Genomic DNA, 46,923 nt, shown 5'->3' with positions numbered 1-46,923 from the left:
CGCGGCCGCCTTGTTTGTACGGCGCGATATTGAGGCATGCACCAAGGCGTTCGCGCGCAAATCCCACAGGAATAATTGGCCCGAAACAAACGTAGGAGCGAGCGCAGCTCGCGATTGCGCCGCGCGGGCGGCGCTCGCTCTAACAGGCGCTGCCATACCTTGTGGCAAACACCTGTCAGCCCTGAGGCGATCCCTGTGGCTGGCTTGCCGGCGATGGGGCACAGAACGGCCCCAATTGCTCAGTTGTGTGCGGTACGGATTAGCGGGCGACCCAACTTTCGACTTCATCCGCGCCGTATTGCTGCTTCCACTCTTTCAACTGGCGGTGATTGCCGCCTTTGGTCTCGATAACTTCGCCAGAGTGCGGATTCTTGTATTGTTTCACCTGTCGGGCACGGCGCGGTGCTTTCGCTGTGGCCGCAGGGGCTGACTGGCGGTTGGCCTGCGGATCGAGCAAATTGATGATGTCACGCAGGCTGTAGCCATATTTGGCTAGCAGGTCGCGCAGTTTTGTTTCGAACTCGATTTCTTTCTGCAGCTCAGACGACCCTTTCAGCGCCTCAAGTTCAGCCAATTGCTGGGCCAGTTTTTGTTCAAGCTGACGAAACTCTGCCAGACGCGACATGTACTTACTCCGAAGTGGGTGGGGTGTTAGTTAGAGAATCCTAACGCGGTTCAAGTTCAAACCCAAATGACAATGAACCCCACCCGTGTGCAACTTTCTGCACAGGTTTGCGCTTTTACAAGGCTCTCGGCGCACGACATTCGCAACAGGGCACCCAGTCTTCACTGGTTGGCAATGCCAGGGGCGGCACGCAGGTAGGTTTCGTCATTCACCTGGACTTGGCAAGATTGCCCCTGGATAACTTCATGCCGAGCCTGGCCTGCCCATACCAGCCTACTTGCAACTTGCTCTGGGCCGGGCCGTCCTTGAGGTTCGGTATGCGCACCAGCGTCCAGTCAAGGTCGGAGTGGGCGATCAGTTCACCCGTTGCCTTGATGTCTTCATAGGCTTTGCGCGTCAGCAACTTGAACAGCAGCACGAACGCATGTGCGTTGAACGCAAAGCGGTCCTTCGGATCACGATAGGCAGCCGTGGATATCTGCACAAGGCGGCGCACACCTGCAAGTTTCATGGCCGCGATGATGTTGTGCAATCCGCGCATGACGGGCTTGTCGCCCTGCACCTTCAGGCTGTTGGGGCCCAGGGCACTGATCACTGCGTCGGCACCTTCCACGCACTTCGCAATGGCTGGCTGGTCTTGCAGGTCACCGACGACGACGCGTACCCGGCCCGCAAAAGCTTCCAGCTTGCTGGCGTCACGGGTGAAAACCGACAGGCTGTAGCCTAATGCCTGTCAGTTAAGCGTTACTGGGGCTGCTTTGCAGCCCTTCGCGGGCACGCCCGCTCCCACACGTTTGGCGCTGAACTCAATAAATGCGCGATCCCCTGTGGGAGCGGGCGTGCCCGCGAAGGGTCGCAAAGCGGCCCCAAATTACTTAACTGACTGGCATTAGGCTGTAGCCCCGCCTCAAGGCTTCCTCGATGATGAACCTGCCAGTTGGTCCGGTCGCGCCGAACAGCGCGATCCTTTTCTTCTCGTGCATGCTACCTCCAGGTATAAAAAGGGAACCAGGTAACAAAGCTGGTGTGGGTTACCAACAGGTACATGGAGCCTTTACATCATTGCCGTATTGGCCAACGGCCCCCGCCGCTTCAATGAGTTGAAGCGTGGCATCGACGGTATTTCGCAGCGGATGCTGACCTTGACCTTGCGCGGGCTGGAGCGCGATGGGCTGATAACCCGCACGCTGTATCCCACCATTCCTCCGCGCGTCGATTACGACCTTACGGACTTGGGTAAAACCCTGCTGCAGCCCGTCATGGCACTGGTCAATTGGGCGAACGAGCATCAGCACGCCATCGTGCAAGCCCATGAACGCTTTGACCAGGCCACCGAGCCAAATCAGGTCCTGATCCAGGGCGTAGTCTACGAACGCCGGTGAGCGCCCAGCAAAGGCCCGTGCTTGAGCGCCAGGGCCCCATGCAGTGCGTGCGACAAAATGGCGCGCCACCGAACTTGAACTGCCGGTCACTGATACGGCTTAATGCGCGCGACGTTTCCATGGGTGATTCATGCTTTCACGAGCACGTGCGCATCTCTGTCTGTTCGCCTGCTTCGCCGTGCTGTTCAACCTGCTGGCGATGCCGCTTGACCGTGCCTTGCAAACACCCCGCGTCGACAGCCAATCCCTGATTCTCGGTAGCTTTTGCAGCCTGCACGGTGCACAGAGCCTGCCCAAGTCACTGCTGGCCCAGCTCAAGGCCGAGCTGCCCCAACTCGGTGACCAGCCGGAAACGAAACACCAGGCGGGCGACTGCTGCTGTGGCCATGCCGGGCATAGCCTGCTGGCCAGCGACTACTATCGACACCTGTTCCCGCGGTTCTGGCCCGATGCGCTTCTGCTCGGTGACAGCCACAGGTTGCCACTGCCGCGTGAGCAGTGGCCAAAGCTCAACCCCCGCGCCTCTCCCCTGGCCTGACCCGTCGCTGATTGCCAACAGCTGCCCCGTGACCTGCGGTGCGCAGCCCTGCCCGACTGTCTAGCCAGGAAACTTTCCATGCCTGCGTTCCGTTGTACCGCACGTGCTGCCTTGCCCGTGCTCGCTTTGTTCAGCCTCAGCCCCCTGACACTGGCCGTGGCCGAAACACTGCCTGCTGAAAACTCCACCCTCACCCTTGGCGCGGTCAACGTGACCAGTACCGAAAGCGGCCCGCTGGCCACCAGCAGCGTGCTCAGTTCGGTGGATATCCTGGGCGGCGACATCCTCGAGAAAATGCCGGTGGCCTACAGCTGGGAGCTGTTCAGGCGCGCGCCCGGGGTGTTGCTGACCGAATTCAACCAGGGCACCACCTCGGGCAAGCTGTCGTTTCGCGGCTTCAATGGCGAAGGCGAAGTGAACGCCGTGAAGTTGCTGATCGATGGCATCCCCAGCAACACCAACGACGGCAACATGCCCTTCATCGACTCGGTGTTTCCCATGGACATCGACAGCATCGAGGTGGTGCGTGGTACCAGCGATCCACGCTACGGCCTCAACAACATCGCCGGTAACGTCAATATCCACACCCGCACCGGGGGCAACTACAACAAGGCCCGCCTGCGCTACGGCAGCTTCAATACGCGTGAGGTGCAACTGGCCAAGGGCATCGAGACCAGCAATTGGACGCAGAACTACTTCTTCGCTCGCCAGCAGGTTGATGGCTACCGTGACCATGCCGATACCGAGCGCTATAGCTTCGGCGGCAAATGGTTCTATACCCCCGACGATGGTAGCTACCGCCTTGGTCTGATTGCCCGTCACTACGAGTCAGAAGCTCAGGAGGCGGGCTACCTGACCGAGGATGACGCCCGCCATCATCCGCGCATGAGCAATGACTACAACGCCACGGACAAGGGGACGCGGCGGATGAACCAAGTCAGCGTACACTTCGATACCGACCTGGCCGACACCCTTTCATGGTCAGCCAAGACCTACCTCAATACCTTCGACGATCGTCGCTGGACTCAATACTGGCGTACCAGCTCGCAACAGGAACGAGATAGCTACGAAGACCAGTACGGTGCCATTACCTCGTTGACCTGGCGGCCACAGGTGGACTGGCTGCACGCCTTCGCGCTGGAAGGTGGCAGCGATGTGCAAAAGCAACAGAACCGCAGCGAGCGCTATCGCACCGTGGAGCGTGTACGCCAGGCGCAGACACGCGACCAGGACTTCGACTTCAACACGGTCGGTGCCTACGTGCAGGCGGAGATCGAGCCGTTCCCATCGTTGAAGATCGTGCCGGCCTACCGGGTGGACAAGATCAGCGGTGACTTCACCAACAAGATGACCGGGCAGGACTACGACATCAACGACTACGGGCTGATCAAGCAGCCCAAGCTCAGCATTGTCTATTCGCCCTGGAAGTTTGCCAGCGTCTACGCCAACTGGGGCCGCACCTTCCAGGTCGGGACCGGCGCTGCAGCCTACAAGGTGCCGCCGCGCAATGAGGACCTGGCCCCTTCGATCAACGAAGGCTGGGAAACCGGCATCAAGTTCACCCCGGCCAGCTGGGTCGATGGCCGCGTGGCCTACTGGCGTCAGGACGCCTCTGGCGAAGTGAGCCGTCGCCTGAACGACCCCAGCGGGGAGTCGGACAATGTTGGTGAGACACGGCGCTGGGGCTACGACCTGCAGGTCAACCTGCACCCGAGCGAACGCACCGAGATGTGGATGTCGTACTCATGGCAATATTCGAAGATCCTTGAGCCGAGCAGCGCCTTGCCTGGCAGCAAAGGCAAAGAGATCGACCATGTGCCGCACCACCTGTGGAATACCGGCATCAACTACCAGGCCACGCCTGCCCTGCAACTGAGCGCCTGGGCAAACGGCCAGACCCACTACTACCTGGAGCGCGAGAACACCCAAGGCACCTACGGTGGCTATGTGTTGCTGAACCTGGGGGCAACCTACCAGGTCAATGCGTCGATGAGCGTGGACCTGCAACTGAAAAACCTGACCAACCGCTATTACGAGTACGCCTGGTACGACCCGGATGGGGCGCACGCTTCGCTGCACGCCCCCGGTGACGGGCGCGCACTCTATGCCGGTGTGACGTTCGACTTCTGATGGCAAAGCGGGCTGGCCACGCTGGCCCCGAGCAGGCGAGCAGACGCTCGCCTGTGGCACGGCCAGCCTGTTACAGGCTCATGTTCAACGACACGAATGCCGAACGGCCTGGGGCGGGCGAGAACATGGGCTGGTCGTTGCCGCCCCAGAAGAAGTTGTCGTACCAGACATATTCATATTCGCGGCCCAGCAAGTTCTTCACCTGCAGATCCACGCTGGTGGACGGGGTGATCCGGTAACTCACGCTGGCATCCACGACCACGAAGCCACCGTACTTACCCTGCTCGTTGAGCTCATCGATGTAGTAGCTACCCTGTGCCCGCCCCTGCGCGCCGAACTTCCAGTCGTCATTGTAGCGGTACTCGACGCCCACATTGCTGATGTAGCGAGGGGTGGAAAACACTTCTTTTCCTGACAGCGACTGGCCGTTGGCAGCCAGGCCCTTGACCACTTTCGCCTCCTGAACCGCGTGGGACGCCCAGACCGTCCACTGTTCATCCAGCTGTGCGCTGATCTGCATGTCCACGCCCCGGCGGCGGGTTTCGCCGAGCCCCACCGTGGTACCGGTGCTGGGCATGTTCGCGACTTCATCGGTCGCATCCTGCTGCCACAGCGCAAGCCGCGCCTGGGCACCCGGGAACGGCTGGAATTTCACCCCAACCTCCTTGCCCGTGTTGATGGACGGGTCGTACGAGGCTTGCCCGGGCAGCAGGTAAGCCGGTTCCGCCGACCCGGTGAGCACCTGGAAGGTGCGCCCCCAATTGGCGTAAACGTCGATTTCGGGGGTGAGGCTGTAGATCACGCTGAGTTTCGGTTGGCGGATCCAGCCATAGTCCTGCAGGGATGCCTTGGCGCCGCCGAGCACCTCGGTGTTGCCGGAGAATTTATCCACCCGCATGGCAGGGATGATCTTCAGCGCATCGGTAGGCTGAATGACCGCCTGCACGTACCCGCCGATATTGCGCAGGGTGTAAGCGTCGTCATTTTGCACGCGCGCCGGCGGCGCGTCGAAGTCGGTTGGCACACCGTAGTTGTAGCGCAGGCGACGGTACAGGTTATCCTGCTCTTCGTAGTTGATGCCGCCATCGAGCGTCAGCAACTCATTGGCGCGCCAGGTCAGGTTGCTGAGCATGCCGCGCTGCTGCTCGTCCCACTGGCGTCGCTGCCGAGGTGCGTTGCCAGGCCGGTAATCGGTGAAAGTGACAGTGCGGTCATCGTTGTAGCTGTTGTAGTACAGCTTGCTGCTCAAGCTAAGGTCATCGGCCAGCTGCCAGTCACTGTGCACGCTCACCTGCTTCATGTCGCGGTCGTCACCATCATTGCCGTTCTTGGCAGGTGACTGGGTGCGGCTGGCGTGCAGTTGGTCACGGGTGAGGAAGCCCGGCTCCTGGGCTTGGTGATGATAAAGCCGGGCAATCAGCCCGACACGGAAGGTCTGATCATCGTTGTTGACAAACCATTTGCCGCCCAACGCATATTTGTTCGAGTTGCTGTGGTCGCGGTAGCCGTTGCTGTCCTGCTTGGCGAGCATGTAGTTCTGGGCGAAGTTGCCCTCCTCGTGGCCGACTGCCAACTGCACTTCACGGGTATCGAAGCTGCCGTAGGTCACCCGGCTATCGACATAGTTGCCGCCCTGGCGTGTGGCAAAGTTGATGTTGCCACCGATGTTGTGCAGCCCATAACGCGGGTCGTTGGTACCGCGTACCACCTCGATGTATTCGATGTCCAACGGGAAAATCATGTCGATGAAGCGCTGGTTGCCGCTGTTGACGTTGCTTGGCACGCCATCGATCAACGTCTTGATGCCGTTGATGTAGCCCTCGCCGTTGAACGCACGGAAACTGACCTTGCCAGACTCTGCACCTTGGCCGGTTTCGGTCAACTGGATGCCTGGCATCTGCCCCAACAGCTGCCAGCTGTTCATCACGTTCTTGTCGCGCACCTGGTCGCTGCCAAGAACGTCGACCGAGGTCAGCACGTTTTCGGTGCTCAAGGCTACGCCAGCGGTCTGAGTGATGTTCACGTCACCGAGCGTGATGGTCGAGGTGCCGGTCTGTCCGGCGACAAGGTCAGGTGTGAACATTGCCGTGAAAATGGCAAACGATGCTTGGGGGAATCGCATGGAGAGTCCTGAGTCGGGCGTGGGTTGTTGTGTGGCAGACAAATACGCGGCAAGGCCAAAGGCCAGTGCCGCGCTGATTTATGTTATACCATAACCTTTCGCGCCACTAGCGTTGGCTGCCGCAGCCCGATCCCGCCTCGGTGCTGCGCCGCCTGCCCCTAGCAGAACCGCCGGCTGCAAGCTGCTGGTGCCAGGCGGTTCTTGCCCATGTCAGGAAAGCTGACTTTTCCCCTGCCGAGCCTGAGCGTGCAGGCCTGCCAACACTTCCCCTGAGCGGGCCCCGGCTGTCTGCGCATTCTGCGCGTACAAACTGTTCCCCTGCGCATCAATGGCAACCACTGCCGGCCCCAGGCCGTTCACATTGATGCGTGAAAGCCGATAGTGCGTGACCATCTCCGGCCAGCCGACCTCGACAACCCGCTGAATCGCCCGGGACAGCAAGGTGCAGCCGCCACCCAGGAAGGACAGGTATACGCACCCGACCTTCCTCATTGCCTCGACGCTATGTTCATCCAGGCCACCTTTGCCGCCGACCACCCGCAGGCCGAAACCCTCGATCAAGGTTGGCATGTACGGGTTGAACCGGGTGCTGGTCGTGGGGTTGATGTAGAGCATCTCGAAATGCTCGCCCTCCCCTTGGCTGTAGCCCCCAAGATGAAAAAGCGCTTGGCCGCGCAACTCGACAGGGGGGGCCTCGCCGCTTTCCAGGCAGTGCGTCAACCGCTGGTGCGTGGGCAGGCCGGCGGTGATCACCACGTCGCCGTCAACCACCACCAGGTCGCCGGCACGAAGGGAACGGATAGCGTGTTCATCAAATGGCGCTTGAAGCCGCTTCATAGGGCGTTCCTCACTCGAAATAATCGACGCGACCGTCCGGGTGGATCCGGGCGGAACGTCGTCGGTTGATCCAGCAGTTGAAGCACACGGCCACCGGCGTGAAACCATGGCCGGACGCGTAATCCACGTGCACGGCCATGGCCGTGCTATCGCCCCCGGTACCCATGGGGCCGAACCCCGTGGCATTGACGGCTTGGCGCAAGCGTTCTTCCATATCCGCCAGCACTGGCTCGGGGTTGGATGTTCCGATCTGGCGCAGCATGGCCTGCTTGGCCAGTTTCGCGGCGTAGTCGAAGGTGCCGCCAATCCCGACACCGATCACCACCGGAGGGCAGTGCTGAGGGCCAGCCTTGAGGACCACTTCCATGACATACCGCTCGATGTCTTCGAGGCTTGGAAAGGTGAAGATTTCCAGTGCTGCCCAGCGCCCGGAGCCCAGGGCCTTGGGTGAACAGGTGATCTCGACGTAATCAGCGTCATCGATCAGTTCGAAGGTGGTGATGGGCATGTCCTTGCCCGCGTAGCCACGTTCAAGGGTCAGCGGGTTGGTCACATGGGCCAGCATGGGTGGCTGGATGGTGGCGACGAGGTCGCTGAAACCATCGGTGATGGCCTGCTTCACCGGCCCATCGAAATTGACCTTGGTGCCAACCTTGACGAAATACACCGGCACCCCGGAGTCGGAGCAGACAAAATGGTTTTCCTCTTCCGCCGCGCGTGCGCTGGCGATCATGATGTCCAGGGTCTGGCTTGCGGTCTGGTTGCGCTCCACGGCCTTCGCCTGGGCAAGCGCCCGCTTGGTGTCTTCAGGGATTTTCTTCAGCGAGCGCTCATAGAGTTCGGCAGTCACTTGGCGTAGCAAGTCCGACGAGATGGTACCCATTACAGGCTCCTCAGCATTTTTTCTTGTAAGAAGCCAGGCAAGCCTGGCTTGAGGTGTTGCGTCAAACGCGTTCGAAGGCCAGCGCCAGGCCCTGGCCGACCCCAACGCACATCGTTGCCAGGCCGCGCCGGCCGCCCTGCTTTTCCAGGGCGTGAATGGCGGTCATCACCAGCCGTGCACCGCTCATGCCCAAGGGGTGACCGAGGGCGATGGCACCGCCATGCGGGTTCAGGTGCAGGGCGTCGTCGGCAATGTTCAATGCCCTGGCCACGGCCAGGCTCTGGCTGGCGAACGCCTCGTTGAGCTCAATGACATCGAAGTCGCCAATGTCCAGTTCAAGCCGGGCCAGCAGTTTCTGCACGGCTGGCACAGGCCCGATACCCATGACCCGTGGCGCCACCCCCGCGCTGGCCATGCCCAGCACCCGGGCACGTGGGGTGAGGCCATGGCGCTCGACCGCCGCTGCGCTGGCAAGGAACATGGCGGCAGCACCATCGTTCACACCCGACGCATTGCCTGCGGTTACGGTGTTGCCCGCACCGTTCACCGGTTTCAACGCCGAAAGTGCCTGCAAGGTGGTTTCCGGGCGCAGGTGCTCGTCCTGCTCGACGATCCGTTCGCCCTTGCGCTCACGCACGACCACAGGAACGATTTCTTCAGCGAAGAAACCACTGCGCTGCGCCTGCGCCGCGCGGGCCTGGCTACGGTTGGAAAAGGCATCCTGGTCTGCACGGGAAATACCGTATTGCGCGGCAACGTTGTCCGCGGTCTGCGGCATGCTGTCGACGCCATACTGCTCGGCCATGGCCGGGTTGACGAAGCGCCAGCCGATGGTGGTGTCCTCGATGCTCAGCGCACGGGAATACGCCGCTTCAGCCTTGCCCATTACAAACGGTGCCCTGGACATCGACTCGACGCCACCGGCAATGGCCAAGGCCATTTCGCCGCAGGCAATTGCCCGGTAGGCCGTACCAACTGCGTCCAGCCCCGAGGCGCACAGGCGGTTCAAGGTCACCCCCGGCACAGATGCCGGCAACCCGGCCAGCAGCGCGGCCATCCGCGCAACATTGCGGTTGTCCTCGCCGGCCTGGTTGGCACAGCCCAGGAACACTTCCTCGATGGCCGTCAGGTCTACCCCAGGGTTGCGGGCGATCAACGCCTTGAGTGGAACAGCGGCCAGGTCATCCGCCCGCACGCCCGCCAGGGCGCCAGCAAAACGCCCGATTGGCGTACGGACGGCATCGCATATGAAAACATCACGCATGTGCATCGTTCCTGTGCAGATCCTGAAGCGAATCAGTTGGCTTTGACGACGGGCTTGCCGGCTTCAGCCGGGGTGCCCAGCAGGATCATCGCGGCGCCGGTCAGCATCAGCACGCCGTAGGCGGCCTGGGATGCGGCCATGCTGCCGGTCAGATCGATCAGTGCACCCACCAGCGCCGGCATGAACACGTTACCGACACCGGCCAGCGTGGTGACCAGGGCGATGCTGCCCGCTGCCGCCTTGCCGGTCAGCAGGCTGCCGGGCAAGGTCCAGAACGGACCGGTCGCGCCCAGAACCGAAGCGGTGGCGACGATCAGCAGAATCACCGAGACAGTGGTGCTGGGTTGCAGAATGGCCAGGGTCAACCAGCCAAGCGCCGAAATGCTCAAGCAGATCGCCACATGCCAGCGGCGCTCCATGACCTTGTCCGAATGCTTGCCCACCAGGTACTGCGCGATCACACCCACCATGAACGGCAGTGCCGACAGCAGGCCGACATGGAACAGGTCGGTGATGCCCGTTTTGCGAATGATGGTCGGCACCCAGAATGCAGCCGCCACTGCGCCACTGAAAACCGCCAGTGCGGTGAACGCCAGCACATACACACGTTTGTCCTTGAACGCGCCCCAGAGGGAATGGTGTTCGTTGGCATTGCTGGTGTCATCTGCCGCCAACTCGTCGAGAATGACCTGGCGCTCCTGCTCGGACAGCCACTTGGCTTCCTTGGGCGAGTTGTCCAGCAACAAGTAGGTGGCAACGCCCATCACGCAGGCCGGCAGGCCGGCGACCAGGAACAGGATCTGCCAACCCTTCAGGCCGAACAAACCGTCCAGGTGCTGCATGATGCCGCCCGCCAGTGGCCCGCCGATCATGCCGGAAATAGGGATCGCAGCCATGAACATCGCCGTTACGCTGGCTCGGCGGTTACGCGGCACCCACAGCGTGAGGAACAGCAACACCCCCGGGAAGAAGCCCGCTTCGGCCACACCCAGCGCAAAGCGCAGGATGTAGAACATGGTTTCGCTTTGCATCATGGAGAACGCCGCACAGGCGATACCCCACATGATCATGATGCGCAGCACCGTCTTGCGAAAACCGATGCGCTGCAGCATCAGGTTGCTGGGAATCTCGAACAGGATATAGCCGACGAAGAAAATGCCGGCGCCGATGCCGTACACCATTTCGCCAAAACCAAGGTCAGTCATGAAGCCGAGCTTGGCGAAGCCGATGACGTTGCGGTCAATCAGTGCCAAGACGTAGCAGATCATGAGCAGTGGCAGGATCTTCCATTTCACACGGGCGAACGTCCGCTGGGCGAACTGTTCGTCGGTGTAAGCCTGAACGGCATCTGCACTTTCGCGCGCTGTGATCATTGTGGGTTGCCCTGTTGTTGTTATCGGTTTTGCCGTCACATGAGCGTGCCGCTCAGTGTACGGCTATCAGCCAAGCCCTGGGCGCTTGCTGTGGTCCCATGAGACCGCTGGACGGCCTAAAAGTCAATAGGTCATTTTTATAGCCTATTGACTTTTAGGTTGTCCTCGTCGGTAATTGTGGGGGGCTGACGCGATGCCAGCCGACAGAAACGCCCCCACATAGGACAGGTAACAATGACAACAAACCTGAACCGGCAGCTGCTGACGCTGACCACACTTACCCTCGCCGTGTCGTCAGGCGTACAAGCCGCTTTTCTCGATGACAGCAAGACCTCGGTGGACTCCAGAACCTTCTATTTCCAGAACGATTACCGCGATGGCAGCGGCCAGAACCGCGTCGAAGAAAGTGCCCAGGGCCTGACCTTTCGCTTCCAGTCCGGCTACACCGAAGGCGACATTGGCCTGGGCCTGGATGCAGCACTGATGTACGGCTTCAAGCTCGACTCAGGTCCGCAGCGAAGCGGCTCTGGCCTGCTGCCGCGTAACGCCGAAAGCCGCCCGGGTGGCCCCAGCTATGCCCGCGAGTCACAGGACGAATACAGCAAACTGGCCCTCACCGCGAAGCTGAGGCTGTACCAGGACACGCAAGTGCTGGTCGGTACCATCAACCCAAGCCTGGGCGTGTTGCAGCCGAGCACCACCCGGCTGTTCCCCCAGGACTTCCGCGGCACCCAGGTCACCAACACCTCGATCAGCGGGCTGACCCTGCGCGCCGGCAGGCTCGACCGCGCCCGCCACCGGGACTCCACCGATTACCAGGGCATCGGTATCGCCTACGCCAACGGGCAATACCCACGCACCGACAACCGCGACTTCAAATACGCCGCAGCAGACTACGCGCTGGGCAAGGATGTGGTGCTCAGTTACAACATCGGTGAGCTGGAAGACGTCTACCGCCAACACTTCGTCGGCATCAAAGGCAAGTTGCCGGCGGGGCCGGGGCGCCTGGTCAGCGACATCAGGCTGTTCGCTTCCCAGGAAGCCGGCGCTGGCGACGCCGGCACTATCGACAATCGGGTGTACAGCGGGCTGTTCGGCTACGAGTGGAACGGCCACACGCTGCAGGCCGGCTACCAGAAGGTCGATGGCAAAGGCGCATACCCGCAGCTGGAAAATACAGCCACCTACCTGCACACCGAAATGATGCTGACCAACTTCGCCAAGCAGAACCAGGCTTCATGGCTGGCGCGTTATGACTACAACTTCGCGGCTGCCGGCCTCCCCGGGCTGATGCTGACCGTGCGCTATGTGAAAAGTGACAACGCCCAGGTCGTCGGGGTGCAGCAGGATGGCCGCGAGCGGGAACTGGATACCGATATCGGCTACGTGGTGCAAAGCGGCACGTTCAAGGACCTCGCCGTGCGCTGGCGCCATGGCGTGCTGCGCAGCAATTACCAGCGCAACAGCGACCAGGACCGCCTGATCGTCGACTACAGCTTCAAGTTCTGATCCAGCTCATTCCACCCTCCCCCACGCCGGCCACGCTCTGGCGGGTGGGGTGCAGGGGTTTCCCCCCAACCGGAAGGTGTTCAATGAAACTGTCGAAATTAGTCGCCCCTCTGAGTGTCTTGTGCGCAATTGCGCTCGCCCCGGCCGCCTGGTCGCAGGGCAACATCGCCCACCGCACCATCCAGCATGCCGACGCCACCATCGCCTACTCGGTACAGGGCCAGGGGCCGCTGGTGATGATCCTGGCCTCCACTGGCCGCGGCAGCGCCGAATTCGCCCCATTGGCCGAGCAACTGGTGCGCCGCGGCTATCGCGTGGTCTTGCCCGAACCCAGGGGTGTGGCAGGCAGTAAAGGGCCGATGAAAAACGTGACGTTCCACGATTTCGGCGACGACTTCGCCAACGTGATCGCCGCCGAAGGCGGCCCGGCAATCGTTGCCGGGCATGCGTACGGCCAGTGGATCGCCAAGACCATCGCCAGCGACCACCCACAGGCTGTGCGCGGGATCGTGCTGCTTGCCGGTGGCGCACGCCAGTGGCCCAGCGAGCTGTCCGATGCCATCACCCGGATCAACGCCGAGCAAACCCCCGAGGATGAAAAACTCGCCGCGTTGCGCCTGGCCTTCTTCGCCGAAGGGAATGATCCGCGCCCCTGGCTGACCGGGTGGCACCCGCAGGTCACCCAAAGCCAGCGGGAGGCACGTGCCAATACCCCCAAAGAGAGCTACTGGGCAGGCGGCAGCGCCCCGATCCTGGACTTGCAGGCTGGCGCCGACCCCTTCCGGCCCGAGCGCTCGCGCATGGAAACCAAGGAGGAGTTCGGCGACCGGGTGACGATCAAGGTCATCCCACATGCAAGCCATGCGCTGCCGGCGGAGAAGCCTTTGGAAACCGCCGACGCCATTGCCGATTGGGCTGATGGCTTACCTCGGTAAGCGTGACGAAAAAAGGGAGATCATCACTGATCTCCCTTTGCGCCACCCCGCCTGATCAGCGCCCGACGAACACCGGTGCGCGCTTCTCCACCACCGCCCGGGTCGCTTCACGGGCGTCCTCGGTCGCCATCAGCCGGGTGCTGTAGCCCTGCTCGACCTGATAGCCGTCTTCTACCTGCATGAACTCGATCTCGTTCAGCGACGCCTTGCCCATGCGCAAGCCCAGCGGGCTCTTGCTCGCGATCAGCCGGGCCAGCTCCTGGGCCCGCGACATCAGGGCCTCAGGCGCCAGAACCTCCTCGACCAGGCCAATGCGCAGTGCCTCTGCGGCGTCGATCGGCAGCCCGGTGAAGAACATCTTGCGCAGGTTGCCCTGCCCGATCAAACGCCCAAGGTGCGCGCCGCCGCCACAGCGGCCGACGTTGATCTCCGGCATGCTGAACTTTGCCCGTTCGCTGGCGAGGCGAATATCGCAGACTGCCGCCAGCACCGTTCCGGCGCCCAACGCAGGGCCGTTTACCGCTGCGATCACCGGCACGGCGCACTGGCGTACCGCCGCGAAACATTGCCGCACGACTGCCGCACGCGCGGGGTCTTCATCGACGGTCGCGGCAAGGAACTCGTGCAGATCCAGGCCAGCACAGAAGGCCCGATCACCGGCAGCGGTGAAAATCACGCAGTTGACCGCCGGGTCGCTCCCCAGCCGGGTGAACAGTTCGCCGATAGCCTGGTAGTGGGCCAAGGTGATTGCGTTAACCGGTGCACGGTCCAGCGTGACGACCGCCACGCCCTCGTTGATCTCAAGCTTCAAATCTTGCATCACGCGCTTTCCTTACTGTCGAAACCGAAAAGATGGGCAGGGTTGTCCACCAGGATCTGACGAATGATCGCTTCGTCCCCTACCCAGTTCATGAACACGTCCAGCAACTGGCCGACGTCCGGTGATTGTTCGGCCATACGCACAAAGGGCCAGTCAGACCCCCACAGCAGCCTGTCTGGCCGCTTGTTCACCAGGGCCTGGTGGAATGGCTGCAGCTCGGCGTATGCAGGTGCCTGCCGGGACACCCGGCAAAGCGACAGCTTTGCCCACACCTGGCCGCTGTCGAGCAGGGCCAGAAACTGCTGGAATGCCGCGCCTTCCACGCCGGCCGCCACATCGAATTGCCCCATGTGGTCGAACACGATCGGCATGTCGAGATGCCTGACCGTCTCGAAGACACGCGGGCAGTCCTGGGCCTTGGCCCAGATGTGCGCGTGCCAGCCCCGTTCGCGCATGCGTGGCGCCAATTGGCACAGGGTATCGACGCCTATGCTGCCGGCGTAACGCTTGCCGCTGCTGGGGTCGAGCATCTCGATAAAGCGCAACCCGCGTACCCCCGCCTGATGCAAGGTGTCGAGGCTGGCGTCGCTGATGCTCGCATCGGCAACGGCGACGCCCCGTGCCCGGCCGGCCAGCTCACCCAGGGCATTGACCAGGGCGCGGGTATCGGTGCCATAAGGTGCCGGCTGCACCAGCACGCCCCGGTCCAGGCCGACGCTGTCCAGCATCTGGCGATAGACCGAGGGCGCCGCCAATGGAATCGCATACGTGGCCGGGCCGGTGGCAAAGGTATCGAGCGGGCCGAAGACGTGGCAGTGCACGTCACAGGCACCCGCCGGCACGCTTCGAGCGGTGTGCGCCGGCATGCGCGGTTCAATGGTGTCCATCAACGCTCCCCCATCGCAGGGTGTGCGCCAGCCTGGAATACCGCCGGCGCCGGCTCTGTCAAACGCGGTAAGCCGCACTGGGCATCGGTTGCCACTTGCAGGGGCGCCTTGACCTCATCGGGCAGCGGAATACGGTGCACGTTCAGGGTCATGGCAACCAGCGTGTAGTAGCCGATCACCGAAGACAATTCGACCACGCCCACCGTGCCCCAGCGCGCATGAATGCGCTCGTACACGTCTTCCTGAACGTCGCCATGCAGTTGCATCTGCCGGGCGAAGGTATAAATGTCCCAGGCCTCCGAGTCGTCGAACACCGGTGCCTCCCCTGCTGCAATGGCGTCGATGATCGTGCTCTGCAACCCGGCCTTGGCTGCGTCGTCGGCGTGAATATGCCATTCCAGCTGGCCATTCCAGCGCCGCGCAGTGACCAGGATCGCCAGTTCACTCAAGCGTTTGGGCAACACCGTGTCGTACCGCAGTACTTCGCCCAGGCGCTGCCAGCGGTCAGCCAGCACCGGGTTATGCATGGCGGCCCGCAAAGGGCCCACAAGGCGCCCGCGGGGGCCACGGACAACGGCTTCATACACTTCAGCCTGCGCCTCGGACATGGTGCGGGCATCAAACAGCGGAATTCTGGCCATGACTCACTCCTGCGAGGCGGCGGATGGAACAGGGATCGTGATGCCAAGCTCACGCAACACCTCAGCCGTGTGCTGGCCCAACAGCGGCGGTGCACGGTTGAAATCCAGGCTGGCATTGCGCAGGCGAATAGGGCTTACCACTTGCGGTACCACGCCGGCCAGTGGGTGGGGCAGCTGGCGCAGCATTTCTCGGGCCTGCACCTGCTCGTCGGCGAACACCATGGGCACCGTGTTGATCGGCCCGCACGGCACCTTGGCTGCTTCCAGCGCGCTCAGCCATTCCTGCAGCGGGCGCTCGGCAAGCCGCTCGGCGATAAGGCGCAGCAAGGACGGCAGGTTGTCGACCCGGGCCTGGTTGGTGGCATACAGGGGATCGTCGGCCAGTGCTGGCGCTGCAATCACTTCGCAGAAACGCCGGAACTGACCGTCGTTGCCTACCGCCAGCACGATGTGGCCATCGGCGCACTTGAAAACGTCTTGTGGCTGGATGTTCGGGTGGCGATTGCCAGCGCGCTGCGGGATCTTGCCCGATACCAGGTGGTTCATGGCCTGGTTCGCCAGCACCGCCGTCTGCACATCCAGCATGGCCAGGTCGATGTACTCGCCCTCACCGGTGCGCTCGCGGTGCGCCAGTGCAGCCAGCACCGCCACGGTGGCATACATGCCGGTCATGATGTCGACGATCGGGATACCGACCTTCTGTGGCCCACCGCCCGGCAGGTCGTCCCGCTCCCCGGTCACGCTCATCAAGCCGCCCATGGCCTGGATCATGAAATCGTAGGCGGCGTTGTCACGCTTGGGTCCGGTTTGCCCGAACCCGGTAATGGAGCAGTAGATGATATCCGGCTTTACCGCCTTGAGATCGTCGTAACCCAGCCCGTAGCGGCTCAAGGTACCGACCTTGAAGTTCTCCAGGACTATATCCGACGCGGCCGCCAGCTCCCTGACCACCTGCTGCCCGGCCGGGTCCGCCAGGTCGACGGTGACCGAGCGTTTGCCGCGGTTGACCGACAGGTAGTAGCCGGCTTCTTTCGTCGCGTTGCCTGCTTGGTCTTTGAGGAAGGGAGGCCCCCAGGTACGGGTGTCATCCCCGACCTCGGGGCGCTCGACTTTGATTACGTCAGCACCGAGGTCAGCCAGAACCTGTCCCGACCAGGGGCCTGCCATGATCCGGCTCAGATCGAGAACGCGGATATGTGAAAGTGGGCCTGCCATGTTATGGACTCCAGAGTTAGGTGGCGCTCGGCGCGTTGTCATCACGAATTGCGGTCGCGGCCACCGCGGGGCGCGACCGGAACTGCTGATACCAGTGCGCCAGGGCCGGGTGGCCAGGGCGCCAGGCAATGAATGACCAGCGAAAATCCAGCTGGCCAAGCGCACAACCGATGGCGATATGGCCTAGCCCGAAGGGTGCGGCTTCAAGCTCGGCAGCCTGGGCTTCCAGGGCGGCGAGCACGGCTTGGCATTTTGCGTTGAAGGCATTGAGAAAGGGGTCGTCGGCACAGTCGTGGGGCAAGCCACGGTCGATGTACCAGTTGCGCCACAGCAACAGCACATCGATGAATCCGTCGCCCAGCGCTTGCCAGGTCATGGCTTGCAGGTAACGGGCACGGTCGGCCGGGACCAGCCTGGTGCCATTGTGCAGGCCATCGAGGAAGTCACAGATGACACGCGAGTCGTAGAGCTTGCGGCCATCGGCCAGCACCAGCGTCGGGATCTTGTTCAAGGGGTTGTCGAGCATGACCTGCTCATTGAGCTGGTTCATGCCCACGACATTGCGCACGCAGGTGACGCGGTCGAGCAGACCCGTTTCGTGCAGTACGATCATCACCTTGCGTACGAACGGTGAGCGCGGCGACCAGTGCAGGGTCATCGCTTGGCTTGCCGGGTGGGGAGTAGAGACAAAGGTCACTTTTGATCCTATGTGCTAACTTTATGACCTTTTCAGTATAGACCTATCTGAAAAGCGCTTGCCATCCCCCGTGCAATGATTTTTTCTCAGGCGTGCGCAGGCGCGCTCAACCGGCTGGATTCGCGCGCCTCGAAGCGCTGCTGCCATTGGGCAAGCTGGGGGTGGCTGGCATGCCACGGCACGTCGGCGAAGCGAACCGCCAGGTAGCCCAGGGCGCAGCCGATCGCGATATGGCCAATTCCGTAGGCAACCGTATCCAGTTGCGCCACCTCATGCTCCAGCAATTGCAGGGTCGATGAGAGCTTGAGTGCGCTGGCGTGCAGGAAGTCCTGCTGCTGTTGGGCCTCGGGCCGCTCACGTTCATGTCGCCATGCAATCAGCGTGTCACACAAGCCATCGCCCAACGCCTGCCAGCGCAAGGCTTGCCAACGCCTGTCGGCCTGCTGCGGGTACAGCCCCGGGCCGTGCCCGAGGGTATCGAGGTATTCACAGATCACCACAGAATCGAACAACACCGAGCCGTTACCCAGCTCCAGTGTTGGAATGCGCATCAACGGGTTGATCGCCAGCAGCGCAGCATTGGGCACGTGCCGGGAGACCTTGGTGCGCACACAGCGCACCTGGCCTCCCAGCCGGTGTTCATGGATCACGCACATGACCTTGCGCACGAACGGCGACAGTGGCGACCAATGCAGCGTCATCCGGCCAGTCATACGCTGACCTTGACGTCGAGCCTGACCACGTCACCTCGGTATACCCCATCCCCGACGAACACCAACCGCCCCTGGTCATCGATGGCAGACCGGTAACAATAGGCAACCGGGGCATTGAGCGGGATCTCCAGCGCCTCTGCAGTCGCCAGGTCTGCCGTGCCAATGGTGATGGTCTGGTGCACTTCCTTCAGCGTCAGGCCGGGCAGGTCCTTGAGAATTCGCAAGGTCGTGTGGGTTTCAAGCAGTTTCGCCGGAATCTTGCGCACCAGCCGCGCATCGATGAATGCGTTGCCGATGTAATACGGTTTGCCTTCGCGCAGGTGGCGGCGCCGCCAGCACCGGTACTCCTGTGCCATTTCACCGATCTTGTGCTGCACATTGACAGGCTGGGCCTTGACGTCGAAAGACAGCACCTCTGTCGTGACCCCTTCCGGTGACAGCAACAGGCCCGACCAGTCGGTGGGCACTTCACACCACATCTGCTCTTGTGGCTGCTGGATGACGAAAGTGCCCTTGGCACGGAAGCGCCGTATCAGCTTGTCCTCTTCGAGGATGTCCAGCGCTTGACGCACCGTTGCGCGAGCCACGCTGCACTCCGCGGCAAGGTCATCCACCGTGGGTATCTGCCCACCTACCGGCCACAGGCCTTGCTCGATCCTGCGGCGGAACAATGTGGCCAGCTGGATGTAGCGGGCTACGCCACTGCGGCTGAAATCAATGCCTGACTTGCTGGCCAATGCATCTAGGTCTTTCATCAATTCTTCTCGTTTGTGAGCCCGTGGGGCATGCCTTGATCGCGCGGCGGCAGTATCGCATAAACCATAGGTTTGCATTATTAGCCTTTAAGGTCCATTGGCAGTTAATTCTATAGGTCATCCTATTGACCTTTAAGGCCTCGTGTACGTACAGTGTTGGCATCATTCGCACTGTCACACGGGTATCAGGCATGAGCACCGCACTGAGCAAAACAGCCAGCATTGGCATCATAGGGGCAGGCACGATGGGTGCGGGCATCGTCGCCGTGGCCTTGCGAGCCGGGCATGCCGTGTACCTGCACGACACGCGCCAGCAAGCGCTGACCCAGGGCGCCGAAAGCGTCACCGCCTCGCTGGATCGATGGGTCAAGCGCGGGCACCTGACTGCCCGGCAACGGGACGAATGCCTGGCCCGGCTGACCCTGGCAGCCGAGTTGAGCGAACTCTCGGCGTGCGCACTGGTGGTGGAAGCCATCATCGAAAACCTGGAAATCAAGCAACAACTGTTCAGCGCACTCGAAGCAGTGGTCGGCGAGCACACCATCCTCGCCAGCAACACCTCCTCCATTTCGATCACGGCGATCGCGGCAACCCTGCAAAGGCCGCAGCGCATGGTCGGCATGCATTTCTTCAACCCGGCAACGGTGCTGCCGCTGGTCGAGGTGGTCAAAGGCGAAGCCACCTGCGCAACCGTGGTAGCCCAGGTCAGCGAACTGGCCGCCCAGTGGGGCAAATGCCCAGTCGAGTGCAAGTCAACGCCAGGCTTCATCGTCAACCGCGTGGCCCGCCCGTTCTACGCCGAAGCCCTGCTGGGCCTGGAAGACCAAGTGGCGCCTGCTGCAGTGATCGATGCCGCGTTGCGCGATGCAGGCGGGTTTCGCATGGGGCCGCTGGAGCTGATGGACCTGATCGGCCACGACACCAATTTTGCGGTGACGCGAAGCATTTACGACGCCTTCTTCCAGGACCCTCGCTACCGCCCTTCGCTCACCCAGAAAGCACTGGTGGACGCAGGGTGGCTGGGCCGCAAGACCGGCCGCGGCTTCTACCGCTACGACCCGGGCTCGACGCCCGATGGCATCACCTATGAAGCCGCTTGCCCGCAACCGACGCTGGTCCAGCAATTTGGCGATTTTCCTGGGGCGCAAACCGTTCGGCACTTGGCCGAGGAACGTGGCTGCCCTATCGAAAGGCACAACGGCGACGGCTACCTGATGGTCGACGGCGTGCAGCTACGCCCTTGCCTCGGGCTGACTGCCCTCGCGCTGGCGACCGCCCAGGAACTAGACCAGGTCGTGCTGTTCGACGCCTCCACCCACCTTGAAGCAGCCTCCCTGGTCGTGCTCAGCGGCGCCGACACCTGCAGGCGCGCCTCCCTGGATAGCGTGGTTGGCTTTTTCCAGGCGCTGGGCAAGCAGGTGGTCATCATCGACGACGTGGCGGGCATGCTCGTGACACGCACGCTGTGCATGCTTGCCAACGAAGCGGCGCAGGCCGTCAGCCAAGGCATCGCCACCGCGCAGGCGGTCGACCTTGCCATGCTCAAGGGGGTCAACTACCCGGTGGGCCCGCTGGCCTGGGCCGACGCCTTCGGCAACCACAACGTGGTCACCGTGCTGGACAACCTGGCCCGCGCCTGCCCCGATGGCCGCTACCGCGCCAATGCGCTGCTGCGCCGCAAGGCACTGACCAACACGCCCTGGAACCACGCTGAATAGAGCCCGAACATGCCTTCGACAAACCCCGTTCACCAGCAGATTCACACAGATGGCTACGCCATCATCACCCTCGACCGGCCAGAGCGGCGCAACGCCCTGAACCTGGAAATCAAACAGCTGCTGGCCGAGGCCGTAGAGGCACTGGCAGGCGACCCGCGCGTGCATGCCTTGGTGATCACCGGTGCAGGTGGCTATTTCGTCGCTGGCACGGATATCGCCGAGATGCGCGACATGACCCCTACTCAACACACGGCCCTGCAAACCGGACGCCTGTTCGAAGTCGTCGACCGCTGCGAAAAGCCGGTGATCGCCGCGATCGAGGGCTACGCCCTGGGTGGCGGCTGCGAGTTGGCCCTGGCCTGCGACATCATCATTGCCTCGCGCACGGCGCGCCTCGGCCAACCGGAAATCAACGTTGGCATCATGCCAGGGGCAGGCGGCACCCAGCGCCTGCTGCGCACCATCGGCAAGTACCGCACGGCGTTGCTCACCCTCACAGGTGAACCCCTCAGCGCTGAACAGGCTTTCAATGCCGGCATGCTTTCCGAAGTGTGTGACCAAGGCGCTGCACTGCAGCGCGCATGTGCCATCGCCGCGCGTATCGCCGCTCAGCCGCCCTTGGCCGTGCGGGCGATCAAGGCACTGCTGGCCACCGGTGAGGACGCCCCCCTGCATAGCATGTTGAAGCTTGAAAGAAGCGCCTTCGTGCAACTGTTCGACAGCGAAGACCAGAAAGAAGGCATGACTGCCTTCCTGGAAAAGCGCAAGCCAACGTATCGCGGGCACTGATGCCTGCTGCGGCAAGGCGAAACCCACCTGCAAGGACCATTGAACATGCCGACCATCGTCAATCTCGGGCCCATTCCCGACATGCTGGAGCGCCGCCTGCGGGCGCGCTTCGAGTTGTGCCCCATCGCGCAGGCCGAAGCGCCCGAGCAGATCGAAGTGGCCGTGACCACCAGCATGGTCGGTGCCAGCGCTCAGCAGATGGCCCAGTTGCCGCGTTTGCAACTGATTCTGTGCAACGGTGCCGGCCTGGACCGCATCGACCTGGCTGAAGCGGCAGCACGGCACATCGAGGTGTTCAACACCGCTGACGCGGTTACCAAAGACACCGCTGATTACGCCGTGGCTTTGCTGTATGCCGCCAAGCGCAGGGTTACCCAGGCGGATCGCTTCGTCCGGGCCGGCCAGTGGGGCAAGGAAGCCTTCACACCCACCCGCCGCGTCAGTGGCAGCAAAGTCGGCATTGTGGGGTTGGGCAAGATAGGCTCGCTGGTGGCCCAGCGCATGCAGGGGCTGGGGCTTGAGGTGGGCTACCACACGCCCAGGCCAAAGCCGGCAGCCGGGCTTGCCTATTTCGATCACATCGAGCAACTGGCGGCCTGGTGTGATGTGCTGGTGCTGTGCTGCCCTGCAACCCCCGCCACCGACCGGCTGGTCGGTAGCCAGGTGCTGCAGGCGCTAGGCAGCGCTGGCACGCTGATCAATATCTCGCGAGGCTCCGTGGTCGCGGAAGATGACCTGATCCAGGCGTTGGGCCAAGGCGTCATCGCAGCCGCGGCGCTGGATGTGTTCGCCAGCGAACCGGCACTCGACAGCCGCCTCGCCACCCTGCCCAACGTCATTCTCTCCCCGCATGCGGCTGCCATTACCGTTGAAACCAGGGCCGAGATGGCAGCGCTGCTGTACCAGCGCGCTGCCGCTCACTTCCAGGCCGGGCTCACGGGTTGATGTAGCTGGTTTTCACCTGGGTGAAGAACTCGGCCGCATAACGGCCTTGCTCCCTGGGCCCGTAACTGGAGCCTTTGCGCCCGCCAAAGGGCGCATGGGGGTCGACCCCTGCGGTCGGCGCGTTGATCATGACCATGCCGGCTTGCAGCCCGCGCTTGAACCGCGCAGCCTGCTTGAGGGAGGTCGTGCACACCCCGGCCGACAAGCCATAAGGCGTTGCATTGGCCACGGCCAACGCCTGCTCGGCATCCGCCACCCGGATCACCGCCGCCACCGGGCCGAAAATCTCTTCCTGGCAGATACGCATGGCCGGCGAAGCGCCGACGAACAACGCGGGCGTCAGGTAGAAGCCGGGCTTGCCCTCGACCTCTGCAATGGCCTGGCCGCCGTACACCAGCTCAGCGCCTTCGCGCTGGCCCAGCTGGATATAGTCGACGTCCTGGGCGAGTTGCGCGGCATCCACCACCGGGCCAATCCGGGTTGCCGGGTTGCGCGCATCGCCCACCTGCAAGCCTGGCAGCTTCGCCAGCATCGCCGCCACAAAGCGGTCATGGACCTTGTCGGTCACGATCAGCCGTGACGATGCCGTGCAGCGTTGCCCGGTTGCGTGATACGCGCCGTCGAGGGCGCAGGCCACGGCCACCTCGATATCGGCATCATCCAGCACCACCAGTGGGTTCTTGCCGCCCATCTCCAGCTGGAAGCGCGCCATGCCACCTGGGCGGCCGACTGCTGCTTGCGCCACCTTGCGGCCAGTGCCCTCCGAACCGGTAAAGCTGATGGCCGCCAGCCTGGGGTCGTTCAGCAGCACATTACCGATCTCGCGGCTGCTGCCCATCACCAGGTTGAATGCGCCGGCAGGCAGGCCAGCGCGGCTGATGATTTCAGCGAGCACCCAGGCGCAACCAGGCACCAGTTCAGCGGGTTTGAACACCACGGTATTGCCGTAGGCCAAGGCTGGGGCAATCTTCCAGGCCGGAATCGCCAGCGGGAAATTCCACGGGGTGATCACCGTCACCACGCCTATCGGTTCACGGGTAATCTCCACCGTCATGCCCGGGCGGGTGGAAGCCAGCAGCTCGCCTGGCAGGCGCAGGCACTCACCGGCAAAGAACTTGAAGATCTGCCCCGCCCGCAGCACCTCGCCGCGGGCATCGGGCAAGGCCTTGCCCTCCTCCCGTGCCAGCAAGTCTGCCAACTCGTCACGGCGGGCCAGAATTTCGCTGCCGATGCTGTCCAGTGCATCGCTGCGCTGTTGCGGCCCCCATGCTGCCCACTCCGCCAGCGCCTCGCTGGCGGCGGCGAACGCTGCTTGCGCCTGGGCTTCGCTGGCGCGTGCGTAGTGCCCAATGATATCTCGGGTATCAGAGGGGTTGATGTTGGTCGAGACCGCTTGGCCCTCGACCCATTTTCCGTCGATGAAATTGCAATACATCGCTTTGGGCTACTCCCACATCCTAAAGACCGGCAGCGCTCACCCCGCGCGGCGCTGCCACTGGCACATCAGCCCCGTTCGCGGGCGCGCGCGAGGTTGTCCTTCAGTAACGACGGCACACGCTCGTCGAACCCCAGGGCCACACGGCGAACTTCCGGGCTGTCGGTGGGTTGATGGCCGACACCCAGCGCACTGGCGCGCGGTGCGTCGATGGCAATGACCTGCCCACGAATGCGGCCGATGCCGGTCACCTCGCACTCCACCACGTCGCCCGCGCCGATACTGCGCGAGTGGCACGGCGTGCCCATGAGAATGACGTCGCCCGCCTCCAGGGTGATATGCCGCGCCAGGTCGGCGATCACGTAATGCGGGCCCCAGATGGTTTCATCACCGATGTGGGCCTGCTGGACCACCTGGCCGTTGACGTAGGTGCGCAGCGTCTGCTCGAACAGGTTCACCCCGCGCACGATGCCCGGGCCGATCGGCAGCAGCGTGTCGGCGCCTTTGACGCGCAGCATGCTGCCCTGGTCGGTGTCGCGGAAATCCTGCAGGCCCATGTCCAGCGCCGGGCAGAAACCTTCGATGTAGGCCCAGGCTTCATCGGGGGTGACGTTACGGCAGTTGCGCCCGATCACCACGGCGTACTCGCCCTCGTAGTTCAGGTACTGGCAGTCTGCGGGTTTGTGGATCTGCCCTTCATGCCCATTGAGCGACGTGCGCGGCTTGACGAAATACGTCGGGGTCTCGGTGGGCTTGGCCTTGTTGCGTGTTTCGAAACTCCGCGAGCTGTAGCTGATGTGCACAGCGATGATCTTGCCGGGGTTGACCGGCGGCAGGTAGGCCTGGCCTTCGGCAGCGATCACCCGACCATCGTCCAGGCGCAATTGCCCGGCCGCGTCACCTTCCTCGATCAGCGTGCCCCAGCACGCGGTGCCGCCCAACAACACCCGGCGTCGCTCGACACGGGGGCCACGCATGACTTCAGGCAAGGCCTGGAGTGGAAACTCGAAATCCATTTTTTCTAACCTCTTGAAATGTTCAGCGCTTGCCAGTGCGCACGAAAGCGACAACCACCAACCCGGCCATCAGCACGAAGCCGGCAATGATGTACATGGCGCTGGCGGTAGTACCGGTATTGGTCTTGATCCAGCCCACCAGGTACGGGCTGAAGAACCCTGCCAGGTTGCCGATGGAGTTGATCAGGGCGATCCCGGCAGCGGCAGCCACGCCGCCCAACATGCCCGTGGGCATGGACCAGAAGATCGGCGCCATGCTCTGCAGGCCCATGCTGGCCAGGGTCAGGGCGAACATCGCGGCCATGGTGTTGTGCTGGAACACCACGGCCAGGGCCAAGCCCAATGCCCCGGTGCTGGCAGCCGCGCAATAGTGCCAACGGCGCTCGCCGGTACGGTCGCTGTGGCGGCCGACCAGGATCATCGCAACCACGCCGAAGGCGTAGGGGATTGCCGACAACAGGCTGATGTGGGTGGTGCTTTCAACGCCGGTTGCCTTGATGATCGAAGGCAGCCAGAACCCAAACCCGTACTGCCCCATGGAGCTCCCGAAATAGACCAGCGCGAACATCCACACCAACGGGTGGCGTAGCACTGCCCCCAGTGACAGCTCGGTTTTCACCTTGCTTTCGCTGTCGATGCGCGCCTGCAGCAAGGTCTTCTGTTCGTCGGTCAACCACTTGGCGCTGCTGATACGATCGTCCAGGTAGAACAGCACCGCTACCCCCACGATCAGCGACGGAATCGATTCGACCACGAACAGCCACTGCCAGCCGGCCATGCCGTAGCTGCCATCGAGCGAATCCATGATCCAGCCCGAGAACAGCCCGCCAAGCAAGCCCGCCAGCGGTATCGCCGACATGAACAGCGCCATGATCCGGCTGCGGCGGTTAACCGGGTACCAGTAGGTGAGGTAAAGCACGATGCCGGGGAAGAACCCTGCTTCCGCGGCGCCCAACAGAAAGCGCAGTATGTAGAACGTGGTCTGATCATGGACCAACGCCATCGCACCGGTGAGCAACGCCCAGCTGATCATGATGCGCGCGATCCAGCGGCGGGCGCCCACGCGGTGCATGATCAGGTTGCTCGGCAGCTCGAACAGGAAGTAGGCGAGAAAGAACACGCCTGCACCCAGGCCGTACACTGCCTCGCTGAACTGCAGGTCGTCCATCATCTGCAGCTTGGCGAAACTGACATTGATCCGGTCAAGGAACGCGATGACCAGGCACAGGCACAAGAAAGGAATCAGCCGCCGCGTCACCTGGGAATAGGTGGCTTCTTCAATGTCCAGCGCGGCCAGCGGTAGCGGGCCGGTAACGGCATTACCGTTCATGGGTTTGCCTCATCTTATTATTGTAGGGGTGGTTGGAAATCGGTCAGACGTCGAACCAGACGTGGATGTTGCCGGTACCGCGGGCGTTCTCGTATTCCGACAGCGCAGTACCCCTGCCCTGGAACTTGTCGCCGCCCAATGCACCCAGCATCTGCAGGTAATGGGCACCGAACGCTTCCCACGGCTGGCGCCGGTAGTCTTCATCCCAGCGCGCCAGAATCTGGTCATGGCGCCCTTCGGCCATCAAGGCGATAGCGCCTTTGTCACTCTCCATGGCCGCCGCGGAAGACACGTTGCTTTCATGGAAAATGCGCGGGTTGTTGGGCTTCCAGTCGATGCCGTTGAACTTGTGGCTCAGCGCCCCTGATGCCAGCAGCACCACGCGCAGGTCACTGCGCCGGATGGCCTCGCCGACCGCCTCGCCCGACTGCAGGAACTGCGGCCATTCGCAGTTCTGACAGGAGCTGACGGTGACCACGGGAATGTCCAGGGTTTCCAGGCGCAGCAGCTTGATGACGTTGATCGTCGCGTACTGGCGCTCCAGGTCTGGGTGGGCGATTGCCCGGTTGTACCCCCCCTGCTCGCGGGACACCTGCTCGATGGCTTGCGCCAGCGCCGGGTAACCACGGTAGGCATAGGGCACGCCATGCAGGTACCACGGCATTTCATCTGAGGTGTAGCGCCCTTCATAACGCGCACTGGCATCGACCAGGTGATAACCGGTGGTGAACCAGTGGCTGTCGAAGATCACTACCACATCGGGTTTGAGCGCCTGGATTTTTTCGCGTACACGCGCAAACCCGGCAATCAGGTCAGAGTCCTCCCCGGCGCCCATGGCGCGGCGGAACTCTTCACACTGCATCAGGCCTGGGTGGTGCGACACAATCGCCGCGCCGACTATTTGTCCCATTTTTCGTTTTCCTTGTTATCGCTGGCTGAAACTGGCGCGGAACGGCTTTTGCGGCACGACCACGTCTTTCACGTCGCAGAAGAACTCGAAGCTCCAGTCGCCCCCCTCGCGGCCGATGCCGCTGCGCTTGATGCCGCCAAACGGTGCGGCAAGGTCGCGGATACCGAAGCTGTTGACCCAGATGAAGCCGGTGCGCACCTGCTGCGCGACGGCCGTGGCGTGGACGGTTTCGCCATAGCACACCCCGCCGAGGCCGAAGTCCGTGCCGTTGGCCATGGCCACGGCTTGCGCGTCGCTGCTGAAGGTCTGCAGGGTCAGGACAGGGCCGAACACCTCGTTCTGGACGATCTCGTCGGCCTGCTCGACGTTGCCGATCAGGGTCGGCTGCAGGTACTGGGCACCGTAGCTGTGCTTGTCACCGCCCCAGAGCACCTGTGCCCCGCTACTGACCGCACGCTCGATAAAGCCCTGGATACGTTCGACCTGGCGCGGGTGAATGACCGGCCCCACCTCGGTCGCCGGATCACGAGGGTCGCCCACCACCAGGTTTTCCACGTAACCACGCATGGCGGCGACGAAACGCTCGGCAACACGCTCATGCACCAGCAGCCGGGTGCCCGCCAGGCAGACCTGCCCGGCATTGCGATACATCAGCGCTGCGGTGGCAGCAGCGTTATCCAGGTCGGCATCCTCGAGCACGATGAATGCGCTTTTGCCACCCAGTTCCAGGCTGCAGGGCACCAGGTTGGCAGCGGCAGCACCGGCAATGACCTTGGCAGTGGGCACGCTGCCGGTGAACGAGATGCGCGCGATCCGCGGGTCGCTGACCAGCTTGGCCCCGGTTGTCGCCCCGGTCCCTTGCACGATATTGAGCACCCCGGCCGGCAAACCGGCGGCGTGGGCGGCGTCAGCCAGCAACGAGCTGGTCAGGGGTGCCCACTCCGGCGGCTTGACGATGCAGGTGTTACCGGCTGCCAGCGCCGGCCCCAGCTTCCAGGTGGCCAGCATCAACGGTGAGTTCCACGGCGTGATGATCACGGCCACGCCGGCGGGGTCATGGCGGATGTGGTGGGTAGCCTGCTCGGTTTCCAGGCAGCGATCCTGCAGGGTGAGCGCGTGCTCGGCAAACCAGCTGATGTTCAGTTTGGCGCGGTTGATCACACCATGGCGCATGCGCGACAGCAGCACGCCGGCGTCGGTGCTTTCCAGCAGGCAAAAGGCGTCGGCGCGCTTGCCGATCTCTTCCGAAAAGCGGTCGAGGTACACCTTGCGCTGCGCCGCGCTGAGTGCACTCCACGACGTGAAGGCACGCTCGGCGGCCACGATCGCGGCCTCCACATGCTCCGCCTCGCCCTCGGCGATATGGCCCAGCACCTGCTGGTCGATGGGGCTGAAAAGCTCAAAGGTGGTCGCCGAGGCGATCCGCTGGCCGTCGATATAGTGGTCGGGGGAAACCTGTACACCGGCCACGTCAATAAGGGCAGATGGCATCGATAACTCCATTTTGTCGTTGTTGAAGGTCATCAAGCGCCTGGGGCTCAATAACCGGAGGAAGCAGGTGCGGCCTCGGACACGGGTGCCCGGACGCGCCCCAGTAGCGTGCGTGCCGCTTGCGCCAGCAGCGTGGCATCCACCCCTACGGCGACGAAGCGTGCGCCTCGCGCCGTGTAGCGCTGTGCCAAGGCAAGGTCGGTACTCAGTACCCCGGCCGCTTTTCCTGCAGCGTTCACCACGTCGATCGCCTGCTCGATGGCGGCGACCACCTCAGGGTGCCCCGGCTGCCCGATCAAGCCCATCGAAGCGCTCAGGTCGGCAGGCCCGAAGAACACGCCGTGCACCCCCTCCACCGCGGCGATCTGCTGCACGTTGGCCAGCGCCTCTACGGTTTCTACCTGAACCAGCAAGCACACCCGCTCGTTGGCCTGGGTCAGGTACTGCGCATCGGCGCCCCACCGTGACGACCGGGCAAGGCCGCAGCCCACACCCCGCACACCCTGCGGCGGGTAGCGCATGGCCCGCACCAGGTCGCGCGCCTGTTCGGCGTTTTCGACCATGGGCACCATCAGCGTCAGGGCACCGGTTTCCAGCACTTGCTTGATCAGTGCCGCATCCCCGTGCGGCAGGCGCACCACGGGGTGCCCGGGATAGGCTGCAAGGCTTTGCAGGGTGGCCAGAATCGTGCGCAGATCGTTAGGGCCATGCTCACCGTCGATCAACAGCCAGTCGAACCCCGCGGTAGCGCAGACTTCAGCGCTGTAGGCATCGGCCAGGGCCAGCCACAACCCGATTTGCGCCGTGTCGAAGGCCAGCGCTTCGCGGAAGGAACGGGCGGTCATACGAACCTCAGCGAGATCGAACCGAGCGGGCCGTAGTCGGCATGGAAAGTGTCGCCAGGCGCACATGCGACCGGGCGCGTGAACGAGCCACCCAGGATTATCTGCCCGCTTTCAAGGCCTTCGCCATGCAGGGCGAAACGGTTGGCCAGCCACGCCACGCCATTGCCGGGGTGGTTGAGCACCGCCGCCCCCAGCCCCGACTCTTCGATGACCCCGTTCTTGAACAGCAACGCACCAGCCCAGCGCCAGTCCACCTGGTCGGGCCGCATCGGCCGGCCACCCAGGATGATCCCGGCGTTGGCTGCGTTGTCGGCGATGGTGTCGCGCACCTGGCGGGGCACCTTGCTATCGCGGTCGAACTGCTCGATTCGCGCATCGATCAGTTCAAGGGCAGGCATCACATAGTCAGTGGCGTTGAGCACATCGAGCAAGGTCACGTCAGGGCCACGCAGGGGGCGCGCAAGGATGAACGCCAGCTCGACCTCCAGGCGCGGGACGATGAACCGCGACGCCTGCACTTCAGAGCCGTCGGCCAACAGCATGTCATCGAGCAAGGTGCCGTAGTCGGGCTCGGTGATCTGCGCCGAGATCTGCATGGCCCGTGACGTGAGGCCGATCTTGTGGCCAATGACCTTGCGCCCCTGGGCAAGCTGCAGCGCTATCCATTCGCGTTGGATGGCATAACTGTCGTGGATCGTCATATCAGGGAAGCGTTGGGAAAACTGCCGCACCTGTTGGCGCGAAACCTGCGCTTCGTGGAGTTCGGCAGCCAACGCCCGATGAGTTGATCGCTCAAGCACTGTGGGTGTCCCCCGGCCATGAGTGGCCTGTTGTCGTTGTGGATTGAGGGGATTCTTACGGATTGACTTAGCAATAAAAAGCAATGAAAGTTGCTGTTAAATCAACCTGGGCTTGATAATCATGGCTTTCTTGCGCTTCACCCTGCGCCAACTGGAAACCTTCGTCTGCGTGGCAGAACTGCGCAGCTTCGCCGGCGCCGCAGAGCGCCTGGGCATGACGCCGCAGGCCGTAAGCCAGCTCATCGCTGAGCTGGAAAAGGTGCTGTCGTTCCGCCTGTTCGATCGCTCCACCCGCAAGGTCAGCCTCTCCGCGGCAGGCAGTGACTTTTTTGCCTCGGTGCAAACCACCATGCGCCACGCGCGCGCCTGTGAAAGTACCGCTTCCGATGTGCGCAACCGGGCTGCGGGCGTGGTCCGGATCGGGGCGCCCCTGGTGCTGGCCAGTCGCGCGCTACCTGCTGCGATAAAGGCCTATGGCCTGACCCACCCCAAGGTCGTGGTGCGCATCCGCGACCTGCCGGTGGAGATGCTGGCCGATGCCGTCGCGGCAGGTGATGTGGACTTGGCGCTGGGCCCGGATCGCCCGGTTGGCACGGATGTTCGCCGCCAGGCCATGTTCGAGAGCCGCTGGGTGTTGTTCTGCTCGCCGGACCACGCGCTGGCCAGCAGGGCCAGGGTCACCTGGCACGATCTGCATGATATTCACCTGGTGGCCTCGGGCCGGGACCACGAACGCAGCGTACTGCCCATGCACGCAAACGCACCGGAGGCGCTGCGCATCAGCCCGGTAGAAATCGTGGACAACATCACCACGGCGCTGGGCATGGCCGAACAGGGGCTGGCAGCCACACTCGCCCCCGCCTACGTGGGTTGCCTGGCCAGGCACTACGGGCTCAAGACCTGCAACGTCGAAGACCCGGAAACCTTGCGCTCGGTGTGCTTGTATCAATCCACCGTGCGCAACCTTTCGCCCGCTGCCGACGGCTTCGCCGAATTCCTGGGCCCGTGGCTGAAAGAATGGGCCAGCCAGCTCTAAAGCTGGGCGGGCACGCCGTGCTGCACCACGCGGTGCCCCCGCAACAGCCACAACACCGCCCCAGCGGCTACCAGAATGCCAGGGGTTGCAGCCATCAGCACGGTGGCTGCGCCACTGCCAGCGGCCAGCATCTGCCCAGCCAGCAAAGGCCCGCTCATGGAGCCCAGCCGGCCGACCGCCACGGCAGCGCCAACGCCGGTGCCGCGAATGGCGGTTGGATAGAACCGGGGCACCAGGGCGTACAGCACCAACTGCCCACCAATGGAAAAAAAGCCCGCGGTGAAACCTGCGACCAGCATGCCGGTGAGGTGCGCGGAAAGCCCTAGCCCGGCGAGCGCCACGAGAATGCCGCAGTACATCAGCACCACCAGCATCGCCACATTCCACCGGTCGAGCAGCCGCCCGAGCATCAGCGCACCCAACGCCCCGCCCACGTTCAGCACGATCTGCACGGTGGCTGCGTCGACCCGGCTGAAGCCCAGCCCCCTCAGCAATGTGGGCAGCCAGTTCTGCAGGATGAACAGCACCATCAGCGTGAAAAAGAAGCCGACCCACAACAGCAGCGTGGGTCTGGCGGTGTCGCGCTGGAACAGGCCACGCCAATCGGCCTGCTGCCGCGCGCCGGCCGCTCGTTGCGCGCTGAATGCACGCGACTCAGGTAGCCACCGGTAGAGCAGCGGGATGATCAGCAATGGCCCGACACCGCCCACGATGAAGACTGTTTTCCAGCTGTCCTCGGTGCCGGTAAGGCCGATGCCGGCCGCCAGGGCGCCGCCCAGCGGCATGCCGCAGTACATCAGGCTGACGGCCGTGCCATGCAGGCGCTGTTCGACCGCTTCGGAACACAGCGCAATCAGGTTGGGCATGGCTGCGCCCAACCCCAACCCGGTCAGGAACCTGGCGCTCAGCAGGGTTTCATAGTTCCAGGCAAGGGCAGTGGCCAGCGAGAACAGGCCGAACAGGCTCACTGCGGCCATCAGCACCCGCTTGCGGCCAACCCTGTCCGCTAGCCAGCCGCCCACTAGCGCGCCAGGTAGAAGCCCGATGATGCTTGCGCTGAACACCAGGCCCAGCGCACTTGAAGAAAGGTCGAAATGGGCCGCCAGTGACGGGCCGGCGATACCGGCAGATTGAATGTCCATGCCTTCGAGCAGCGCGACTATGAAACACAGCCCGATGGTCAACATGGAGGAGCGCGCAGTGCATGTCATCGTGCTCATGGTGTCACCTTTTATTTGAATTGTGGGTGGTTACAGGTGGCTGGGCGTTGCAGGCAGCACCTAGGCTCTGTACGAAAAGCCTTGATACTTGCCCATGCTGCGTTGAAAACAGCCTCGGAATGCTCATGTACTCCAGTACACTCCGCTTCCTCGGCTGTTTTCGCCTTGCCTGGCCTGCGTCTCAAGACTTTTCGTACAGAGCCTAGAAACGAGGCAGGTCCGGGTGCGCCATTTGCCCTTCGTGGATATGCATGCCGCCAAGTTCCGCACAGCGATGCAGGGTGGGTATTGCCTTGCCGGGGTTCAGGATCGAATGCGGGTCGAACAGCGTGCGGATCTGCGCGAACACTTCCAGCTCGTGCGCACCGAACTGCCAGCACATGCCGTGTAGCTTCTCCGTACCGATACCATGCTCACCGCTTATCGAGCCGCCGGCCTCCAGCGCCAGCGCCATGATCCGGTCCGCCAGCGCCATTGCCCGCGCCTCCTCGCCCTGGTTGCGGCTGTCGTAGCGCAACACCGAATGGAGATTGCCGTCGCCGGCATGGAAACTCTGCACCACCTCGATCGCCGCCTCGGCGGCCATCTGGTTGATACGGTCCAGCACTTCACCCAGCAGCCGACGGGGTACTACGCAATCGGCCACATACACATCCCGCGCCGTTCTCAGCAACGCCGGCAGGATGTTCTTGCGCGCCGCCCACAGTTCGAGCCGCTCATGCTGCTCATCTGCCTGGCGCAACTCCAGCAGCCCATGCTGCCGGAAGATCACCTGGATCTGTTCCGTCCAGGCGGCGATCTCGGCGGCCTGGCCATCCAGTTCGCAGAGCAGCGCGCCGCCTGCATCCGTACGCAGCTTCAGCCCCGGCGAGTAACTGTCGGCAGCGATCAAGGACGCGTTATCCATGATTTCCAGCCCGGCAGGCACAATCCCGGCCCCGATGATAGCGGTCACAGCGTTGCAGGTGTCTCTTGGCGTGGAAAAAAAGCCCAGCAAGACACGAATTTTCGACGGCACAGGTAGCAGGCGCAGGCGCGCCTGGGTAATGAGGCCCAGCAGCCCTTCCGACCCGGTCAGCAACGACAGAAAGTCAAAACCCGGGGTATCCAGCGCGGCACTGCCCACCTCGAGCACCTGGCCTGCCCCGTCGACCATTCGTACGCCCAGCAGGTTGTTCACCGTGAGCCCGTACTTGACGCAGTGCACGCCGCCTGCATTCTCCGCCACGTTGCCGCCAATCGTGCAGGCGCTCTGGCTGGACGGATCGGGGGCGAAAAACAGGCCATGGTGTTGCGCGTGCTCTGAAACCGCCACGTTACGTACGCCCGGCCCGGCCAGCGCCTGCCCTGCGGCTGCCAACACGGTGACAGCGCGAAGCCGGTTGAGGCCCAGCACGACACTGCCCGACACAGGCGTTGCCCCGCCAGAAAGACTGGTGCCGGCCCCCCGTGGCGTGACGGCTATGCGATGCTGCGCACAATAGCGCAGTACCTGGCAGACCTCGTCTTCATCAGCCGGCAGTACCACCGCCATGGGCCGCTCGCACAAATGAAACAGCGCGTCGCACTCGTAAGGGACGAGCGCCGCCGGCTCATCGATCACCCAGCGATCGCCCACGATCGCCTTGAAGGCATCGACGGCACACTGGCGCGCACGGTTGTGTTCAGGCATGTGAGCATTCCTCGTCAGTTAGACGCTGCGCAAGCAACTCCAGCCAGTGGCCGACCTCGACCGGGCTGGCTTTCTGCAGGTGCAGGATGCAGCCCACGTTGGCCGACACCACCCGTGAGGGCTGGCCGGCGGCAAGGTGACCCAGCTTGCGCGTGAGCAGTTCTTCACTGCGCCCGGGCTGCAGCAGCGAATACGCGCCCGCAGAGCCGCAGCACATGTGCTCCTCTTGCACGGGTATCAATGTGTAGCCCGCCCGGCGCAGAATGGTTTCTACCTGCGCTTTGGCCCGCAGGCTGTTGCGTAAGCTGCACGGCACATGAAAGGCCAACCGCTCTTCACCGGCTGCCAGCGGTTTCAGGGTAAGGGGCCGCTCAGCCCACAGGGCATTGAGGAACGTGCCAGGGTCTTGCACCAATGCACTGACCCGCGCCGCCTTGGGCGCGTAGGCCGGGTCATCGCGCAGCAAGTGCCCATAGTCCTTGAGCTGCGCACCACAGCCGGTAGATGAAGAGAGGATCGCTTCCGCGCCCCGCTCGATCGCGGGCCACCAGGCGTCGATATTGCGCCGCATGGCCGCTTTGGCGGCGTGCGGCGCATCCAGATGCTGGCTGAGTGCCCCGCAGCAGCCACCGCCCGACGCGTGCACCATGGCAACGCCAAACCGGTCCAGCAACAGGGACAGCGCCGCGTCATGCCCCGGCGTAAACACCGGCTGCACACAACCCTGCAGGCTCAGTACATGGCGCGCGTGCCTGGGCGCGAGCCCTGTTGCCAGTGCCGGGCGGTCGGGTACCAGGGCACGCAGGCGGCCTGGCAAACAGGGCTTCAACGCCCAGCCGATACGCGCCAGGGTGCCAAGGGCAGGCCTGCAGGTCATCACCGAACGAATGGCCAAACGCTTGGCGCGCTGCCAGAAGGGCCGCGGCTGTTGCGCGTTGATCAGTTGCTGCCCCAAGTCGATCAGGTGGCCATACTGCACACCTGACGGGCAGGCAGTCTCGCATGCCTTGCAGTGCAGGCAGTTGTCCAGGTGCCCCCGCGTAACGGCCGTTGCCGTCCCGCCCTGAAGGGTGTCACGGATGAGGTAGATTCGGCCTCTTGGGCTGTCGAGTTCGTTTTCCAGCATTTCATAGGTCGGGCAAACGGAAGCGCACAGCCCGCAATGCACGCAACTCTCGACCAGGGCCGCAGCCTGGATTGCGCAATCGCTGGCGATCAAACGTTCATGCAGGTCTACACGCATTGGGTATTCTCTTTGGCAGCGTCACGCAAGGCGCCGCGATCGAAGATCCGGCAGGGGTCGAAAATATCCGCCAGGCCATGGCTCAGCTGGGTCATGCCCGCAGACAATCCGTGCCAGTCCCCGCCTGCAGGCCCACGCCAGGCCAGCGCATGCCCGCCATGGTCTTGGGCCCAGCCATGAAGGTGCTGATCGCCGCTGGGCAGCCAAGCCCAGCGCAGGCCCCCTGCCCAATCGATTGCACCCGTCGCAGGGTGCAGCAGTGCATCGGGGCGCACGCTTGCCCTCCACAGCGTTTGCCCTGGCCTTGGCCGAAAAAAACCATGCTCACGATGAACCACACTGCGCCAGAAGGCCGCCCCATCAGCCACTTCGGCATACTCACCTGCCAGGTTCGCCAAGGCGTGACGAACGCTGTAATCGCTCCCGCTGTAGCGCAGGAACAGGCGGCCACCCACGTAAGCCGATGCGGACAGCAGGCCAGGCCCCTGGCCGCCCCCCAGCATCGTGGCCAGCGCCGTTTGCGCGGTACAGGCCGTGGCCACCGTCACCTCTGCCGCAGGCCGCGGCATCACGCGCAGCGTCACCTCGAGCAGCGCCCCCAGCATGCCGCGGCTGCCGCCCGCCAGGCGCGCCACGTCGAACCCGGCGACGTTCTTGACCACCCGCCCGCCAAAACGCAGGTCTCTTCCCAGGCCATCGATCAGCCGTACCCCGATCAGGTGGTCGCGCAGTGCCCCGGCATAGGGCCGCCGCGGGCCCGACCACCCCAGCGCCACCGCCCCGCCTATGCTGTTGGTCTGTTGCACCACTGGCTCGAAACCGAGCATCTGGCCGTGCTCGGCCAACACTTGCTGGAGCAGCGCGACCGGGGTGGCGCACCGAACGGTCACGACCAGGTCACTGGGGTCGTACTCAACGATGCCGGTGTGCCCCTGCATGGAAATCACGGCAGCCTCGGTGGTCGCGTGGCTGTGGGTGCCGGCGCCGCGAATCTGCAGCGTGGTGTGGTCTGCGCGCGCCCGGGCGAAGTGCTCACGCAGCCAGGGGACGGCATCGCGTGCATCGGGTAGACGATGTTCGCCTGCGCTGGGCGTTGAACCGAAGGCTGACATGTTAGGCAATCTCGTGTTTTTTATTGTGATTCGCTGGCCAACGCCAGGCTTTGGCAGACGTTAATGAACGCCGGCGCGCAGGTCGACTGACTTATTTTCCCCAACGCATGAGCCGTAGCTCATGTGCTTTTGGCGCTGTATCGAACGCGTCATGCCGATACAATCCAGCCACCGGCAATTGCCGCAATCGCCCCCGGACCACAATGACTGATAGTGACAACAAAGCGCTGCTGGACAGGTTCTTCCGGTCATCGCTCAGCCTCAAGCAACTGCGCATACTGGTAGCGCTTGCCGACCTTGGGCAGGTGCGCAAGGTGGCTGAAGCCATGAACGTCAGCCAGTCTGCTGTTTCCAAGCAGCTGGCAGAAATACAGGAAGGTATCGGGCACCCTGTCGTCACGCGGGTCGGCAACCGCCTGGCGCTGACACCGGTGGGGCTGGCCCTGATCAGCAGCGCCCGGGGCGTGCTCCATCATCTGGAACGGGCGCAGCATGAAATCCTTGCCCTGCGCGAGGGCAAAGGTGGGCACCTGGTGCTAGGCACTGTCTCATCAGTGTGTGCGACATTGGTGCCTGGCGCGCTCAACTACCTGTACGAGCACGCGCCCTCGGTGTCGATCAAAGTGGAAGAAAACACCGCCGACAAACTCATCCCGCAGCTGGTCGACCGTTCGATCGACATGGCGATTATCCGCATATGGCAACCGTTGGCAGTGGCGGGTGTCTCCCAGCAAACCTTGATGCATGAAGCCCTGGTCATCGTCGCCGGGCCTGATCACCCGCTCGCGCGGCAGGGCGTGGTCGACTGGGCACAGACCGTCAAGTACCCCTGGATCGTGCCGAACGCGGGTTCACCCGCACGTGAGGCACTGGAGGCGATGCTGGCCATGCATGGCTTGAGGTTGCCTGGCGGGACCATAGACTCCATTTCCATGACGCTGATCGTCTCGCTGCTGGCCCACAGCCGGCACTTGTGCTTGCTGCCCGAGCACTTCGCCAGAAAACTGCAAGCCAGAAACGAGGCGAGTATTTTGCCGGTGAATACCGCAAACCTTCTGTCTGAAGTACGGGCAGTGTGGTGCACCGCCAACACCAACCCGGCACTCAACACCCTGCTGCGTTGCCTGGCGTACGCCTCAGCGTGATTCGATGGTGTGAGGGGGCGTGCTCGCCCCTCCCTACCCGGCTCACCAGAGCGCTATCTGGTACCCCAGGATCACCCGGTTCTCGTCAAGATCGGTGGTCAAGCCATTGCCCGAGCGGAACGACACATTCCGCCAACGCAGGCTCAAATCCTTCAATGGCCCCGACTGTATGACGTAGGCGATATCCATGTCGCGCTCCCACTCATGCCCGTCCGCCACGCCGCTGGCTTCGATACTGCGCCCTTGTACGTAACGCGTCATGAAAGTAAGCCCGGGCACGCCCATGGCCGCAAAGTTGTAGGTGTAGCGCAACTGCCACGCGCGGGTGTTCTGTTTTGCAAAGGTATTGTGCGTGACCAGGTTGACCGAATAGGGGTCGGCACCTGCCAGGAACGGAAAGTTGCCGTCCCCAGACAATTTCTGCCAGCCAGCACTGAAGCCATGCCCTTGGGTATCCAGTGTGACCATGCCATTGAGGAAGTCGTTGTCGATGTCGCCCCCGATGGCCCGGCCTTCATCGAGGCTATGGAAATAGCGCAGATCGGTCACAAGCTTCAGCCCAGGGGCTATTTCAGCCGTGTGATTCAGGCCCACGAAATGCTGTGCATAGGCGTCTTCCAGGCGCGCGTAGTAATAACTCAGCGAGAGGTCCTTGTTGACCGTGTAGGCCCCACCCGCGAAATCAAAGTCGCCAGCACTCAAGCCGTTATACGCGTAGGCCATGTCCTTGTTATCGGTCGAATCGCGAAGGTTGACCCGGGTCAGTTGGCCAAGCGTCAGGCTAAGGTTGTCGACATCCTTGGAGGTCAACATTGCTCCCGTGTAGCGCGTGGCCAACAGCCTCGTATCGTTGTACATGACCACGGGCAAGTTGGGCTGCAACGAACCCACCGACAACTGCGACTTGCCCAGGCGCATCTTCGCGGTCACGCCGGCTTCAGACCATTCGTTCTCTGCTTTGCCATCACGCCCCAGCACCAACAGGTTGGTGCTGCTACCGCGTTGGCCTGCATCGAGTTTGACGCCCATCTGCGCGATGGCATCCACGCCGAACCCCACTACCCCGTCGGTGAAGCCCGAGTTGAAGCGCAGCGTGAACCCTTGCCCCCAGTCGCGCATGGGCTCGGGGCTTCCCGAGTTGCGCAAGTCACGGTTCATGTACATGTTGCGTGCATCGATCACAGCATGGCTGTCGCTGATAAAATCGGCCCGCGCACCCTGGATGGGCAGTGAAGACGCACAGAGACAGATACTCAGTTGTGCAGTAACGCCAAGTTTTATTTTCATTGTTTTTATGAGTAACAGTGCCCGCTGCTGGCAGGCGGGCTTGCCTGAGGAAGTAGCGCCCGGCCCCGTCAGCACTGCTGACCAAGCCCAGGCATCCAGCACCCTCAGGCTACCGAGGCGCCGTACGCGGCGTTAGCCGATTCCAGCAGCAGCTATCCGGTTCGGGCGGATTTGTGTGCAGGCAACAGCAGCGAGCACCTCTGCGATCGTGGCTGACCACATGCGCCAGCCAGCGGGATCACAAGCTCGGCACCTTTTTTTGACTCATTTTTCACAAGCGATGGGCGATCGTTGAGCCATCCCTACGTGTGATAGCAGTTCCCATTGGCCCGTCTAGCAGCGGGCTATCTTTTGCCCGCGATTCAGGCCAGCGCCGGCAGTAACCCGTGCCAGCCCACCGTTGCTGGTGCATCAGAACTCGGTAATCACGGTCACACCCGCTGTATCGAAGCGGTCCATGTTCATCAACGCGTCGATGGACTGCGCCAGGTTGATGGTCTTGCCCACCAACCTTTCAGGGGCCAGCTTGCCCGAAGCGATCATCTCCATCATGGCATCGTAGCGATGCGCTTGCATGCCATGGCTGCCGTAGATTTCCAGCTCATGGGCAATCACCTTGCTCATGGGGATCGCAGGCTGGGCGTGGTCTGCCAGCATCAGCCCGACTTGTACATGCCGGCCGCGACGGCGCAGGTTGTTGATGGAGTTGAAGCACGTGGTCGGGTGGCCCAATGCGTCCAGCGACACATGTGCGCCGCCCCGGGTGATGTCCATCACCGCCTCCGTCACGTCCGCTACCTGACTGGCATTGATGGTGGCCACGGCGCCCAGTGCCCGCGCCTGAGTGAGGCATCATGCTGGAGGAAACAGAAGCGGCTGGAAGCGAGCGGCGTGATAGAGGGCTACCAGGCCATACTCAACCGCAAGAAGCTGGGTTTGGGGGTGATGGCGTTCGTGCAGATTTCCTGCACCGACCACAGCGAAGAGGCGACCGCGAAGTTCGAAAAGATCATCGCGGCGGCTCCGCAGGTGCTGAGCTGCCACAACACCACGGGCGAAGCCGACTTCCTGCTTCAAGTTGTCGCCCGGGACCTGGACAGCTATAGCCGCTTCATCGACAAGGTGCTGCGCAAGTTGCCCGGCGTGGCGAGTATCAGGTCCAACCTGTCGTTGCGCGAGATGAAAACGACCAACCAGTTCCCCGTGGCCGAACTCCTGAGCCTTTGATCAGGCCCTTGGGGTACTGGACGGCAACTCGCCGAAGCGCCGGCGGTACTGCTCGCTGAAACGACCAAGGTGGTTGAACCCCCAGGCTTCGGCAACCTCGGACACCAGCCGGTCCGAGCCGCTGCACAGCAACTCATTGCGCGCAGCATCCAGGCGCAGCGCCTTGACGTACTGCATGGGAGACTGCTGAAGCGCGCGCTGAAAGCCTTCGCTCAAGGAGCGCACGCTGACCCCCGCTGCGCTGGCAATGTCTGTCAGCTTGATATCGTCGCGCAGGTGCTCACGGATATACCCCTCGGCACGCTTCACATGCCGGGGCATCAAGGGTTGCGGGCCGAACCCGGCGCCGTGATCGGCGTGCAGCGCATGCATGAGGGTGAACAGCGCACTTTGCTGCAGAAACTCCAGCGTGCGAGCATCGGGCGTAGGCTCTGGGCCGATCATGTACGTCATCAACAGGTTGAGAAAGCCGATCCAGCGCATCTGCGCCGTACCGCCGGCTTGCAACATCGCATCGAATCGCAGTGGCCTGGCCGGCATGCAGCCGTGGAAATCCACGCAAGCCGCCTCGATCAGGGCCAGGGGGAACTGCACATGCAGACGCCAGCTGTCGGCACTGAATGCCTTGTTGATACGGTCTTCCAGTGAATCGATCATCACCAGCCCGCCCCCGCCGGAGTAAACCCCTTTTGGCGTGTGGATGGTCGCGCTGCCTTGTAGCTGGGTGCTGACCAGCAAAAACGAGGTGGGCGTCTGGTCGAGCATGACCGGCACGCCAAAGCGCAAACTGGCCACCTGCAATTCACCGACAGCGCGGCGCTGCAACTGCATGGCAAGCGCACCATCGCGGTTGTCCACGGCGAGCCGGTTCGCGCTGTAATTGGCTGCAAGCACGTCCGACGCGTGCCGCGCATCGCAAGCCTCGACCTGGTCTGCGGTAAAGCTCAACGCGGCTTGTGTATAGGTACGCAGCAACGAAACCGCATGGGCAACGCCGTTGCAAGAGGCCATGGTTGTCACAGCGCGCCACTCTTATTGTTGTTGTGAGTGCTCACGTTGTAAGCAATCGGCCGGGGGGAGTCAATGCCGGCCATCGCGAGACCCGCCTACAGCGCTGCGGTGACGCGCCCCTTTGGCTACCGTTTGCTGGCGGGTGTTCAATCCTCGCGAATATGCCGCTCCTGGCGTTCCTGACGCTCTTTCGCTTCGATACACAGCGTGGCTGTCGGGCGCAGCAGCAAGCGCCTGAGACCAATGGGTTCGCCAGTGTCCTTGCACCAACCGTACTCACCCCGGGCAATGCGCTCCAAAGCCTCGTCGATCTTGTCCAGCAGCTTTTTTTCCCGCTCCAGCAAGCGCAGTTGCCAGTGCCGTTGCTCTTCCACGGTGCCCAGGTCGGAGGGGTCGCTGCTGGGTTCGAACTGCTGCATCAACTCGAACTCACGGGAAATTCGCGCTTGCAGCTCAGTCCGCTGTACCAGCAGCAGATCACGGAAAAAGGCCAGCTGTGCAGCGTCCATATAGGCCGCTTCAGGCATGCGGAGCAATTGGTCTTCGGTCATTGCAGTCGTTCTCGCGTGGAGGGTTGCGTTTCAGCGCCGCTGGCCATTGAACGCCAGCGGTAAGCCTTGGCAGTGCGCGTTCAAGCGGTGCTCATGCCAGGCCAACTGGCCGGACACGATCGTGGTCGTGACCCGATGGCGCAGGCAGTGGTGCTGCAAAGGTGTCCACTGGCAGTGGGCAAGGACCGGGTCGAGGTCAACCGGCCTGGGTGCGTCGAGGCGTTCGACCAGGGCGAGGTCAGCCCAGTAGCCTTCGCGCAGGTAGCCACGTGCCTCTATCGCGAACAGGTCGGCGACCGCATGGCTGGTTTTACGCACCAGCTGGGTGATCGGCAGCAGCCCCTGCTCGACCAGCTCGAACAGCGCTGGCAGTGCATGCTGCACCAACGGCAACCCGGAAGGTGCCAAGCCGTAAGGCTGTTGTTTTTCTGCCAGCGTATGGGGGGCATGATCGGTGCCGATCACATCGATGCGGTCCTCCAGCAAGGCCTGGCGCAGCGCGTCGCGGTCGGCAGTGGTCTTGATCGCCGGGTTGCACTTGATGAGGTTGCCCAGGCTTGCGTAGTCGCGGTCATCGAACAGCAGGTGGTGGACGCACACCTCAGCGGTGATCAGCTTGTGGGCCGACGGGCCAGGCTCGAACAGCCGCAACTCCCTGGCAGTGGTCAGGTGCAGCACATGCAGACGGGTAGCGAAACGGTTTGCCAGCTCGACCGCCAGGCTGGACGAACGCCAGCAAGCGTCTGCATCGCGTATCAGCGGGTGCATCGCTGGCGTGATGCCTGCGCCGAACTGCGCACGGTAGCGGGCTTCGTTGGCAATGATCGAAGGGGTATGCTCGCAATGCGCCAGCAACACCGTCGGTACACAGGCAAAAAGCCGCTCGAGCACCCTGGTGTCATCAACCAGCATGTCGCCGGTGGAGGCCCCCATGAATACCTTCACCCCGGCAATTTGCCGGGGATCCAGGCGGGCAACGGTCTCCAGGTTGTCCTTGCTCACCCCAAAATGGAAACCGTAGTTGGCAACCGATGAGCTGGCAGCGCGGGCCTTCTTGTCGTCAAGGGCCGCCTGCGTCAAGGTGGCCGGCCTGGTGTTGGGCATGTCCATGAAACTGGTGATACCACCGGCCACGGCAGCACGTGACTCACTGGCCATGCAGCCTTTGTGCGTGGCGCCGGGTTCGCGAAAGTGCACTTGGTCGTCGATCATGCCAGGCACCAGCCAGCGGCCTTGGGCATCGATCTCCACAGGGGCATTCACGCCCTCGATGCTGGCGGCGATCTTGTCGATTCGGCCGCGGGCAATGAAGACATCGGCCTCGAACACCTTGCCCTCGTTCACCAGCCGGGCATTTCTGATCAGGATACGGCTCATGAACGCGCGTCCCCGTGGCTGACACTGGCTGGCTGCTCGAACCGGAACGGCATGACCCATCTCTCACTGCTAAAATGTTATGTTATAACACTGTATACCAGTGGGTATTTCCCCGTCACCCTCTTCTTGCATTACAGGTAATCCGCATGCGCGCTTCTCACACTTCTGCCGCCGAACCCTACGCCGACACTGAACTGGCCTGCCTGGCGGGGGCCAAGGCTGCGCTCTATCGCTGGGCAGCGACGGTCGCCACGCGTGACGTCGACCAGGTGCTGGCGCTTTATGCACCAGATGCGATCCTGGTGCCGACCCTGTCGAACCAGGTACGGGACTGCGACGACAGCCGTCGCAACTACTTCGACAACTTCCTGGCCAATGATGGGATGGTGTGTGACATCCAGGTATTCAAGAAACGGGTAAGCCGCAAGCTCGGCACCGTGGTGGTCGGTGGGCTCTATACGTTCGTCTATCGCCAAGCAGGCGTTCAGCGGGTGGTGCCCGCGCGCTTCCTGTTCACCTTTGAACGGATCGACGACCAGTGGCTGATCACCGGGCACCACTCGTCGATCGAGGCCTGAGGGTGGGGCCAGCAGGCGGCCGAGGCTCGCATCCGCCGCGAGCACGAGGTGCGGATACCGCCGAGGGTGGCTCGGTGGGCCTTACACCTGCCGCAGCACTGCGTGTATTTCAGCCACGATCTGGCAGCTGGCCTGCTCCACCGTGCCTTCATTGCGGCACAGCACCCAGCCCTGTTCGGCAACCGCACGTTCGAACGCCTCGGTGCAGGCTACCTGTTCATCCAGGGTGTGGATGACGGTACTGCGCAGCCCGCGGGTGCGCGCAGCCGCCCGGGCCCAGGAGGTTTCGGCGGCGGTGACCACGCCCACGTGCAGGTCCGGCACCTGCACGCCGCGCTCAAGGTTCAACTGCAGGATCTGCGCAAACGGCACGCTGCGGCGGAAGGCTGCGTCCGACGGGTACCAGCGATCGATCAGGATGATGCTGCCGGCCGGTTGCCGGGGCAGCACGTTTCGGGAAATCCAGGCACGGCTGTCGGCAAAGCGTTGGCAAACCTCATGCTCCAGCGCCTGGCAAGGGTTGCGGGCAAGCCTGTTGACCAAGGCCATGGTATCGCCGCGGTAGGGATCGTTGTTTCTCTCGCACAGGCGGACCACCTTGTGCCCGCCCAGCCTGAGGGCTTGCGTAACGGCCTCCAGCAAGGTGGTCTTGCCGGTGCCTTTAGGGCCATCGAGAGATACAAAAAGCGGACGGTTCATCGTTCAAAACCCATAAGCGCAAGCGCGGGATGAGAGCATTGATCACACCCCGCTTCAAGCGCTTGCGCTCAAGGAGTACATTTGTACCCCACCCGGGACAGGCGGCCCGTTCGCTAGCGCGCGGGTGCCGCCCCCGTCAGGCGTTTTACCCACGCCCATGGCACGCAACAGGATGTCACACCGCGAGGACCGCTGCGGGTCACCAACTCGGATGCACTGGTGGCGCCGTTGCTGGCGGGTGTCGCGCTTGCCGAACTGCCAGAGTTCATTGCGGCGCACTACCTGGCCGATGGCCGCCTGGAACGGGTATTGCCGGCATGGCGCATGACCCAGGGCGGCCTGTATTTCGTCACCCCTTCGGCGCGGAGTCGGCCACGCAAGGTGCAGGCATTGGCCGATTTCTTTGTCGAACGGTTGTCTGCCGCCGCCTGGCGGGGCCCTCGGGCTGAGGGCTGAGCGCAGCTACCTGCCGGTGAAATGATTGGGGCCACCCTGCAGGCAGCCCCAAAGCGTCAGCTGGAGACTCAGGGCCGCATTGCGCTGGCCCTTTCACGGCGCCAGGACGCGCCCACCAAGGTGGGCTGCCCAGGCTCAGACCGCCAGCGCGCGCTCACGCAGCTCGCTGTTGAGGATGCGGTCGTTTTCGCTGTAGTCGACCGGGCAGTCGATCACGTGCACGCCTGGGGTCTTGATGCAGTGCTCCAGCAGCGGCAGCAGGCCGTCGGCGCTTTCCACGCGGTGGCCATTGGCGCCGTAGGCTTCGGCATACTTGACGAAGTCCGGGTTGCCGTAGTCCAGGCCGAAATCGGTGAAGCCCATGTTGGCCTGCTTCCAGCGGATCATGCCGTAGCCATCGTCACGCAGGATCACCACGGTGATGTGCATGCCCAGACGCACGGCGGTTTCCAGTTCCTGGCTGTTCATCATGAAGCCGCCGTCACCGCACACCGAAATCACCGGGCGATCCGGGTAGACCAGGTGTGCAGCCATGGCCGATGGCAAGCCGGCGCCCATGGTCGCCAGGGCGTTGTCCAGCAGCACGGTGTTCGGCTTGTGCGCCTTGTAGTTACGGGCGAACCAGATCTTGTAGATGCCGTTGTCCAGGGCCACGATGCCTTCGGACGGCAGCACGCGACGAATGTCGGCCACCAGGCGCTGTGGGTAGACCGGGAAGCGGTCGTCGTCGGCGCCTTCGGCGATCTGGGCTTCGTTGGCTTCACGAATCGCCATGAGGCGGGTGAAGTCCCAGTGCGAAGTGTCGCCCAGGCCTTCAGCGATCTGCCACACGGCGTTGGCGATGTCGCCGATCACTTCAACCTGCGGGAAGTACACGGCATCGACTTCGGCGGAACGGAAGTTGATATGGATGACTTCGGTGCCGCCACGCACCATGAAGAACGGCGGCTTCTCGATCACATCGTGGCCGATGTTGACGATCAGGTCCGCCGCTTCGATCGCACGGTGCACGAAATCGCCGGACGACAGCGCAGCGTTACCCAGGAAGCGCGGGTGGCGCTCGTCAACCACACCTTTGCCCAGCTGGGTGGTGACGAATGGGATACCGGTATTATCGACCAGTTGCTTGAGGACCTTGGCGGTCATCTTGCGGTTGGCGCCGGCGCCGATAACCAAGATCGGACTGCGGGCTTTGTGCAGCTTTTCAATCGCAGCTTCGATGGCCACGTGCTCGGCCAGCGGGCGGCGGTGCAGGCTGCGCGGGATCGGCAGCGCGTCGGTCTGCTCGGCGGCGATGTCTTCCGGCAGTTCCAGGTGCACGGCACCCGGCTTTTCTTCTTCAGCCAGGCGGAAGGCTTCACGCATGCGCGAAGGGATGTTGTCGGCCGAAGCGAACTGGTGGGTGTACTTGGTGATGGGGTCCATCATGCCGCACACGTCGATGATCTGGAAGCGGCCCTGCTTGGACTTCTTGATCGGCTTCTGGCCGGTGATCATCATCATCGGCATGCCGCCCAGGTAGGCATAGGCGCTGGCCGTGACCAGGTTGGTGGCACCCGGGCCGAGGGTCGACAGGCTGACGCCGGTCTTGCCGGTCAGGCGACCGTAGGTAGCCGCCATGAAGCCTGCAGACTGCTCGTGACGGGTCAGTACCAGTTTGATCTTCGACTTGCGCAGGGATTCGAGCAGGTCGAGGTTTTCCTC

41 protein-coding genes and 4 pseudogenes are annotated in these 46,923 nt (G+C 63.0%); 13 read left to right on the top strand and 32 right to left on the bottom strand.

Features of this window, described 5'->3' with window-relative positions:
* Positions 1-259 precede the first annotated feature (259 nt).
* Positions 260-625: a histone-like nucleoid-structuring protein, MvaT/MvaU family gene (locus GYA94_RS15530; RefSeq protein ID WP_054911559.1), complete on the bottom strand. Its 366-nt coding sequence runs from the start codon at positions 623-625 to the stop codon at positions 260-262.
* A gap of 208 nt (positions 626-833) precedes the next feature.
* The gene (locus GYA94_RS15525; RefSeq protein WP_218031602.1) at positions 834-1,340 is read right to left on the bottom strand and encodes an NAD(P)-dependent oxidoreductase; all 507 of its coding nucleotides are present in this window, start codon (positions 1,338-1,340) and stop codon (positions 834-836) included.
* Positions 1,341-1,677: 337 nt separating this feature from the next.
* Here GYA94_RS15525 and GYA94_RS15515 point away from each other — a divergent pair.
* The 3 genes and pseudogenes from GYA94_RS15515 to GYA94_RS15505 form a co-directional block, all read left to right on the top strand.
* Positions 1,678-2,007: pseudogene (locus GYA94_RS15515) on the top strand (winged helix-turn-helix transcriptional regulator); the annotation flags it as partial.
* Between the two features lie 130 nt (positions 2,008-2,137).
* Positions 2,138-2,545, top strand: a complete 408-nt coding sequence (locus GYA94_RS15510; RefSeq protein ID WP_110676438.1) for a DUF2946 family protein — start codon at positions 2,138-2,140, stop codon at positions 2,543-2,545.
* 78 nt (positions 2,546-2,623) lie between these two features.
* A complete protein-coding gene (locus GYA94_RS15505; protein ID WP_161892642.1) occupies positions 2,624-4,675 on the top strand; it encodes a TonB-dependent receptor in 2,052 nt (683 codons plus the stop codon).
* Between the two features lie 70 nt (positions 4,676-4,745).
* On the opposite strand, the gene GYA94_RS15500 is transcribed toward GYA94_RS15505, so the two are convergent.
* The 5 genes from GYA94_RS15500 to GYA94_RS15480 all read right to left on the bottom strand — a co-directional run bounded on the left by GYA94_RS15500 (position 4,746) and on the right by GYA94_RS15480 (position 11,154).
* Positions 4,746-6,797, bottom strand: a complete 2,052-nt coding sequence (locus GYA94_RS15500) for a TonB-dependent receptor (protein WP_009684828.1) — start codon at positions 6,795-6,797, stop codon at positions 4,746-4,748.
* A gap of 210 nt (positions 6,798-7,007) precedes the next feature.
* Positions 7,008-7,634 carry a fumarate hydratase C-terminal domain-containing protein gene (locus GYA94_RS15495; RefSeq protein WP_161892641.1) on the bottom strand — a complete coding sequence of 209 codons (627 nt, stop codon included), beginning with the start codon at positions 7,632-7,634 and terminating at the stop codon, positions 7,008-7,010.
* A 10-nt stretch (positions 7,635-7,644) separates the two neighbouring features.
* On the bottom strand, positions 7,645-8,517 hold the full coding sequence (locus GYA94_RS15490; protein WP_054911565.1) for a fumarate hydratase: 873 nt from the start codon (positions 8,515-8,517) through the stop codon (positions 7,645-7,647).
* A gap of 61 nt (positions 8,518-8,578) precedes the next feature.
* Positions 8,579-9,781 carry a 3-oxoadipyl-CoA thiolase gene (pcaF, locus tag GYA94_RS15485; RefSeq protein WP_054911566.1) on the bottom strand — a complete coding sequence of 401 codons (1,203 nt, stop codon included), beginning with the start codon at positions 9,779-9,781 and terminating at the stop codon, positions 8,579-8,581.
* A 32-nt stretch (positions 9,782-9,813) separates the two neighbouring features.
* Positions 9,814-11,154, bottom strand: coding sequence for an MFS transporter (locus GYA94_RS15480; protein ID WP_054911567.1), 1,341 nt, complete (start codon positions 11,152-11,154; stop codon positions 9,814-9,816).
* A gap of 234 nt (positions 11,155-11,388) precedes the next feature.
* On the opposite strand from GYA94_RS15480, the gene GYA94_RS15475 reads away from it, so the two are divergent.
* Both GYA94_RS15475 and GYA94_RS15470 read left to right on the top strand, forming a co-directional pair.
* Positions 11,389-12,663, top strand: coding sequence for an OprD family outer membrane porin (locus GYA94_RS15475; protein WP_161892640.1), 1,275 nt, complete (start codon positions 11,389-11,391; stop codon positions 12,661-12,663).
* Positions 12,664-12,746: 83 nt separating this feature from the next.
* Positions 12,747-13,598 carry an alpha/beta fold hydrolase gene (locus tag GYA94_RS15470; protein WP_054911569.1) on the top strand — a complete coding sequence of 284 codons (852 nt, stop codon included), beginning with the start codon at positions 12,747-12,749 and terminating at the stop codon, positions 13,596-13,598.
* 55 nt (positions 13,599-13,653) lie between these two features.
* Here GYA94_RS15470 and GYA94_RS15465 read toward each other — a convergent pair whose 3' ends face one another.
* The 7 genes from GYA94_RS15465 to GYA94_RS15435 all read right to left on the bottom strand — a co-directional run bounded on the left by GYA94_RS15465 (position 13,654) and on the right by GYA94_RS15435 (position 19,326).
* Positions 13,654-14,418: an enoyl-CoA hydratase-related protein gene (locus GYA94_RS15465; protein WP_054911570.1), complete on the bottom strand. Its 765-nt coding sequence runs from the start codon at positions 14,416-14,418 to the stop codon at positions 13,654-13,656.
* The gene (locus GYA94_RS15460; protein WP_161892639.1) at positions 14,418-15,305 is read right to left on the bottom strand and encodes an amidohydrolase family protein; all 888 of its coding nucleotides are present in this window, start codon (positions 15,303-15,305) and stop codon (positions 14,418-14,420) included. The genes GYA94_RS15465 and GYA94_RS15460 overlap by 1 nt, the downstream gene beginning before the upstream one ends.
* Entirely contained in the window at positions 15,305-15,946 is a 642-nt protein-coding gene (locus GYA94_RS15455) for a carboxymuconolactone decarboxylase family protein (RefSeq protein WP_054911572.1), read from the bottom strand. The genes GYA94_RS15460 and GYA94_RS15455 overlap by 1 nt, the downstream gene beginning before the upstream one ends.
* A 3-nt stretch (positions 15,947-15,949) precedes the next feature.
* Positions 15,950-17,161: a CaiB/BaiF CoA transferase family protein gene (locus GYA94_RS15450; RefSeq protein WP_161892638.1), complete on the bottom strand. Its 1,212-nt coding sequence runs from the start codon at positions 17,159-17,161 to the stop codon at positions 15,950-15,952.
* A 16-nt stretch (positions 17,162-17,177) separates the two neighbouring features.
* Positions 17,178-17,858, bottom strand: coding sequence for a glutathione S-transferase family protein (locus GYA94_RS15445; RefSeq protein WP_218031601.1), 681 nt, complete (start codon positions 17,856-17,858; stop codon positions 17,178-17,180).
* A gap of 86 nt (positions 17,859-17,944) precedes the next feature.
* Positions 17,945-18,571, bottom strand: coding sequence for a glutathione S-transferase family protein (locus GYA94_RS15440; protein WP_218031600.1), 627 nt, complete (start codon positions 18,569-18,571; stop codon positions 17,945-17,947).
* Positions 18,568-19,326 (bottom strand): GntR family transcriptional regulator, encoded by a 759-nt coding sequence (locus GYA94_RS15435; RefSeq protein WP_161892637.1) that lies wholly within the window; start codon positions 19,324-19,326, stop codon positions 18,568-18,570. Before GYA94_RS15435 ends, GYA94_RS15440 begins: the two co-directional genes overlap by 4 nt.
* A 191-nt stretch (positions 19,327-19,517) precedes the next feature.
* Here GYA94_RS15435 and GYA94_RS15430 point away from each other — a divergent pair, with 191 nt between their 5' ends.
* Genes GYA94_RS15430 through GYA94_RS15420 form a run of 3 tightly spaced genes read left to right on the top strand, consistent with a single transcriptional unit; the run spans position 19,518 to position 22,778 of the window.
* Positions 19,518-21,044, top strand: coding sequence for a 3-hydroxyacyl-CoA dehydrogenase (locus GYA94_RS15430; protein WP_161892636.1), 1,527 nt, complete (start codon positions 19,518-19,520; stop codon positions 21,042-21,044).
* Between the two features lie 9 nt (positions 21,045-21,053).
* The gene (locus GYA94_RS15425) at positions 21,054-21,833 is read left to right on the top strand and encodes an enoyl-CoA hydratase-related protein (RefSeq protein ID WP_161892635.1); all 780 of its coding nucleotides are present in this window, start codon (positions 21,054-21,056) and stop codon (positions 21,831-21,833) included.
* Between the two features lie 45 nt (positions 21,834-21,878).
* The gene (locus GYA94_RS15420; RefSeq protein ID WP_161892634.1) at positions 21,879-22,778 is read left to right on the top strand and encodes a 2-hydroxyacid dehydrogenase; all 900 of its coding nucleotides are present in this window, start codon (positions 21,879-21,881) and stop codon (positions 22,776-22,778) included.
* On the opposite strand, the gene GYA94_RS15415 is transcribed toward GYA94_RS15420, so the two are convergent.
* From GYA94_RS15415 to hpaH, 7 genes are all read right to left on the bottom strand, one after another.
* A complete protein-coding gene (locus GYA94_RS15415; RefSeq protein ID WP_161892633.1) occupies positions 22,768-24,213 on the bottom strand; it encodes an aldehyde dehydrogenase family protein in 1,446 nt (481 codons plus the stop codon). The two genes, GYA94_RS15420 and GYA94_RS15415, sit on opposite strands and share 11 nt — an antisense overlap.
* Before the next feature lie 68 nt (positions 24,214-24,281).
* Positions 24,282-25,229, bottom strand: a complete 948-nt coding sequence (locus GYA94_RS15410; protein ID WP_110676466.1) for a fumarylacetoacetate hydrolase family protein — start codon at positions 25,227-25,229, stop codon at positions 24,282-24,284.
* Positions 25,230-25,251: 22 nt separating this feature from the next.
* Positions 25,252-26,559: an MFS transporter gene (locus GYA94_RS15405; protein ID WP_110676468.1), complete on the bottom strand. Its 1,308-nt coding sequence runs from the start codon at positions 26,557-26,559 to the stop codon at positions 25,252-25,254.
* Positions 26,560-26,602: 43 nt separating this feature from the next.
* The gene (locus tag GYA94_RS15400) at positions 26,603-27,469 is read right to left on the bottom strand and encodes a DODA-type extradiol aromatic ring-opening family dioxygenase (RefSeq protein WP_054911582.1); all 867 of its coding nucleotides are present in this window, start codon (positions 27,467-27,469) and stop codon (positions 26,603-26,605) included.
* Positions 27,470-27,484: 15 nt separating this feature from the next.
* The gene (locus GYA94_RS15395) at positions 27,485-28,960 is read right to left on the bottom strand and encodes an aldehyde dehydrogenase family protein (protein WP_110676508.1); all 1,476 of its coding nucleotides are present in this window, start codon (positions 28,958-28,960) and stop codon (positions 27,485-27,487) included.
* Positions 28,961-29,007: 47 nt separating this feature from the next.
* Complete coding sequence (locus GYA94_RS15390; RefSeq protein ID WP_161892632.1) at positions 29,008-29,805, bottom strand: aldolase/citrate lyase family protein; 798 nt, start codon at positions 29,803-29,805, stop codon at positions 29,008-29,010.
* Positions 29,802-30,605, bottom strand: a complete 804-nt coding sequence (gene hpaH, locus GYA94_RS15385; RefSeq protein ID WP_054911584.1) for a 2-oxo-hept-4-ene-1,7-dioate hydratase — start codon at positions 30,603-30,605, stop codon at positions 29,802-29,804. The genes GYA94_RS15390 and hpaH overlap by 4 nt, the downstream gene beginning before the upstream one ends.
* Positions 30,606-30,726: 121 nt before the next feature.
* Here hpaH and GYA94_RS15380 point away from each other — a divergent pair, with 121 nt between their 5' ends.
* The gene (locus tag GYA94_RS15380; protein ID WP_054911585.1) at positions 30,727-31,641 is read left to right on the top strand and encodes a LysR family transcriptional regulator; all 915 of its coding nucleotides are present in this window, start codon (positions 30,727-30,729) and stop codon (positions 31,639-31,641) included.
* Here GYA94_RS15380 and mhpT read toward each other — a convergent pair.
* The 4 genes from mhpT to glcE form a co-directional block, all read right to left on the bottom strand.
* Positions 31,638-32,861 (bottom strand): 3-(3-hydroxy-phenyl)propionate transporter MhpT, encoded by a 1,224-nt coding sequence (gene mhpT, locus GYA94_RS15375; RefSeq protein WP_161892631.1) that lies wholly within the window; start codon positions 32,859-32,861, stop codon positions 31,638-31,640. The two genes, GYA94_RS15380 and mhpT, sit on opposite strands and share 4 nt — an antisense overlap.
* 202 nt (positions 32,862-33,063) lie before the next feature.
* On the bottom strand, positions 33,064-34,533 hold the full coding sequence (locus GYA94_RS15370; RefSeq protein ID WP_161892630.1) for an FAD-linked oxidase C-terminal domain-containing protein: 1,470 nt from the start codon (positions 34,531-34,533) through the stop codon (positions 33,064-33,066).
* Positions 34,526-35,776: a glycolate oxidase subunit GlcF gene (glcF, locus tag GYA94_RS15365; RefSeq protein ID WP_161892629.1), complete on the bottom strand. Its 1,251-nt coding sequence runs from the start codon at positions 35,774-35,776 to the stop codon at positions 34,526-34,528. The genes GYA94_RS15370 and glcF overlap by 8 nt, the downstream gene beginning before the upstream one ends.
* Complete coding sequence (gene glcE, locus GYA94_RS15360; protein WP_161892628.1) at positions 35,767-36,888, bottom strand: glycolate oxidase subunit GlcE; 1,122 nt, start codon at positions 36,886-36,888, stop codon at positions 35,767-35,769. The genes glcF and glcE overlap by 10 nt, the downstream gene beginning before the upstream one ends.
* Before the next feature lie 203 nt (positions 36,889-37,091).
* Between glcE and GYA94_RS15355 the strand changes: the two genes are divergently transcribed.
* Positions 37,092-38,033, top strand: a complete 942-nt coding sequence (locus GYA94_RS15355) for a LysR family transcriptional regulator (RefSeq protein ID WP_161892627.1) — start codon at positions 37,092-37,094, stop codon at positions 38,031-38,033.
* A 42-nt stretch (positions 38,034-38,075) separates the two neighbouring features.
* Here the strand turns inward: GYA94_RS15355 and GYA94_RS15350 are convergent, their stop codons facing one another.
* Together GYA94_RS15350 and GYA94_RS15345 are read right to left on the bottom strand one after the other, a co-directional pair.
* Complete coding sequence (locus tag GYA94_RS15350) at positions 38,076-39,320, bottom strand: OprD family porin (RefSeq protein WP_110676486.1); 1,245 nt, start codon at positions 39,318-39,320, stop codon at positions 38,076-38,078.
* A 411-nt stretch (positions 39,321-39,731) separates the two neighbouring features.
* Positions 39,732-40,169 (bottom strand): annotated as a pseudogene (locus GYA94_RS15345) (zinc-binding dehydrogenase); the annotation flags it as partial.
* Between GYA94_RS15345 and GYA94_RS15340 the strand changes: the two are divergent.
* Positions 40,161-40,547 (top strand): annotated as a pseudogene (locus GYA94_RS15340) (Lrp/AsnC family transcriptional regulator); the annotation flags it as partial. The pseudogenes GYA94_RS15345 and GYA94_RS15340 overlap by 9 nt on opposite strands.
* Here GYA94_RS15340 and GYA94_RS15335 read toward each other — a convergent pair.
* The 3 genes from GYA94_RS15335 to GYA94_RS15325 form a co-directional block, all read right to left on the bottom strand.
* A complete protein-coding gene (locus GYA94_RS15335) occupies positions 40,548-41,558 on the bottom strand; it encodes a helix-turn-helix transcriptional regulator (protein WP_110676488.1) in 1,011 nt (336 codons plus the stop codon).
* 146 nt (positions 41,559-41,704) lie between these two features.
* On the bottom strand, positions 41,705-42,109 hold the full coding sequence (gene dksA / locus GYA94_RS15330; protein ID WP_009684822.1) for an RNA polymerase-binding protein DksA: 405 nt from the start codon (positions 42,107-42,109) through the stop codon (positions 41,705-41,707).
* Between the two features lie 30 nt (positions 42,110-42,139).
* On the bottom strand, positions 42,140-43,486 hold the full coding sequence (locus tag GYA94_RS15325) for a dihydroorotase (RefSeq protein WP_161892626.1): 1,347 nt from the start codon (positions 43,484-43,486) through the stop codon (positions 42,140-42,142).
* A gap of 146 nt (positions 43,487-43,632) precedes the next feature.
* On the opposite strand from GYA94_RS15325, the gene GYA94_RS15320 reads away from it, so the two are divergent.
* Positions 43,633-44,064, top strand: coding sequence for a DUF4440 domain-containing protein (locus GYA94_RS15320; protein ID WP_110676492.1), 432 nt, complete (start codon positions 43,633-43,635; stop codon positions 44,062-44,064).
* A gap of 81 nt (positions 44,065-44,145) precedes the next feature.
* Here the strand turns inward: GYA94_RS15320 and GYA94_RS15315 are convergent, their stop codons facing one another.
* Positions 44,146-44,763: a dTMP kinase gene (locus tag GYA94_RS15315; protein ID WP_054911594.1), complete on the bottom strand. Its 618-nt coding sequence runs from the start codon at positions 44,761-44,763 to the stop codon at positions 44,146-44,148.
* 135 nt (positions 44,764-44,898) lie between these two features.
* On the opposite strand from GYA94_RS15315, the pseudogene GYA94_RS15310 reads away from it, so the two are divergent.
* Positions 44,899-45,219, top strand: a pseudogene (locus GYA94_RS15310) (LysR substrate-binding domain-containing protein); the annotation flags it as partial.
* Positions 45,220-45,354: 135 nt separating this feature from the next.
* Here the strand turns inward: GYA94_RS15310 and GYA94_RS15305 are convergent.
* On the bottom strand, positions 45,355-46,923 hold a 1,569-nt coding region (locus GYA94_RS15305), incomplete at its 5' end, for an acetolactate synthase large subunit (protein WP_161892625.1).

Source organism: Pseudomonas juntendi (genome assembly GCF_009932375.1).
Lineage (GTDB): Bacteria > Pseudomonadota > Gammaproteobacteria > Pseudomonadales > Pseudomonadaceae > Aquipseudomonas > Aquipseudomonas juntendi.
The sequence above is the reverse complement of the archived record's forward strand: the minus strand, read 5'-3'. Positions and strand labels throughout refer to the sequence as shown.

Coding starts and splice junctions, on each gene's coding strand:
- GYA94_RS15530 (WP_054911559.1), bottom strand. CDS start 625: ATGTCGCGTCTGGCAGAGTTTCGTCAGCTTGAACAAAAACTGGCCCAG.
- GYA94_RS15510 (WP_110676438.1), top strand. CDS start 2,138: ATGCTTTCACGAGCACGTGCGCATCTCTGTCTGTTCGCCTGCTTCGCC.
- GYA94_RS15505 (WP_161892642.1), top strand. CDS start 2,624: ATGCCTGCGTTCCGTTGTACCGCACGTGCTGCCTTGCCCGTGCTCGCT.
- GYA94_RS15500 (WP_009684828.1), bottom strand. CDS start 6,797: ATGCGATTCCCCCAAGCATCGTTTGCCATTTTCACGGCAATGTTCACA.
- GYA94_RS15495 (WP_161892641.1), bottom strand. CDS start 7,634: ATGAAGCGGCTTCAAGCGCCATTTGATGAACACGCTATCCGTTCCCTT.
- GYA94_RS15490 (WP_054911565.1), bottom strand. CDS start 8,517: ATGGGTACCATCTCGTCGGACTTGCTACGCCAAGTGACTGCCGAACTC.
- pcaF (WP_054911566.1), bottom strand. CDS start 9,781: ATGCGTGATGTTTTCATATGCGATGCCGTCCGTACGCCAATCGGGCGT.
- GYA94_RS15480 (WP_054911567.1), bottom strand. CDS start 11,154: ATGATCACAGCGCGCGAAAGTGCAGATGCCGTTCAGGCTTACACCGAC.
- GYA94_RS15475 (WP_161892640.1), top strand. CDS start 11,389: ATGACAACAAACCTGAACCGGCAGCTGCTGACGCTGACCACACTTACC.
- GYA94_RS15470 (WP_054911569.1), top strand. CDS start 12,747: ATGAAACTGTCGAAATTAGTCGCCCCTCTGAGTGTCTTGTGCGCAATT.
- GYA94_RS15465 (WP_054911570.1), bottom strand. CDS start 14,418: ATGCAAGATTTGAAGCTTGAGATCAACGAGGGCGTGGCGGTCGTCACG.
- GYA94_RS15460 (WP_161892639.1), bottom strand. CDS start 15,305: ATGGACACCATTGAACCGCGCATGCCGGCGCACACCGCTCGAAGCGTG.
- GYA94_RS15455 (WP_054911572.1), bottom strand. CDS start 15,946: ATGGCCAGAATTCCGCTGTTTGATGCCCGCACCATGTCCGAGGCGCAG.
- GYA94_RS15450 (WP_161892638.1), bottom strand. CDS start 17,161: ATGGCAGGCCCACTTTCACATATCCGCGTTCTCGATCTGAGCCGGATC.
- GYA94_RS15440 (WP_218031600.1), bottom strand. CDS start 18,571: ATGACTGGCCGGATGACGCTGCATTGGTCGCCACTGTCGCCGTTCGTG.
- GYA94_RS15435 (WP_161892637.1), bottom strand. CDS start 19,326: ATGAAAGACCTAGATGCATTGGCCAGCAAGTCAGGCATTGATTTCAGC.
- GYA94_RS15430 (WP_161892636.1), top strand. CDS start 19,518: ATGAGCACCGCACTGAGCAAAACAGCCAGCATTGGCATCATAGGGGCA.
- GYA94_RS15425 (WP_161892635.1), top strand. CDS start 21,054: ATGCCTTCGACAAACCCCGTTCACCAGCAGATTCACACAGATGGCTAC.
- GYA94_RS15420 (WP_161892634.1), top strand. CDS start 21,879: ATGCCGACCATCGTCAATCTCGGGCCCATTCCCGACATGCTGGAGCGC.
- GYA94_RS15415 (WP_161892633.1), bottom strand. CDS start 24,213: ATGTATTGCAATTTCATCGACGGAAAATGGGTCGAGGGCCAAGCGGTC.
- GYA94_RS15410 (WP_110676466.1), bottom strand. CDS start 25,229: ATGGATTTCGAGTTTCCACTCCAGGCCTTGCCTGAAGTCATGCGTGGC.
- GYA94_RS15405 (WP_110676468.1), bottom strand. CDS start 26,559: ATGAACGGTAATGCCGTTACCGGCCCGCTACCGCTGGCCGCGCTGGAC.
- GYA94_RS15400 (WP_054911582.1), bottom strand. CDS start 27,469: ATGGGACAAATAGTCGGCGCGGCGATTGTGTCGCACCACCCAGGCCTG.
- GYA94_RS15395 (WP_110676508.1), bottom strand. CDS start 28,960: ATGCCATCTGCCCTTATTGACGTGGCCGGTGTACAGGTTTCCCCCGAC.
- GYA94_RS15390 (WP_161892632.1), bottom strand. CDS start 29,805: ATGACCGCCCGTTCCTTCCGCGAAGCGCTGGCCTTCGACACGGCGCAA.
- GYA94_RS15380 (WP_054911585.1), top strand. CDS start 30,727: ATGGCTTTCTTGCGCTTCACCCTGCGCCAACTGGAAACCTTCGTCTGC.
- mhpT (WP_161892631.1), bottom strand. CDS start 32,861: ATGAGCACGATGACATGCACTGCGCGCTCCTCCATGTTGACCATCGGG.
- GYA94_RS15370 (WP_161892630.1), bottom strand. CDS start 34,533: ATGCCTGAACACAACCGTGCGCGCCAGTGTGCCGTCGATGCCTTCAAG.
- glcF (WP_161892629.1), bottom strand. CDS start 35,776: ATGCGTGTAGACCTGCATGAACGTTTGATCGCCAGCGATTGCGCAATC.
- glcE (WP_161892628.1), bottom strand. CDS start 36,888: ATGTCAGCCTTCGGTTCAACGCCCAGCGCAGGCGAACATCGTCTACCC.
- GYA94_RS15355 (WP_161892627.1), top strand. CDS start 37,092: ATGACTGATAGTGACAACAAAGCGCTGCTGGACAGGTTCTTCCGGTCA.
- GYA94_RS15350 (WP_110676486.1), bottom strand. CDS start 39,320: ATGAAAATAAAACTTGGCGTTACTGCACAACTGAGTATCTGTCTCTGT.
- GYA94_RS15335 (WP_110676488.1), bottom strand. CDS start 41,558: ATGGCCTCTTGCAACGGCGTTGCCCATGCGGTTTCGTTGCTGCGTACC.
- dksA (WP_009684822.1), bottom strand. CDS start 42,109: ATGACCGAAGACCAATTGCTCCGCATGCCTGAAGCGGCCTATATGGAC.
- GYA94_RS15325 (WP_161892626.1), bottom strand. CDS start 43,486: ATGAGCCGTATCCTGATCAGAAATGCCCGGCTGGTGAACGAGGGCAAG.
- GYA94_RS15320 (WP_110676492.1), top strand. CDS start 43,633: ATGCGCGCTTCTCACACTTCTGCCGCCGAACCCTACGCCGACACTGAA.
- GYA94_RS15315 (WP_054911594.1), bottom strand. CDS start 44,763: ATGAACCGTCCGCTTTTTGTATCTCTCGATGGCCCTAAAGGCACCGGC.